The organism is Arthrobacter sp. P1_C12_2 (assembly GCF_056406415.1).
On record NZ_JBFUAF010000018.1, the window covers coordinates 1 to 55,706 of the forward strand.

The following is a 55,706-nucleotide window of genomic DNA, read 5'->3' on the forward strand; positions in this document are numbered from 1 at the left end:
GACGACCAGATCCGGTCTTGAAATTTAGGGGATTGGCCGCCTCCGGTTCCCAGCTTTGCGCTGGTCTCCCTCGCGGCGACTTAGAAAACAATACACCCACCCGGCCCCCGCCGCAACTCCACCCCCCACACCCGCCCCACCACCCAAAAACCCCGCCACCACAGCCCAAAACCACCCACCACACACCCCACCACCGGCCCCGCCCCGCAAACCAGCACTATGCCGTGCATCACCGCCAAGCAGCCAACCAGCGCCGCCGGCCCGGCGGCCGGCATGGCCGCCCAGGCATCGGCAACCAAGCGTTAAACGCGAGAAGGGCCGGCAACCATATGGTTGCCGGCCCTTCTTCAAGCCACTGGCTTCAGGGGTACTGAATTACCAGGAAGACTTCGTGATGCCCGGGAGCTCACCGCGGTGAGCCATGTCGCGGAAGCGAACACGGGAGATGCCGAACTTCTGGAAGGTACCGCGCGGACGGCCATCGATGATGTCGCGGTTACGCAGACGTACCGGTGAGGCGTTGCGGGGCAGCTTCTGCAGGCCGAGGCGAGCAGCTTCGCGTGCTTCGTCGGTTGAGTTGGGATCAACCAGAGCCTTCTTCAGTTCGAGGCGCTTTGCAGCGTAACGCTCGACGATGACTTTACGCTGTTCGTTCTTAGCGATCATTGACTTCTTAGCCATGTGTTTAGCGCTCCTCTCGGAATTCGACGTGCTGGCGGATTTTGGGGTCGTACTTCTTCAGGACCAGACGGTCCGGGTCGTTACGACGGTTCTTGCGCGTCACGTAGGTGTAACCCGTGCCCGCGGTCGACTTCAGCTTGATGATCGGACGTACGTCCTTATCCTTTGCCATTAGAGCTTCACTCCTCGTGCCAGGATGGCGGCGACGACTACGTCAATGCCGCGCACGTCGATGGTCTTGATGCCACGCGCAGAGACCTGCAGGGTGACATTACGGCGCAGGGACGGAACCCAGTAGCGCTTCTTCTGGATGTTCGGGTCGAACCGGCGCTTGTTGCGACGGTGCGAGTGCGAAATGCTGTGTCCAAAGCCCGGCTCGGCTCCGGTCACCTGGCAGTGTGCTGCCATGACGACTCTCCTAAAAATAAATGAAACGGCTAACGGAGTTCCCGCTGACCGTGCGTTAAGCGGCGTCCGCATCCGGCTCCCTCCCCCAACCATCGGTTCCGCAGGATTCAGGCAGACGGCGCAAACCGTCTGGTTCCTCAATTGCGGCGAAGATTGTGGGCCACGGGCACCTGACGCTGGCGGTCCGTTGGACAGCCATCGCGAAGTGCCGGGATGCTGGGCGAATACAGGAATGCGCGCAACTTGAGCCCCTAACTACCGGCCTCCAGGACCGTCGACTATCTTCACGGGTCCTGCCAACCGGAGCAATTGCGCACGCTCCGCGCCACCTAGCGCCTACCAAGTCTACGAGTTCGGCGATTTAAAGACCAATCCATCGCTGAATGGTGTATAGGACAGTGCCCCACAGCCAGTCCCAGAAGAAGACCGGGCCCCTCCGAGGTCATATGCCCGACGAAGCCTTTTCACAGCCAAATGATAGGCAGCAAGGCGATTCTGGGTCCATGAACACACAACTTCTGACGAGCCGTCCCGGGGTTCGCCGCAGCTCCCGTGGCGCTGTGAACCCCTTCAGCGGGCAGCACCGGCGGCGGTTGCTGAGAGCGGATCTGCTGACGGTCCTTTTTTGGGCGTCCCTGGCGGGCGCCGTCGCTTTGTGGCTGGCCGACGGCGGAATGGCCGGCTTCTCGACTCCGGCCGGCTCCTTCACCGCACTTGGGATTGTGGCCGGCCTCGCCGGCATGGACCTGGTGCTTCTCATGCTGCTACTCGCGGCCCGTATCCCGCTGATCGACCAAACTGTCGGCCACGACCGCGCCCTCGAGTTCCACCGCAAGCTGGGCAAGCCCGCTTTGTACCTCCTGCTCGCGCACGGGATCCTGATTGCGGTCGGCTACGGCATGGCCGAAGGACTGGATCCTGTCAGCGAGGCGGTTGCGCTGTGGGTCCTCGTGCCGGACATGTGGCTGGCCTACATTTCCATGGTCCTGTTCATCGCCGTCGTCGTCACCTCCCTGGTAGCCGTCCGACGTCGATTCCCGTACGAATGCTGGTACGCCGTCCACCTCCTGACGTACGCGGCCGTCCTGACCGCGCTCCCTCACCAGTTCAGTGTGGGCGGCCTCTTTGCCGAAGGCACCTGGCAGCGCTGGTACTGGCTGGCACTGTGCATTGCAACGGGCGCCGCGTTGCTCTACTACCGCGTGGCCCAGCCGCTGGTGGCAACGTTCAGGCACCAGCTGACCGTCAAGCGGGTGGTGCGGGTGGCCCCCGGGGTGGTGAGCATCGAAATGTCCGGCCTGTGCCTGGACCAGCTGGCGGGCAGCGGCGGCCGGTTCTTTATCTGGCGGTTCCTGGCTCCCGGGCTGTGGTGGCACCCGCATCCGTTCAGCCTGTCCGCCGATCCCGTCAGTTTCGACGCCGCCGGCCAGGGCACGCTGAGGATCACCGTCCGTAACCTGGGCGGGGGTTCGGCCCAGCTCGCGTCGCTGAAGCCCGGCACCAAGGTGGCGCTGGAGGGTCCGTACGGGCTGTTCAGCACGGCCGCGCGGAGCCGCAACCATGTGGTTATGGTCGGTGCCGGAATTGGCATTACGCCCATCCGCGCCCTGCTGGAGAGCACGCCGTTCCAACCCGGGAACGCCACCGTCATACTCCGCGGCCACAGTGAATCCGAGCTTTATCTGGGCGAGGAAATCCTCGGTCTCTGTCAGCAGCGCGGAGCCACACTCTTCCACCTGACCGGCTCCCGCCCTGCCGGCGTCCGGACCTGGCTGCCGGAGAGCTCCGCACGTGCCGGCCACCGGCTCGCCAGTTATGACGCGAAGGTCGCCGATGCTGACGTGTACGTCTGCGGCCCCGCCGCCTGGGCGCAAAGCGTGCTTGAGGACGCCCGCGCCGCCGGCGTCCGGGAAGACCAACTCCACTACGAAAGGTTCGACTGGTGAGAACCCGCGCAGCAGTTTCAGCAGCCCTGGCTTCCGCCGGCATCCTTATTGCCGGCTGGCAGTCCGGCGTCCACATAGCCGATACCAGCAACTCCGTCGCGAGCGTGGCGGCCGGCACCACCAACACCGGAACCGAAGCGTCGGGCGCCGGCACGTCGGGCACGGACGACGCAACAGCTTCTTCCGGCTCGTCGGCCGGGGGCACCACGGGAGCCTCGGCCAAGGCCGTGGGGACGTACGCCGGCTCGGTCGTCCAGACCCGGTTCGGCTCCGTCCAGGTGCAGATCACCGTGCAGGCCGGAAAGATCACTGACGTCACGGCGCTCCAGCTGACCGATGCTGAACGCAAGTCCGTGCAAATCAGCAACCGGGCGGCCCCGCTCCTGCGCGCCGAGGTGCTCCAATCCCAATCCGCGAACGTGCAGACCATCAGCGGCGCCACCGTGACTTCCGACGCGTACTTGAACTCCCTGCAGGCGGCCCTCGATGCAGCCAACCTCTGAGCTGGGTGGCTCCGCCCTGAAGGCCAGGACGTTTGGCTCCATGGGCACCGTCATCAGCCTGACCGTTCCTGCCAGAGCCTTGGGAACAGCGGCCGTCCCCGGCACAGCGGGCGGGGAGCGCGTGCTCGACGCCGCGGCTGCCGCCGTCGAACGTGTGTTTGCCCGCGCGGATGCAACCTTCAGCCTGTACCGCCCCGATTCGGAGGCCAGCCGGCTGGCGCGCGGGGAGCTGTCCCTTCGGGACTCATCCGCAGGGATGCGGGACCGCTACGCGGAGGCGCTCAGCTGGCGGCTCAGGACGGGGGGCGCGTTCTCCCCGGAGCGGCCCGACGGCGTACTGGACCTTTCCGGGCTCATCAAGGGCTACGCGGTCGGGCAGGCCGGCGAGGCGCTGCGGAGCCGCGGAATCACCGACTGGTGCCTGAATGCCGGCGGCGACGTGCTGGTGATGGGCTCGCCCGTGCCGGGCAGCGGAACCTCGTGGGCGGCCGGGGTCGTAGACCCGCTGGACCGCTCGGCACTGCTTTCCGCCTACGGGCTGGGCGGACCAGGCACCCGGCGCGCCCTTGCGACGTCGGGCTCGGCGGAGCGGGGTGACCACATCTGGGCCGCGGGCTCCGGGGGCTGGGCCGCGGGCTCCCCCGGCGCCGAGTTCGTCCAGGTCTCCGTGGCTGCGGCAGATATTGTCACGGCAGATGTGCTAGCGACGGCGATCGTGGCCGGCGGGACGGCGATGCTGCACCGGGCCACCGACGGTTGGGAGATCGATGTGCTCGCCGTCCGCCGCGGCGGGGAGCTGCTCGCGACGCCGGGGTTCCGCGCCTAGGGTGCCGTTCTAGAGGTGGGTCAGCTGGCCGTACTTCGGCTCCAGGCCGTCGCCGGACGACTTGCCGGTCACTCGCCGGACAACCCACGGGCCGGCGAATTCGCGGACCCATCGGGCATTCGCGCGGAGGGCGTCCACCCTGCTCAGCTCAGGCACCGGTGTCATGGGCGGGACGTCAATCGAGTGCTCGTGTGCCAGCACCGTGAGGACGCGCTTGGCCATGTTCGCGTGGCCGGCGGCGGACATGTGCATCCGGTCCGTGGCCCACATGCCCCAGTCGTAGTACTCGCTGAAACGCCAGTAGTCGACCAGCAGGGCACCGTGGTCCCCGGCGATGCCGCGGACCAGCTCGTTGTAGATTGCGGTTCGGCCGCGCATGGTGCCGAAAATCTTGGAGCCCCGCGCATCGAACCCGGTAAACATCACCACGGTGGCGCCGGTGGCCGCGAGCCTGCGGATTCCGGCGTCGTTTTCGGCCAGCAGGTCATCGATGTCGATCTTGGGCCGGAGGATGTCGTTGGCGCCGGCGTAGATGCTGACCAGGGTGGGTTTGAGTGCGACGGCGGCATCCACCTGTTCGGCCAGGATCTGTCGGAGTTTCCGGCCGCGGATGGCAAGATTCGCGTACCCGAAGCCGGGATCGGCGGCGCCAAGCCCCTCTGCCACCCGGTCCGCCCAGCCCCGGACTCCGTTGGGCCGGGTGGGGTCGTCGTCGCCGACGCCTTCCGTAAAGGAGTCTCCAAGGGCTACATAGCGGGACGTGAAATCCATGAATCCAGTCTGCCAGCAGTTGCCGTGAGCAACAAAGACGGGACGACCGACGTCGGACGGACTGCGGCGCATTTAGCTTTCGCGCCTAGTTGTCGCGCAGGATCCAGTGGTCGTCGTCGAGGCGGGCCACGATCTTTTCGCCGATCCGGGCCAGGTCCGCGACGTCCTTGGGGCTCAAGGCGTCGAGGAACAGTGACCGGACCGCCTCGACATGTCCCGGAGCGAGCTTCACAATCGTCTGCATCCCGGCATCGGTCAGGTGTGCCGTGGTGACGCGGGCGTCGCCGGGGTGCGGCCGGCGCTCAAGCCAGCCGCGATTCTGCAGCTTGGTAACCACATGGGAGAGCCGGGACAGGGAGGCGCTGGTGCGCGCGGCGAGCTCACTCATGGGCAGGAAGCGCCCCTCGGCCTCGGACAGCATCGCCAGCACGTTGTAGTCGAACAGGGAGAGCTTGCCCGCGGCATGGAGCTGGGTATCCAGGGCGGCCGGCAGCATGGTGTTGATGCTGAGCTGGGCCAGCCAGGCCCGGCGTTCGTCGGCGTTGAGCCAGCGGGGTTCGGTCATGGCTACATTCTAGGAGACTGGAAGCTTGACGATTCAACTTCAGCCTGGGTAATTCCAGAAAACTTCCGGCCTGTCCGCGGCCAGCTACCGGTAGGCTGGCCGCATGTACGTAGTCTCCCTGACATACAAGGTCCCTGAGGACATTGTGGAGTTCCATCTTCCGGCGCACGTGACGTGGTTGCAGGCAGCCTTCGACGACGGCGTCTTCATGGTCGCGGGGCGCAAAATCCCCCGCACCGGCGGCCTGTTGCTCTCCAACGCGGACCGGGCAAGCCTCGACGCTGCCCTGGCCAAGGACCCGTTCTACGTCAATGGTGTGGCCGAATTCGAAGTCATGGAGTTCCATGCCAACAGGGTGGCTCCGGGCTACGAAAACCTGCTGGACAGCTGAGTCCCGGCGGCTACCCGGGGCCCTGGCCGCTGGCACGCTGATTCTGCAGCAGCTTCTTCAGGCCGCCCTTGCGCGGGACCCGCACGGGTTCAGGCCAGCGCGGCCGGAGCTGGTCGCCGAGGGTGACGCCGCGGAGCTTGCGTCCGAACAGGGGCAGCACCCAGTCGTGGACCCAGCGGCGCTGCCGGCGTTCCCACTCCCGCAGGCCCGGTTTCACCGGCGGCTCCCATTCCTTGGGCTTGATCTTGTGGGGCACGCCGAGATGATCCAGGACCTGTGAGGCAAGGTATTTATGGCCTGCCTTGGACATATGCAGCCGGTCCGAATCCCACATCCGCGGGTCATGGAATGCCTCGAAGCGCCAGTAATCCACCAGCACGGCGCCGTAGCGGCCGGCGATCTCGCGGACGCGCCGGTTGTAGAAGGCGTTCCGTTTCTTCAGCGGCTCCAGCAGGGCGGAGACCTTGACGTCGAAGCCGGTGAACAGCACCAGCGTTGCCCCCGTGCCGGCGAGCGCAGCCACCAGGGCCTCATAATCCCGCATGACGGCTCCGATGTCGGTCCCGAAATCCAGGATGTCGTTGCCGCCCGCGTACAGCGTGACCAGCGTCGGCTCCATGGCCACGGCGGGACCAAGCTGTTCGGCGATGATGTGGCGCAGCCGTTTGCTCCGGATGGCCAGATTGGCGTACTCCCACCCCGGCTGCGCCTTGGCCAGCTTCTCCGCCACCCGGTCGGCCCAGCCCCGCACGCCGTTGGGGAACCGGGGATCGTAGTCCCCCACGCCCTCGGTGAAGGAATCCCCCAAGGCAACAAAGACCCGCCGCCCACCCCGATCCGGAAGCAAAGGAAATGAACGCACCCCACCAAACTAACCACCGCAAAAAGCGGCCAGGGAAAGGGGAGGTTAACCCAAGGTGAGAACTGCCCAGCGAGCCGCAGTCGCCGGCCTACATAGGAGCGCACCGAAGGCGAGAACAGCACCGCGAGCGGCGCTGCTTTGCAGGGAGCGCACCGAAGGTGACCCACCCCCAAGACCGCAATCGCCGCTTTGCGAAGGAGCGCATCGCCGACTAAGGCCGCCCGCGGCCGCAGGAGGTGTCTAAGCGACGGCAAAGCAGCGATTGCGGGCGAAGCCAGCACACCGGGAGCGACGGCAAGTCGGCGGCGGAGGCGGAGTCGGCAGAGCCAGACCGCACCGGAGGCTTACAGCTCGGCTTTCCCCTGCCGCCAGTACCCCATGAACGCGACCTGCTTCCGGTCGATCCCCACGTCCCGCACCAGGTACCGCCGCAACTCCTTGACGGTGCCCGCTTCGCCGGCGATCCAGGCGTAGAACGGCAATGCCCCGGCGGGTTTGTCCGGGTTTTTGCTGGCTCCGATCGCCGCGGCGTCCATCTGGGCGGGGGTCTCCCAGAGGATGTCCTGGTCCACGTTCACGTCATCGGGTTCCGGGCCGGCCCCGCCGGCGGCGGCCTTGATGCCCACCCAGCCGGGTTCGGGAACGGCGGCGCGGACGGCCTCCCGCAGGAGTTCGCCGTGCGGGCGTGAGCGGCCAATCGAGGCGCCACGTGCCAGCCACGTGATTTCGACGTCGGCGTCCGACAACAGGCCCTGGAAGTCGCCGGCCTCGGGGACTTCCAGGAACGCGTGCCCGCTCATGTACGACGGGAGGCTTTCCAGGATGGCGCTGATGGCCGGAACAGCGGTCTCGTCACCGGCAAGCAGTACCCGCTGGGCCAGGCCAGGCCGCCATTCGATGCCGGAGTAGGTCTCCGCCGTGACACAGTGCGCGGCCCGGTTGTTGGGTCCGATGATCGTAAGGGCGTCGCCGGGCTTGGCGTTCAGGGCCCAGTTCGCGGCGGGTCCGCCGTTGCCGGCGGCGTCGAAGTGCAACACGAAGTCGACGTCGATCTCCGGGTAGACGGAGTCAAGGCGTTCCTGCCGCACGGTGTAGGTGCGCATGGAACCGCGGATCGCGGGATCCATGGCCAGCCACTCCTGGTACCAGCCGGACTGCTCCATCTGGAACACCGGCAGCGGCAGCTGGGTGCCGTCCGTGGCGAGGGACGGGATCATCAGCTTCACGCGCAGGTCCAGGGTTTCGCCGTGGACGCCGAAGTCGCGCAGGGAGTATCCGCCGAAGGTGACGCGGCGGAAATTGGGGCTGAGCTGCTGCACCGCGGCCACCGTCACGTCGAACGCCTGGGTCATCGGTTGGGTGGCCGGTTGGTCGCTGACCGCCGAGGGCGTGCGGCGTCCCCGCGCCCGGCTGATGTCTGCTGCCTTGGTATCCGTTGCACGGCTGTCTGTTGCGCTGCTGTTAACTGCCCTCATGGGACCAACTCCAGGGTTGCTGTTTCGGCTTTTGGGAACTCGGTGTGGTGCCGGCCGAGCGGAATGATCAGTGGCGTGCCGGAAATGGGATCGGGCAGCACCCGCGAGTCCAAGCCGAAGACGTCGCGCACCAGGTCCTCGGTGACCACGTCGGCGGCGGTGCCCTCGGCCACGATCCTGCCGCCCTTCATGGCGATCACGTGGTCCGCGTACCGGGCCGCCAGGTTCAGATCGTGCAGGACGATTGCCACGGTGGTGCCGCGCTGCCGGTTCAGGTCCGTGATCAGGTCCAGGACCTCCACCTGGTGGGCCAGATCAAGGTAGGTGGTGGGCTCGTCGAGCAGGAGCACCTCGGTTTCCTGGGCGAGCGCCATCGCGATCCGGACGCGCTGGCGCTGCCCGCCCGAGAGTTCGTCGACGTTCCGCCCGGCGAGGTCCAGCGTTTCGGTGGCTTCGAGTGCGCGCTGCACGGCAAGATCGTCGGCCGCGCTCCAGCTGCGGAAGAAGCCCTGGTGCGGGTAGCGGCCGCGGCCCACGAGGTCCCGGACCAGAATACCGTCGGGTGCGGTGGGGTGCTGCGGGAGCAGGCCGAGGATGCGGGCGAGTTCCTTGGCCGGGCGGGAATGGATGTCCTTGCCGTCCAGGGTGACGGTACCGCCGGCCGGTTTCAGCAGCCTGGACAGGCCGCGGAGGAGCGTGGATTTGCCGCAGGCATTGGCGCCCACGATCATTGTCACCTTGCCCTCGGGGATCTCCGCCGTGAGGCCTTCCACCACCCGGCGCTGGTCGTACTGCAGCGTCAGGTCCTTGGCGTTGAGAACTGCCATGTCAGGCGTCCTTTCGGTTGGCTGTGACCAGAAGCCACAGCAGGAACGGGGCTCCCAGCGCCCCGGTGACCACCCCGACGGGAAGGACCGTGCCGTCCAGCAGCAGGGGGGCGATGTTGGCGGCGAAGTAGTCCGCGGCGAGGACAATCAGGGCGCCGACGAACGCGCCGGCGGGAAGGCTGGCCTTGCCGGTGAAGCGGCGCGCGATGGGGCCGGCCAGGAAGGCGACGAAGGCCACGGGCCCGGCGGCTGCGGTGGCGGCGGCGGCCAGGGCGACGGCAACGGCCACCACGCCCAGCCGGGTGATGCCCACCCGGATGCCGAGTCCGGCGGCGGCGTCGTCCCCCAGTTCCAGGATGCGGAGCGGCCCGGCGAGAACGCCGACGGCGGGCACCAGGACCAGCAGCGCCAGCGCCAGCACTCCGGCGCGGTCCCAGCTGGCTGAGTTCAGGGATCCGTTCAGCCAGATCAGGGCGTCGGCCGCAGTGCGGATGTCGGTCCGCGTCATGAGGAAGTTGACCACGGCGTTCAGTGCCGCGGCGATGCCGATGCCGGCCAGGATGAGCCGGCTTCCGGCCGCGTTGCCGCGGTTGCCGCCGCCTGATCCGAAGGAAGCGCTGCGGGAGATTGTGTAGATCAGGACGGCTACGGCCAGGGCACCGCACAGTGCCGCACCGGAAACCGCTGCTCCGGAGGCGCCGAAAACGACGATGGCGGTGACGGCGGCCGCGCTGGCTCCGTAGCTGATGCCGATCACGTCCGGGCTGGCCAGCGGGTTGCGCAGCATGGTCTGGAAGAGGGCGCCCGAGAGCCCGAAGGCAATCCCGATCATGGTGCCGATGACTGCCCGCGGCAGCTTGTTCTCCATCACGATGAAGCTGGCGCCGGGGATTTTCTCGCCACCGGTGAGGTGGGCCGTGAGGATCCTGACGAAGTCCGGGATGGTGACGGTGTAGCTGCCCAGCAGGATGCTGACCGCGAGGAGCACCACGACGGCAAAGGCCAGCAGAGCCGTCGGGCTCATCAACACGCTGCGCAGCGGCCTCCCGTTGGCGCAGACCGGGTGGGCGGAATCTGCCAGTTCGCGCTCCGCGGGGGCGTGGTCTCCCAGCTCGTGCCTGACGCTGGCGAGGTCTGCCTTGCTCATAGCCCTGCCCCTTTCCCGCGGCGGACCAGCCACACGAAGACAGGCGCTCCCACCAGGGCCGTCATGATGCCCGCGGGGACTTCGCCGGGGAGCAGGATGACACGGCCCACCACGTCCGAAAGCAGGAGCAGCGCGGGCGCCAGGACCAGCGAGAAGGGCAGGATCCAGCGGTAGTCCGGGCCGGTCAGGAAGCGGACAGCGTGAGGCACCACCAGGCCGACGAATCCGATCGGCCCGGCCAGTGCCGTGGCCGAGCCGCAGAGCAGCACAATGCCCAGCGCGGTGACGCCGCGGGCCAGGCCGACGCGCTGGCCCAGGCCGCGGGCGATCTCGTCCCCGAGGGCCAGGCTGTTCAGGATCCGTCCGGTAAACAGGACGATCAGTGCCCCGGCGGCCAGGAACGGCAGCCCGGGCAGCACTACCGACCAGTCCCGGCCGGCAATCCCGCCGACCTGCCAGAAACGGAACCGGTCCAGGGTGTCCTGGCTGGAGACCAGGACGACGTTCATCAGGGAATACAGCCCCGCGCTCAGGGCCGCGCCGGCCAGGGCCAGCTTGACCGGCGTCGCCCCGTCACGTCCCATGGACGCGATCAGATAGACCACGACGGCGGCCGTTGCGGAGCCGATGAACGCGAACCAGATGTAGCCGCTCAGGGACGAGACGCCAAAGACGTAGATCCCGGTGACGACGGCGAGGGCCGCACCAGCATTGACGCCGATGATGCCGGGGTCTGCGAGCGGGTTGCGGGCCACGCCCTGCATGGCCGCGCCCGCCAGCCCGAGGGCGCCGCCGACCAGCAAGCCCAGCACGGTGCGGGGGATGCGGGCGTGGATGACGGCGTGGTTTCCGTCGGCGGGGTCGAACTGCGTCAGCGCCTGCCAGACGGTGCCGAGGGGGACCCCGCGGGCACCGACAGTCAGGGACGCCGCACAGACCACGACAAGTACGACGGCGGCGGCCAGCAACCAGGCGGCCTGCTTTGCGGGGGCTTTCTTCCCAGCGGGGGCGCCAGATGCGCCGGGCACACGGGCGGCGGGCGCCGTCGTCGTACTGTTCGTCACGGGGAGCGTGTTACTTCGCCGCGGTGACTTTGTCCGCGGCGTCGGCCAGCTGCGGCAGGAACGTGTCCAGGGACCACGGCAGGCTCAGCGGCGAGGAAGCGGAGATGGACAGCGTCAGCGTGTTGTTCGAGTCGGCCACCAACGCGCCGGTCTTGATGGCCGGGATCTGGCCCAGCAGCGGGTCAGCCTTGATGGAGTCGGTGGTGGCTGCATCCGGCACCCAGGTCACGAAGATGTCGGAGTTCAGTTCGTTGGCCTTTTCGGCGGACCACGGGATGAAGAACTCCTTGGAGCCCTTGGAGTTGTCCTCCACAACGGCTGCGAGCTTCATGCCGATCTCGCTGAGGAAGCGGGGACGGTTGTCGTTGGCCGTGTAGACGTTGACGCCGTCGCTCTTGTCCGGTTCCAGGTTGCCGTAGATGAAGGACTTACCGGCGATCTGCGGGTATTTGGAGACTTTGTCCTTGATGGTGGCCTCGGTGTCGGACACCAGCTTGGCGGCTTCGGCTTCCTTGCCAAGGGCCTTGCCGATGATGGTGGTGGAGTCCTGCCACGGCGTGCCGTAGGCGACCTCCGGCTGCGCCACGACGGGGGCGATTTCGCTGAGCTTCTTGTAGTCCTCCTCGGTCAGGCCGGAGTAGGCACCCAGGATGACGTCCGGGTTCAGCTTGGCGATCTCGGTGAAGTTGATGCCGTCAGCCTCGGAGAACTGGACGGGGGCCTTCGCCGAGCCGAAGCCGGCGCCGAGCTTCTCCAGGGCGGCGTCCTTCCACGGCGTGGAGCCCTTGTCGTTGCCGCCCCATTCGTTCTTGGGGACGCCCACGGGAACCACGCCGAGGGCGATCGCGACGTCGTCGTTGACCCAGGACACGGTGACCACGCGCCTGGGCAGCTCCTTGATGGTGGTCTCGCCGAAGACGTGCTTGATGGTCACCGGGAAGGCGATGCTGACCGGCTGGGAGGGAGCGTCCGCCGCCGTCGAACTCGCAGGACCGGTCGAGCAGGCGGTCAGGGTCAGCGCGACGGCGGCCAGAAGGGCCGCGGCCCGCCCTGCGGTCTTGCGGAGGCGGCGGCCGGCGGGGCGGCCGGCGGAACGGGGGAAGACGGCGGAAGCCACGGAACTCCTTAGGTAAGTGATGCAAACCTAAGTAAGGCTAGCCTATCCTTTCAATAATTAAGAAAGGTTTGAGTAACGTAATTGCCTCAATTGCCCATTGTGCGGAGCGGCCAAGTTTGGACGGTTCATCTAATGATCGGCCGGTCGCACCTTGTTAGGCTTCGAATCCTTGATCAGGTATCCGGGGGCACGGAGATGTGCCACGGGCAATCCACGGAGGGACTCCCCCATGACTTCGACGCCCTGCCCTCAGCCCGGCTCGGCGGACCGGGGCGCCAGCCAAGAGCCCAGGGACACGCCCGCCGGACCGTTGTCGGGTCTGCTGGTGGCCGATTTCTCCCGCGTCTTGGCTGGCCCGCTGGCCACCATGACGCTGGCCGATCTGGGCGCCCGCGTGATCAAGGTGGAACGCCCCGGCACCGGCGATGACACCCGCAGCTGGGGACCGCCGTTCTCCCCCACCGGGGCCACCTACTTTGAAAGCGCGAACCGCAACAAGGAATCGGTCTGCCTGGACCTTACCGACCCCGGCGATCTGTCGCTGGCCAGGGAATTGGCCCTGCGTGCCGATGTGCTGGTGGAAAACTTCAAGCCCGGCGGCATGGCGAAACTGGGCCTGGGCTATGCGGAGCTCTCCGCCCGCAACCCCGGACTGATCTATGTCTCAATTACCGGGTTTGGCAGCGCCGGCGGAGCAAATCTGATGGGATATGACTTCATCGTCCAGGCCCTGGGCGGGCTAATGAGCATCACGGGCGAGAAAGACGGCAGCCCCACCAAGGCCGGCGTCGCCCTGGTCGACGTCCTGACAGCCAAGGACACCACCATTGGCGTCCTTGCCGCCCTGGCCGCCCGCGCCACGTCCGGATGCGGGGCCCATCTGGAGCTCAACCTGCTCTCCAGCCTGCAGGGCGCGCTGGCCAACCAGGGCCAGGCCTTCCTGGGCGCGGGCAAGGTTCCGCACCGCATGGGCAGCGCCCATCCCTCGATCGTGCCGTACCAGTTGCTCGAGTGTGCGGACGCGCCGCTGGCGGTGGCCTGCGGCAACGACGGACAGTTCGCCAAGCTGGCCCAGGTCCTGGGCGTTGCCGGGCTGGCCCGTGACCCGCGCTTTGCCACCAACAATGCGCGGGTGGAACACCGCACGGAATTGGTGCCCCTGTTGGAGGATGCCCTGTCCGCGTCCTCTGCCCGCAACTGGCAGGACAAGCTCATCGTCGCCGGCGTTCCGGCCGGCCATGTGGCCGGCATCGATGAGGGTCTCGATTACGCCGAGTCGCTGGGCCTTGAACCGACCATCGAGGTCCGCAACGCCGCGGGCCAGCCCGCCGGGCGGCAAATCCGCCATCCCATTACGTGGACGCCCGCGTTCCCGGCACCCGTGGCGGCCCCGCCCTCGCTGGGCGAACACAGCCACACAGTCCGGGCGTGGCTGGCGGCCGGCGGCGCAGCCGCCGGGAGTGCCGGGGTTAACCGATACGGCGCTACACCCAGCGCAGCGCCAACCACAGGTTAGCCGCCACATCGGGATCGTCCGGATCCGCCTGCAGCAGTTCGGCGGCAATTCCCATCCGGTGGCGCAGCGAGTTCCGGTGGATCCCCAACTCGCGCGCGGCCCCCTCCCACTGGCCCCGGTGCCGCAGATAGGAGCGCACGGTGCCGATCAGGTCGGCCCGCTGGTACCCGCGCAGCGCGGCCACCCAGCCCTGGGCCCGCGGATCCAGGGCACCGGCAGCGACTTCGACAATCTGCCCGGGATCCAGCGCACGCACCATGGCGGCCAGTTGTCCGGCCTCATCGTGGACCCGTTCCAGCGGCATCGGCCGGCTCAGCACCGCGGTGACCACGGCGTTGCCGGTGTCATACGGGCCCGACGGCGTGGTGTCGCCGCCGCGGCCGGGCGCGCCGGCGTCGTCGTGCTCCGCGTCCAACAGGTAGTAGCTCAGGCCGCCGGCCAGATGGCGCAGGCGGCAGGATCGCAGGGCGCTGGCGGCCTGCGGCCAGCCGTTCCAGCCAGAGTCGGCGCGCAGTCCCGATTCCAGTTCCACGGAAGCCGCCGCGGCCTCTGTTTCGCCGCGAGCCACCAGGACCCGCACGGACCCGGTGGGCGCGATGATGCCCAAGTCCGGGGCCAGGGCCCGGCCGGCGTCAACATGTCCGGTCAGAAAGAGCTTGGTCACGGCCGAGTCGAGCGCGGCGGCGGTGGCGTCGCTCTCCTGCTGTTGGGCGGCCTTGAGCGAAAGCAAGACGCACACCGTCATGATGATCTGCCGGTCAGCGCGGGTCAGTTTACGTCCGGCACCAATGGCCAGGAACCCGACCGTCCGCCGCCCCACCAGTACCGGGTACTCCACCACGTCGGTGCCATGGACCTGAAAGGTGGAGGCCGAATGCGTCACCGCCATGTCAAGCCGCGAGGTCTCCCTGCGCAACTGCCCCACAATCGCGTGGTTGTCCGCCGGCCACAGCGTTTCCGTCCCGTTGTCCGCCGGCAGGTACGCCACCCAGCCGCCCAGCGCCTGGGCCAGCGCCTTGACCACGGAAGGGAGTGCATCCGGCTGCGTCGCCGCACGGGCCAGGGCCGTCTGCGTGCCGAGGCTGGCGGTCAGGTCCGCCCGCCCCTCCCTGCCCACCAGGTCCCAATAGGCGCGGGACACATTCATGAACGGCGTACCGTCCGGCACCACCAGCAGCTCCAGTCCTTCCGCTGCACAGGCGGCAATCAACGCGGGCGGCACCTCATCCACGCCGGCGCCCAGGCCAAGCCCCAGAGCTGCGATGTTGCGCTCCACCAGGCGCCGGACGTAGGCCCGCACTCTGGCTTCTCCGCCCGAGACGGGAATGCCCGTGGTGAGGAGGAGCTCGCCGCCTTCCAAATAGGGAGTGGGATCGTCGAGCTCGGATATGTGCACGCCCGAGATCTGCCGGCGTGCCGCCGGACCACCCGCGGCCGGGCGGAGATCGCTACCGAGTTGGCTGTGGAGCTGGGCCAGACTGATCACGTGGTGGTCCTTTCCTGGGCAGACGCAAACCCTTTGGGCATTCTAACCAAATGAGGGTCAATCCTGGACAGACCATCCAATGCCCGTCGGGAGAGAGCCCCATTACCTTTGTGTAGGTGACCAGATCCACAGACAGCCTCCCGGAGAAGACCATGAATGAATCCGCTGACCTGCTGAACCTAGATTGCCTCTTCAGCCCGGAAGAACTGGCCATGCGGGACAAGGTGCGGTCCTTTGTGGACAGCACCATCCGGCCCAATATCGCCACCTGGTATGAACAGGCCATCTTTCCGGTAGAGATCATCAAGGAGATGGCCGGGCTGGGTCTGCTTGGCATGCATTTGAAGGGCTACGGCTGCCCGGGCCGTTCCGCTGTGGAATACGGCATCGCCGCCTTGGAACTTGAGGCGGGCGATTCAGGCCTGCGCACGTTCGTCAGTGTGCAGGGCTCGCTCGCGATGAGCGCCATCTACAAGCACGGGTCCGAGGATCAGAAGAACCAGTGGCTGCCCAGGATGGCCGCCGGCGACGTCGTCGGCTGTTTCGGGCTGACCGAGCCAACCGCCGGCTCCGATCCAGGCAGCATGAAGACCTTCGCCCGCCGCGACGGAGAGGACTGGGTCATCAATGGCTCCAAGCGTTGGATCGGACTGGCCTCGATCGCCCAGATCGCCATCATCTGGGCCATGACCGAGGACGGCGTGCGCGGCTTCATCGTGCCCACCGACACCCCCGGGTTTGAGGCCACCCCGATTGAACCCAAACTCTCCATGCGGGCCTCCATCCAGTGCGACATTGAACTGAGCGAGGTCCGGCTCCCGTCCACCGCGATGCTGCCCAACGCGAAAGGACTTCGCGGCCCGTTCGAGTGCCTCAACGAGGCCCGCTACGGCATCATCTGGGGAGTCATGGGGGCCGCGCGCGACAGCTACGAGACTGCGGTCAGCTACTCGCAGCAGCGCCTCCAGTTCGACAAGCCGCTGGCTGGCTACCAGCTGACCCAGGAAAAGCTGGTCAACATGGCCCTGGAAATCAACAAGGGCATGCTTCTGGCACTGCAGATCGGCCGTCTCAAGGAAGCAGGCCAGCTCAAGCCGCACCACATCTCCGTGGGGAAGCTCAACAACTGCCGCGAGGCCATCCAGATCTGCCGCGACGCCCGCGCCATGCTGGGCGGCAACGGCATTACCCTCGACTATTCGCCGCTGCGGCACGCCAACAACCTGGAATCGGTGCGCACCTATGAGGGCACGGACGAGGTCCACATCCTGATCCTCGGCAACCACATCACGGGCATCCCGGCCTTTCGCTAGGACGCGGCCAGGATCAGCGCAGGACGATGTCCACGGGGTTCGCCTCGGACCGCCAGGTGCCCTCCGTGCCGGGACGTGGCGCAATCACCGGAGCTGTCAGGACGCCGGAACGGTTGGTGCGCTTGTCCCGGAGGATCTCCGTCACCGAACCCAGGTGCCGGGAGAGGTCGATCACGTTCTCCGGCGCGGCCAGCAGGAGCTGGAAACCGAACTCGTGCAGCGCCTTGATGCCCGCGCCGGCGAATTCCTCGGAGGCGAGCACAAACGCCTCGTCCATCATCACGGTGCCGTACGTGGTGAAGCCCTGCTCGGCGATGCCCAGCTGGTAACTCAGCGCCGCGGCCATGATGAACGCGGTGAAGCGCTGCCGCTCGCCGCCGGACATCGAGCCGGTGTCCGCGTGCATGTAGACCTCGGTCTTCTTCGCACCCTTCACTGATACCTTCGGACCAGAGCCCTGGGAACCGGCGCCCTGCACTTCGCGGTGCTCCTTGCACTGAATGAACAGGTGGCCGCGGACGTCCAGCACTTCGGCCCGCCAGCGACGGTCCTCCGGTGTCTGCGAGCCGAGCCGCTTCACGAGCGTTTCGAGCGACTTGTAGCGGGTGGTGAGCTCGGCGTCGTCGTCCGTCTCCGCCCCGGATGCAGGAGTGACCGTCTTGCCGGGCCGGGTGTGCCGGACCTTGAGCGCGTTCTGGATGGCGTCCTTGAACTGCTTCGCCGTCGCGGGGAGCGTCTGTTTGATGTCGAGTTCCAGGAAGCTGCCCTCGTGGAAGTTGACCTCGGACAGGATCCCGTTCAGCGGCAGGATGCGGCTGGTGATCGCGCGGCGTTCCTCGTCCAGCAGGTGCAGCAGGGTGGAAAAGGACTCGTGCGTCCGCTGGTTGAAGAACTGCCGGAACTCGGCCTCCTGGGCGGGCAGCCCGTCGCTGACAATCGCGTGGTAGCGGGATTCGAATTCCCCCGCGGCGCCGATCGAGGTGCCGTGGTCCGCGGAAATCGCCGTGCCCCATTCCCGGACGAAGCCCTCGAAAATGCGGGTGAGGCGCTCCGAGGTGGCCTGCCCGCGGGACTCGGCCCCGTGCAGTTCCGCCAGGAGCCGGGTGCGGACCTGGTTGGCGAGGTTGTCGAGCTCGTGCATCTCCAGGACGTCGCCGAAGCCGGTGAAGTACGGTTCCAGCGCGGCGATGCCGGCGTCCGACGGCGGCGCCTGCGCCAGCCGGTTCCGTGCCGCGTCGAGCAGCGAATCAGCGGCGGTCATGCGCGCGTCGAGGGCTTTGTACTCGCTCTGCAGCACGGCCGCGGACTCGGTGCTGGACTGGTGCTTGTGCCGCGCGGCCTCGATGCTGGCGCGCAGCGGTTCGAGGTCGGCCTGCGCGGCGAGGGCGTCCATGAGGCGCTGCTCGATCCGGGCGAGCTCCTCCTCGGCCACGGCTGCCGAGACCTGCTCCCAGGGCCGGTGATCGTCGGCCACCCGGCGCAGGGCATCGAGCTGCCGGGTCATGCCCTGGTGTGACTCTTCCCGGGTTTGCGCCAGTTGGGCGGCCTTGGCCAGCTCCTGCTGCAGGTCCTCAACCTGGGCCGCGACCAGTTCAAGCTTGGCAGCGTTGTCGAACCCGAGGACGTAGTCCTGGCGGGACGTGAAGCGGTCATCCTTTTCCACCGTGTGGCGGTTGCGCTTGACCACGCCGCCCAGGCTCAGGCCCTTGTCCAGGCCGGCGAGCTCGTCCGGGTCTTCCACGCACGGGTAGGCGAAGTCGAGGGCAATCCGTTCGCGGAGCCAGGCGCTGGCCTGGGCAAGCGCCTCGGAGTGGGGGCCGGCGTCGGTGAGGAAACTGAGCTTGGTCAGCAGGTCGCGATCGGCCACGTCCTCGACGGCCAGCGCGCCGCCGGCCAGGGGCCGGGAGACGTCCACGGCGCGCAGCGCCCCGCGCACGGAATGGTCGTTGAGGTACCGGGTGACGGCCGCGAAGTGCTCGCCCGGGACCAGCAGCGTGGTGGCCAGGCTCCGTAGCGCGCGCTCGGCGGCCGGGCGCCACTGTTCCTGGCCCTCGGCGAGGTCGATCAGTTCGCCACCGAAGGGCATATGCTCCTCGGGGACGCCCGTGGCGGCGGCAATGGCGCTCCGGTTTTCAATGCTCGACGGCGGCAGCAGCGACTTGCGCGTCTTCAGCGAGACGAGTTCCTGCTGGGCCGCAGCGAGTTCGCGCTTCCTGGTGGCGTGGCCGTCAAAGGCCTCGAAGCGCAGTTCCTTGAGCGCCTCGGAATCGTCCTGGAGCTCGGCGGAGCGTGCCGCGGCGTGCTCGTGGGCCTGTTCCCAGCCGGCGGCCGACCACTGGAGTTCCAGCCCGGCGTCGGTCAGCGCCTTGCGGGTCGATTCCTCCACTTCCTGCCGGAGCTTGAGCCCCACCCGGGCGTTCTCCAGGGACTGCTCTATCGCGGAAATCGCGTTGCCGCCCTGGTTGTTGTACTCCCCCTCCAGCTGGCGGAGCTCCTTGGCGAAGCCGTCGCGGACCGCGCGTTCGGCGGCCAGGTCCGTGGCCTTCGCCTGGGCGAGCTCCTTCAACCGGGCCAGGGTCTTCTCATGGACCGTGACGGCGAGCTGCTGTTTGTAGGCCTCGAATTCCTCGCCGGAAAGGTCCCGCAGCCGGTTCGCGTCCAGCAGCGCCTGCGCGTATTCCTTGTTCAGCCCGGGGACGGGAGCCAGCTGGTCGCGCTGCTGCCTGACGTCCTCGAGGCGCTGCCGGATGGACATGAGGTTGCTGAATTCCTCGACGACGTCGTCCGCTGCAGCCAGTGTGGCGGGGGCATCGAGGACCTGGTCACGGAAGAAGGTGTTGACGCTGCCGCCGAGACCCTTGCCGGCCTGGATGACGCGCAGCAGCGGGAGGGCCTGATCCGAGTTGATGCCGAGAAGCCGGCGGAAGCGTTCGGCGAAGGCCTTGTGGACGTCGAAGATCTGGGCGTCCGGGAAGATCGCGTCCAGCGCTGACTTGGTGAACCGCTTCTCCGCGATGCCCTCGATCGCCGCGAGGTCCAGCGGCTTGTTGTCGATCACGTAGTACCGGCCGACGCTGGATTCCGTGCCGTTCTTGGGCAGGTCGAACAGCGCCGAAACGGTGACTTTGGTGCCGGCGGCGTTGTCGAACGTGAGCGCGACGGCGGACCAGGTCGCCCCGGGGCGCTGGAACGCACTCGCCGAGCCCTCGCCTACCGCCTTGTCGCCCACCTTGCCGCGCATGTACGTGAACGTGGTGCGCTTGTCCTCGACAGCGCCGCCGGCCCGCTGCGCCGCGGCTTCGTTGGAGCGGGGGCGGGCATCGAAGACCCGAAGCATGGCATCGAACAGCGTGGACTTTCCGACGCCCGAATTGCCGGTCAGCAGGGTGCCGTTGCGGTCCACGTGCATGGTGTGGGCGCCATGGAATGTGCCCCAGTTGACCACCTGGACCAGGGCAAGACGCATCTGGCCGGGGTTGGTGAGCTCGCCCATCGGCAGCATGGTTGCGATGCTCACTTGGCTTCTCCATTCTTGTCCGTGGTTGCGTCAGGCGACGACGGCGATGCCGCCCCCGCCCCTTCGCCGGACAGCATTCGTCCTGCGGACGATGCTGCCGGCTCCGACAGGCCCGATGCCACTCCCGGGGCGGCATCGCCGTCGTCGTCGTTGTCCAGGTCACCTTCCGGGGCGGCATCGGCGGCTGCGTCGTCGTCATCGTCACCGGTAGCGGCGGCGGCATCGCCGTCGTCGTCCGGGTCGTCCTCCGTGTTTGCCACGGTGTCTGCGTCGAGTTCGATCAGTGGCTCCGTTCCCGACTGGTCCGTGCTGGCCGCTACCAGGGCTTGGATTTGGGCCGGGATGTCGCCGATGTTTTCGAACGGCAGGGCCAAGGGGAGGGCGTTGGAGATCGTGTAGACCTCGTCCAGGCCCGTGGCGAGGAGGAGCTGGCGGGCCAGGAGCTTGGTGATGGCGCGATTGACGACGTCGGCATCGCGCAGGGCGTCCTGCTGGCCGGTGGGCTGGTAGTGGGCGACGAGTTCGGCGATTTCCTCGCGCGTGATCGTGGGGTCCGTCTGGGCGGTGACGTGGCGGTCCAGGAGCAGGCGCAGGCGGAGCAGGACGATGGTCTCGACCCGGCTCAGGGCACGCTGCTGGCGCAGGATGCTGGAACGGGTGCTGCCGCCGATCGCCTCGGGGTCGACGGGGCGCAGGACGGCGACCTTGCGCTCGTGGTCCAGCTGCAGCGTGAGGAAAAGCTCGGAGAGGCGGCTGCGCAGGATCAGCTGGTTGTCCAGGAGCGTGGTCCACAGCTTTTCGTCGCGGCCGCCGTCGATGTACGGGCCCTTGAGAAGCTTCACGAGCGCCTGCCGCACTTTCATGGGGAGGACGCCGGTGTCGCCCGGGAAGAGGGCGGCGCCGTCGACAAACGTGTCCCGGGGCGTGACGGTGAAGGGGTCGCTGCGGACGTGGGCGCCATCGCTGTCCTCAGGCGCTGGGGCGGGCACGGGCGCGGGCTGCAGGTCCGGCGTCGTAGTCTCTGGCGCGGTCTCAATCGCAGTCTCTTCAGTCATGGTCAATCCTTCGCGAGCGTGACGACGGGCAGGTAGGCGGTGCGGGTGGTGCCGTCGATTTGTTCGAATTCGATGGGGCCCCAGGCCCCGCGGTCGAAGCCGGCGCCGTCATGGAGGGTCTGCGACAACAGGGCCCGGATGGAGTTGATGTGGCGTTCCTCCGCCGGCAGTTGCGCCCAGGCCTCGGTGAGGGTCGAGGCCCCCGCGAGCGCGGCGCGGATGGCTTCCGGCTTGGCCTTGGCGGTACGGGGCGAGCGCGCCCGGTCCGAGTCGGAGAACGCGATGGGGTCGGCCAGTTTGGGCGGAGCCGCGAATTCGTCAGGGTCGAAGAGCTTGACCATGGCCAGGGACTCGAAGCCGGCACTGAACAGCACCGGACCGCGGACCAGGCCAGGCCGTTCGCGCTCGTACGGCAGGGAGCGGATCGCCTGCTCGGCCTCCCGCAGGACCTTGCGGAGCCGGACCGACTGCCGGAAGTCGTCACTTTGGACGTAGGTGTTGAGGCTCTCGCTGAGTTTGCCGTAGATCCGCTGGATCTGGCTGTGCTGGCTGCGGAGTTCGGCCACGAGGTTCTTGAGGGTCTCGCGTTCATCGTGGCTGAGTTCGTCCGCGAACTGCCGGCTCAGGACTTCGCCGATCGCCGACCGGAACCTCAGCTGCTGTTGTGGGTCCTCCAGGAACGCGGTGAAGGAGCGGAATGTCCGGCCTTCGGGGCTCTGCCGCAGCCGCTTGTCGGCCTCGAGCACCTGGGCCATGGTGGCGCCTTTGCTGAGGGATTCCTCGATGATCTGGTTGCGCAGCTCCCCCACGAGCTCTTCGATCCGGTCACGCATCTTCTTGTAGTCCGCGGGCAGGCTCGCCGCGAGATCGAGGATGTTGCCGGCGGCCTCCACGGCCTCGTCGTCGTCGAGCAGTCCGTCGAAGTCCCCGGAGCTGATGTCCTCCATCAGCTGGCGGCGCTCGTCAATCTCCTCTTCGAGGGATTCAATGCGTGCGCTCTGGTCCGGGTTGGTCTCGTTGGCGAGCTTCTCGACGTCGCCGAGGAGTGTGCCGAGCCGGGAGCCGTTCAGCGTGGACCGCTCGCTCGAGAGGCTGTCCAGGAAAGCCAGGACGCGGGCAGCAGGCTCGGTGACTTCGTAAACGATCTGGCCCGACTGGTTCCGGCGGGTCAGGAAGTTCTTGCGGGTCCATTCGTCCGCATATTTCTTTCCGGAAAGTGCGCCGTTGCCCGGGGCGCTGTGCTGCTCTCCCGTGCCCGGGTCCTGCCGGCGGAGCTGCTCGAGGAAGGCGTCGACGTCGGCGTGGAACTGTTCCAGCGGCAGCTGCGCGCGCGTGCGGGTGAAGGAGGCCTGGAGCACGGCGATCACCCACGGTGCCGAGCGCGTCAGCGCCCAGGCAGGTCCTTTGGTGAGGAGCTCGAGGTCCCGAAGCCGGGCGCTGATGGCGTCGGCTGATGACACGGCGGAGCGGGACACGCACTCTCCTTCGGCTGCCAGGGGATGGTTTGGGGTGGCGTTGCGGGGTAGCGGATTCGAAAAACTGCCAGCTACAAGGTTAACGCAGGGCTCCGTCCGCATTCATCGTTGTCTGCTCCCCTATGTCGGAGCACACTGGAATGACCAGCTGAAAGGAAACGATCATGCGGAAGAGAACGATCTGGATCACGGGGGCGGCCTCTGCAGCGGTGGTGCTGGGGGGAGCGTCGATTGCGGTCGGGGCCACCCAGCAGGTCCGGGATCTTGCCGGGAGTCCTGACGACCTGACGGCCAGCATCGGGAAACTTGCCCTTGGGGACGATTCCGACGGACCGGCGCTCACCGACGCCGACCGTGCCATGGCATCAAGCGCGGCACTGGCGAAGGTGGGCCAGGGCAGCGTCACCGAAGTGGAGCGCGATGACGACTCCGGCGCGGCCTACGAGGTCGAGGTGCGCCTCAACGACGGATCCCAGGTCGAAGTCGCCCTCGGCGCGGACTTCCAGGTCATGAGCCAGAGCGCCCCTGAACACGACGACGACTGACGCAGGGGCAGCATCCCCGGCGGTGGCAAGGCGTGCGACACCCGCGTTTGGTGAGGGTGCCGCAACTTCGCCGTGACCTACGCCCCGGTAGCATTTCGATCCCGTATCAAGAGGCCACGAACGTCCAAAGGACCCTAGTTCGGCACGCCTCCGGCACCCTACGCTCGGGCTACTGGTTCAACCGGAGCAATGGTGCAGGGGGAAGAATGCAGTTCGACCTAAGCGCAGTGGAAACCGGCACGATGGTGGTCATTGGAACCCTCGTGTTCGCCGTGATGATCGGCGCCTTCATGATGGTGTCCGCGTTCGCGGCCATGGTTCTGGTCGGGGTGGGCCGGCTCGCCTGGTACCTCATGGCCGGCGCGGTGGTTGGCCTGGTCCACGGCATCAACCACGGTTGGGACCGGCTGGTCCACCACGCCTCAACGGTGGAGTTGCCCGCCGATTTCCAGGTCGACTTCGGCACGGACTTCCGGCCCGACTACCCGGGCCAGGCATCCCCTAGCACAGGCACTTACCCGCGAGTAGTATTGCGGGACAGCTGAAGGGTCCTCCACCCGCGGCGGATCCAGGCTCAAGCCGGTTAACCGGTTAGAGGAGATGCCCAGTGAGCTCCGCCATTGAAGACCCCACCACCGCATCAGGTACTCAAACACCAGGCCCGTCAACACCAGGCACTCCGGCGCCGGAGACCGCAGGGGCGCCGGACCACGTCGGCCCCGACGCGACGGCCGCCGACGCCCGGGCCATTGCCGAGGCCGCCCGCGAGACCAGCTGGAACCAGCCCAGCTTCGCGAAGGGACTTTACCTTGGCAGCTTCGACTTGAGCCTGATCCATCCGTGGCCCGAGGCCCCCGCCGACGACGTCGAACGCGGCGAGGCGTTCATGGCCCGGCTGACCGACTACTGCCGCACGATGTCCGGTCGCGCCATCGAGCGCGACGACCGGATCCCGGACGACTATCTCAAGGGGCTCGCTGAGCTCGGCGTGTTCGGAATGAAGATTCCCCGCGAATACGGCGGGCTGGGCCTCACGCTCGTGTACTACGGCCGCGCACTGGCCCTGCTTGGCTCGGTGCACCCAAGCCTCGGCGCCCTGCTCTCCGCCCACCAGTCGATCGGCGTCCCGGAGCCCGTCAAGGTCTTTGGCACGCCGGCCCAGAAGCGTGAATACCTGCCCCGCTGCGCCGCCGGCGCCATCACCGCTTTCCTGCTCACCGAACCCGACGTCGGCAGCGACCCCGCCCGGATGGGCAGCACGGCCGTCCTCTCCGACGACGGCGAGTCATACGTCCTGGACGGCGTCAAGCTGTGGACCACCAACGGTGTTATCGCCGAACTCGTCGTGGCCATGGCCCTCGTGCCGCCGCACACCGATGCGGACGGGACCGCCCACAAGGGCGGCATCAGCGCGTTCGTGGTCGAAATGGACTCCCCCGGCATCACTGTGGAAAACCGCAACACCTTCATGGGGCTCCGCGGAATCGAAAACGGCGTCACCCGCTTCCATCAGGTCAGGGTCCCCGCAGCCAACCGGCTGGGCCGGGAGGGGCAGGGCCTGAAAATCGCCCTCACCACACTCAACACCGGCCGGCTCTCGATCCCCGCGCTGTGCGTCGCCACGGGCCGGTGGAGCCTGAAAATCGCTCGCGAATGGTCCAACGCCCGCACCCAGTGGGGCCGGCCGATCGGCCAGCATGAGGCCGTGGGCAAGAAAATCGCCTTCATCGCGGCCAGCGCCTTCGCCCTGGACGCCGTGTTCGAACTCTCCGCGGAAATGGCCGACGCCGGGCAGAAGGACATCCGGATCGAGGCGGCCCTGGCCAAGCTGTGGTCCACAGAGATCAGCTGCCTCATCGCGGACGAACTCGTGCAAATCCGCGGCGGACGGGGCTTTGAAACGGCGGACTCACTCGAAGCCCGCGGCGAGCGCGCCGTCGCCGCGGAACAGCAGCTCCGCGACATGAGGATCAACCGGATCTTCGAGGGGTCCTCGGAAATCATGAAGTTGCTGATCGCCCGCGAAGCCGTGGACGCGCACCTGGCGGCCGCGGGAGACCTCGCCTCGGAGGACGCCCGCCTCTCGGACAAGGCGAAGGCCGCCGTCGGTGCCTCCGGCTTCTATGCGAAGTGGCTGCCCAAACTCGTGGCCGGCGCCGGCATGGACCCGCGGTCCTACAGCGACTTCGGCCGGCTCGCCAAACAGCTGCGCTACGTGGAACGCTCCTCCCGGCGCCTGGCGCGGCAGACCTTCTACGGAATGGGCCGCTGGCAGGCCAAACTTGAGCACAAGCAGGCGTTCCTGGGCCGGATCGTGGACATCGGTGCGGAGCTGTTTGCCATGGCGGCCTGCTGTTCGCGCGCCGAGATGCTGCTGCGGACACAGCCGGAACGCGGCGCCTCCGCGTACGAACTCGCCGAGGCGTACTGCGAACAGGCGCGTGTTCGCGTCGACGAATATTTCGACCGGCTGTGGCGGAACACCGACGACGCCGACCACGCCCTGGCCCGCAAGACCCTGGCCGGCGACTACGCCTGGCTGGAAGCCGGGGTCCTCGACCAGTCCGAAGGGACCGGTCCGTGGATCGCGGACGCCGGCCGGCGGCCATCGGTCCGGGAGGACCTGCACCGCAAGTACCGCTGACGGGCCGCCGCCACGGATAGTAAGCATCCTTGCTAACCGGATTCCGCCGTGGTTAGGTTGACGCCAGACCGTCACCTCCACGGTGCCCGGCCATTCAGCGAAAGTGAGCAGCCCTCATGAGCAGCACCGCAGGCCCCGACGACAAGACGACACGCCACACCACGCAGGAAGACGCCACGACCCGCCCGGTGACGGCAGTCCGCCACGACGACTCCGTCCGCGACGCACCGGTCCGCGACGCTGTTGTCGACCCTGTTGCAGACACTGTCGTGAAAGAGATCCCCACGCGCGAGACGGTCGTGGCCCGCGAGAAGGAACAGTTCGGCGGCATCAAGGTCGGCTCGGCATTCTTCGGTTGGCTGGCGGCCACCGGTACGGCCGTGCTGCTCACCGCGCTGGTCGCGGCCGGCGGCACCGCCGTCGGACTGGCCACCAACACCGACGTGAACGACGCCGTGGACCAGGCGTCCAACAACCAGACGGTCGGGCTGGCCGGCATCATCGTGCTGCTCGTGATCCTCCTGGTCGCTTACTACTGCGGCGGGTATGTGGCCGGGCGGATGGCCCGCTTCAACGGCGCCAGGCAGGGCTTCATGGTCTGGATCTGGGCCCTGATCGCCGCGATCGTGGTCGCCGTGCTGGGCCTGGTAGCCGGGCAGCGCTTCAACATCCTGGCCAGCCTGAACAGCTTCCCGCGCATCCCGATCAACGAGGGCGAGTTGAACACCCTGAGCATCATCGCGGCGATTGTCGTGGCCGTGGTGGCCTTGGTGGGCGCAGTGCTGGGCGGCCTCGCGGGCATGCGCTTCCACCGCAAGGTGGACAGGGCCGGCTTCAGCCCGGCGGCAACGGTTGAGGACCACCCCTCCGGGGACAACTCAGCCAGGGACTCCTCAGCCGGGGACGTCTCACCCGGACGCCACTAGCCCCGGACGCCGCCAGCTTCGGAGGCGTCAGCTCCGGAGGCGTTAGCCGGCCACGACGCCGGACACGTAGTACCAGCGCCGGTCTACGCGCACAAAGCGGCTGGTTTCGCGGTGCAGGCCGCGTTCGCCCTCGTGCCGGTAGTGCGCCTCGAATTCCACCACACCTTCGCTGTCCAGCGGGCCGCCGCGGCTGGTGGAGAGGATGTCCAGGCGTCGCCACTGCATGCCGGAATCCAGCTCCAGTTCTCCGGGGCGGGTGTCCGGATGCCAGGTCCGGAGCAAGTAGTCCACGTCCCGGACCACGAAGGCACTGTACCGGGAGCGCATAAGCTGCTCCGCCGTCGGCGCCTCGGCGTCCCCGCGATGGAACCGGCCGCAGCAGTGCACATACTGCTCCCCCGACAGGCAGGGGCAGTTCCCCTCATATGGCGGGGCAAATTGCGCGGCCGGACTGCTCACGGACCGGTCCGTGCCAGACGCTTCGGCGGGCTCGGAATCGGCTGCTGCGGCGTGCGTCACAAGGTGTCCTTCCGGCGGGCCGGACGACGCCGGCGGGGGATGTCTTTGACTATAGACGCCCGGCCGGCAGAGCCTTGCCCCGCTCGCGGATAACGGCTTTGACACATCTTCGCCGCGACCGCGCGGGGCGGCACGGGGCCAGCGAAAAGTACGTATTGTTAAGGGGGCTCCTGCCCGCCACGTGCTTGCGGCAGGGACCACGCTGAAGCAGGCCGGCAAGGAGAGGTGACATGGAAGATCCAACGACCATTGCGCTGAACCTGACTTTTTTCGGGACCCTCGGCGTGGCGTTCTTCATGTTCCTCGGCCTCTTCCTGGTCTTCGCCGCCACCCTCGTGCTCGCAGGGGTTGGCCGGCTGGCGGCAGTCGTTGTCCTGGCCGTCGCCGGACTCCTCCGCGGAAGCCCCGTACTACGGGAAGATGCGCTACGGGAAGAGCCGACGCGGCACCAGCCGGCCAAGGCTTCGAAGCCCGCACGCCCCGCCGCGACGGCGAAGCCCCGCCGCCCGGTCCGGAATGCAGGCAAAAAGGAACCGACGCTGTCCCCGGAGTGGGCGGCCGCCGTGGCCCGGGCAGATGCCCGCGCCGCCGCGAGGGCCAGGGCCGAGGCCGGCCCGGCCGTCCGGGTCACCGTACGGGACCTGCCCAACCCGATGGCACCGGCACAGGACATCAAGGAAGTCTCTGCCCTCGTGCAGTCGGCCACGGACACCAATGGAACACTTGGCGCCGTCCCGCGGGCGTTCCAAAAGCCGCCCATGCCCGCAGCGAAGTCCCTGCTGGACACCGGTTCGCTCGTGTCGCTGCGCGGCAATCTTCCCGGCGGAAAGGCCAAGCAGCCGGTCCAGGAGCGCAAGGCCGGCTGAGCCCTTACCCCGGGCAGGCAAGTCGGCTACGTTGGAACCCATGGAATTCAGATACCTCGGGAACAGCGGCTTCAAGATTTCAGAAATCACGTTTGGCAACTGGCTGACACATGGCTCCCAGGTGGAGAACGACGTCGCCACGCAGTGCGTCCGGGCCGCGCTCGACGCCGGCATCAGCACCTTCGACACGGCCGACGTGTACGCCAACACCGTGGCGGAGACGGTCCTCGGCGCAGCTTTGAGGGACGAGCGCCGGGAGTCGCTGGAAATCTTCACCAAGGTATTCGGCCCGACCGGGCCCAAAGGCCACAACGATCTTGGCCTGTCCCGGAAGCACATCATGGAATCCATCAACGGCTCCCTCCGGCGGTTGCAGACGGACTACGTGGACCTCTACCAGGCCCACCGCTACGACTACGAGACGCCGCTGGAAGAGACCATGCAGGCCTTCGCGGACATCGTGCGGCAGGGCAAAGCCCTGTACATCGGGGTCAGCGAGTGGACGGCCAACCAGATCCGCGACGGCCATGCCCTCGCCAAGGACCTGGGCTTCCAGCTGATCTCCAACCAGCCGCAGTACTCCATGCTGTGGAGGGTGATCGAGGCCGAGGTGATTCCGGCGTCGGAAGAGCTGGGCCTGTCCCAGATCGTCTGGTCCCCGATTGCGCAGGGCGTGCTGAGCGGCAAGTACCACCCCGGCAAGCCGGCCCCGGAGGGCAGCCGCGCCACGGATTCCAAGGGCGGCTCGCGGATGATCGAACGCTGGATGTCCAACGAGGTCCTCACCGGCGTCCAGCAGCTCAAGCCGATCGCGGATGAGGCCGGGCTGACCATGGCGCAGCTCAGCATCGCCTGGGTGCTGCAGAACAACAACGTTGCCTCGGCGATCATGGGCGCGTCCCGGCCGGAGCAGATCGAGAAAAACGTCGCAGCAGCGGGCGTGAAGCTGGACGCGGTGATCATGGACAAGATCGACGCCGTCATCGGCCCGCTGGCCGAACGCGACCCCGCGCAGACCAAGTCGCCCGCCTCCCGCGAGGCGTAGGCCCATGCCCAACTTGCCCGAGCTTGCCGTCACGGGGTCCACCGGCAACCTCGGCGGCATGGTGGCCAGGCTGCTGGTCCAGGCCGGCAGCCGACAACGGCTCCTGGTGCGGGACGCCGCCCGGGCACCGGAGCTCGAAGGCGCCGTCCCCTTCGTGACCACCTACGCCGAGCCGGAGCGGGCCAAGGCGGCGCTGGCCGGGGCGAAAACGTTATTCATGGTCTCCGCAGCCGAGGCCGAGGACCGGCTGCAGCAGCACTACGCCTTCGTCGATGCGGCCGCCGCAGCGGGCGTCCAGCACATCGTGTACACCTCCTTCTTCGGCGCGGCTCCGGACTCCACGTTCACGCTGGGCCGGGACCACTTCGCGACGGAGGAGCGCATCAAGGCCTCCGGCATGGACTACACCTTCCTGCGGGACAACTTCTACTTGGACTTCCTGCCGCTGCTGGCCGGCGAGGACGGCGTGATCCGCGGCCCCGCCGGGGACGGCGTGATGGCGGCCGTGACGCGGGCGGACATTGCCCGCTCGGCCGTCACCGTGCTGCGGGACCCGTCCCTGCACGTGGGCCGGACCTATGACCTGACCGGCCCGGAGGACATCTCGCTGGCCCGCGGCGCGGAACTCCTGACCGCCGGAACCGGCCGGGCCATCACCTTCCACAACGAGACCCTGGCGGAGGCCTACGCGTCCCGCGCCTCCTACGGTGCCCCGCCGTGGCAGGTGGACGCCTGGGTGAGCACGTACACGGCCATCGCCGCCGGCGAACTGGCCGGTCCGACGTCGGCGGTGCATGAGCTGACGGGCCGTGAACCACTGAGCCTCGCGCAGTTCCTGGCCGAGGCGCACACGCTGTAGCGCCCTGGGCCGCCCAGGCCCAGGTGTTGACGGTTTCCGGGCTGCGGCGTAGACCTGAAATCAGGTGACACCGGCCAAAACCGGGCTGGTCCGGAAAGAAACGCGGCGTGCCATGCCAAAGCAAATGTCCAGACACTCTTCTGTCCTGAAGAGTCCGCGCCGGCAGGCCGGACAAGCCCGGGCGCATCCCGGCGAACCGAGCTACGGCCCGCTGACAGCGGAGGAGCTCCAGCTCGCCGTGCGGAATCACTCCATGCCGCTCGAGGCTCTGCGGAGCGACACCACACCGCCCGGGCTGCACTATGTGCTCACCCACTTCGACATCCCGTTCATCGACGCCGAGCACTGGCATCTGTGGATCGGCGGCGCCGTGCAGCGGTCCGTCGAACTGAGCCTGCGGGCCCTGCTGCGGGCACCGAGCATTACCCTCCCGGTCACGCTGGAGTGCGCCGGCAACGGCCGGTCCCTCCTGCGGCCCCGCCCGCTGAGCCAGCCGTGGGTCCTCGAGGGTGTGGGTACCGCCGTATGGACCGGCGTCCCGCTCGCCTACCTGCTGACGCGGGCCGGGGTGGAGGACGACGCCGTGGAGGTGCTCTTCACCGGGGCCGACGCCGGCAGCCAGGGCGGCGTGGCCCAGCAGTACGCGCGCAGCCTGCCGATCGAGGAGGCCCTGCGGCCCGACGTCGTGCTCGCCTACCGGATGAACGGCGCGGACCTGCCGCCGCAGCACGGCTATCCGCTCCGGCTTGTAGTGCCCGGCTGGTACGGCATGGCGAGCGTGAAGTGGCTGTCCTCGATCAAGGTTCTGACCAAGCCCTATGACGGTTTCCAGCAGGCCGTGTCGTACCGCTACCAGCAGGATGCCGGGGATCCCGGCACCCCCGTCACGTGGATCAAGGTCCGCTCGCTCATGGTTCCCCCGGGCATCCCGGATTTCTTCACCCGCACCAGGATCCTGCCCCCGGGACCGGTGATGCTGACCGGCCGGGCGTGGTCCGGGCAGGGCGCCGTGCAGCGCGTCGACGTCGGGATCGACGGACAATGGGCCGCGGCCCATCTTGAGCACCCGGCCTCGCCGTTCGCGTGGTGCGCGTGGTCGATGCCGTGGGTGGCCGATCCCGGCGAACACGAGCTCTCCTGCCGCGCCACGGATGCCAGCGGCGCGGTACAGCCGCTGGAACCGGACTGGAACTACCAGGGCATGGGCAACAACGTGGTGCAGCGGATCAAAGTCAGCGTGGAGTAGCGCCCCCGGTGTACCCGGCCGGCGTCAGTAGTCCACGATCGCGCCGGCGGAGATGTTGACGGTCGCGTCGGTGATGGCCGCCGCCTTGTCCGAGACGATGAAGGAAGCGACGTTTCCGACGTCCGCCAGCGTGGCCGTGCGGTTCAGGTGCGCGGCCCTGGCAATCTCCACCACGATCTCGTCACGGCCCTCGGCCTGCCACGGGATGGTTTCGATAATGCCGCCGGTGACCATGGTGACCACCCTGATGCCGTGTTTTCCCAGCTCGAGGGCCCACTGCCGGCGCAGCCCCTCCATCGCGTCGAGCGCCACCTTGAAACCGCCCAGGCCAGGGATCGTCTGCGGGCCCGAGCCGCCGAACATGAGCACGACGCCGGAGCGTTGCTTGACCATGTAGGCTGCGGCCGCGCGGGTGGTCAAAAAGTGCGTCCGCGCGGCCAGGGTGATGGGCTGGGTAAAGTCGTCCACATCAATCTCCATGAGTGGCTGCTGGACGTCGCCGAACGAGATCACGTTAAAGGAGATGTCGATCCTCTTGCTCTTCTTCGCCACCCGGCCAACGAAGGCATCCACCTGCTCCTCGTCCAGGGCGTCGACGACGGCGGTTTCGGCTGTGCCGCCCGCCTCGCGAATGTCATTGGCTACTTTTTCCAGCCGCGATTCCGTCCTCCCGGCAATGTGCACCGTGGCGCCGTCGGCCGCGAAAGCCCTTGCCACCGCCCCGCCGACCGCCCCGCCGCCGCCGTAGATCAGGGCGGTCTTGCCGTGAAGCAAGCCGCTTTCCGGAATCCCGATGTTCACCATGGTCGCCTGCCTAGTGCCGCGGAGTACGTGAATTCCCTCAACTATGTTCTTGCGGAGGTCCGGTGGCAAGAGGACGGGCAGCGGCGAAGAAAGTCGCCGTGCGAGGCGTGGCAGGGACGTTTGCCACGCCGGGACCCGGCCAGGCGTCCCCCCAATGCCCACTCCTGACCGAGCCACGACGTGCCGGGCGGGCCATTGCCGACCCTGCACACGGAGAATTGGACACGTCCAATTCTCGCCCCGAGCGTACCCGGAACAGATTAGACATGTCCAATCTGTTAGACTCGCAGGCGACCTGACGTTTTGTGACAACCCTCGCCTGATGACATTCATCCGATGAAAGAAGCCACTGTGAGCGACGACCAGCCGACCTCCGCGCCGGGTCTAGCCCTGGCCCGGAAGCTGAACATCCTCTTGGACACCGCCGAAGCCGAGGGCCGGAAAATCACGTTCAATGACGTCCGCGACGCCATGTCCACTGCCGGGACGCCGCTCTCGCGCGCCAGATGGCACTACATGCGATCGGGCTCTGGTCCGGCCGTCAAGAAAGTCGAACTTCTGCAGAACCTGGCCAGGTTTTTCGGCGTAAGCGAGAACTACCTCCTGGACGGCGAGGACGAACTTCCGCCCCTAGTGGAGGCCCAGCTTGAATTGCTCGCCTCCATGCGGGCCAACAAGGTGCGCAACTTCGCCGCCCGCCAGCTGGATGGGCTCTCCCCGGAAACCTTGCTCCAGATCCGGGATCTGATCGACGAGCAGCTCGCCCGAGGGGATTCCGACCAGCCCTGACGCCGGTGATCCCCTAAGCCACTGAGCCCCTAACCAAGCTTTGACCTGCACTGATATGATTCTGGCGAGGTTTGGCCGTCAGGAAGTGGCGTGTCCACGCTGACGTTTTATCAACAGCCAAGGACTCGGTATATGGACTACGACGCCGCCCGGTCGCGGGCACGGGAAGCAGAGGCCAGCCTCCGTCTCAGCGAGCCGGTCTCGCTGGCTTCAATCCAGAAGCACCTTGAACTCCAGAGGGGCCGCAAGATCGTCATCAAGCCGATCGAAGGGGCAACCGACAAGGTCTGTGGGCTGTGGTTCGGCCTTGACCACATGGACCTCATCATGCACGCCCGGGCCGCCTCCGAAGTCCACCGGCAGCAGATTGTCCTCCACGAGTTCGCCCACATGGTCCTGCGCCACGAGCAGGACATCGTGTCCGCCGAACATGCCGGCACGTTCTTCCCCGACCTCGATCCGGAGCGCGTAGTCAAGGCGCTCAAGCGGACGGATTTCCTCGATGAGCTTGAGGTCACCGCCGAACTCCTGGCTGACCGTCTCGCCGCGCGTATCCGCAACTCCCAGGACCGCTCCGGGGGCCAGCCGGGGAACTTCGGCTCGGTCTTCGGATGATCCAGCTCCTGATGGCGGCGGTCCTCTTCGTTCTCGCCGCGGTCCGCATCCCGGCCGTGGTCCGGAACGGCCGGGACACCGTCTTCCTTGCGGCGGTGTTCGCCGGGATCGCTTCGGTGCTGATGTCGCCGGCCGTGTACGCCACGGTCGATGCCGGCATCGGCGGCACCAACGTCGTCAAGCTGCTCCTGCACTCCTCAATGATCGTCGGACTCTGGTATCTCAGGTGCGCAGTCCTCGAGGCAATCATGCCCGCGGACAGGCGGCGGACCCTGATCCTCATGCTGCCGCTGACCGCCACACTGATCCTGCAGCTGCTGTTCTTCGTCCTGACCGGCCCCACAACCACGACGGACACCTGGGCCACCTACCAGGAGCGGCTGCCGGCCTCCTTGTTCTCGGCTATGCTCATCGTGTTTGTCGGGTGGGTCTGCGCCGGGGTCGCGGCCGCCTGCTTCCGCTACATCCCGCGGATGCGCCGGTCCTTCAAGGTCGGCTTCTCCATGGTCGGCATCGGCTGTGTTGTCGGCATGCTCGTGGTGGTCAGATTCACGATCGGGCTGCTCTCCGTCCCAATCCCGGCCCTCCTGGCCGTCCCCGTGCCCTCCGACGACGCCATCCGATTCTTGGAAATGGTCACCATCATCCTGGTCGGGGCGGGCCTGACGGTACCAGCCCTGGCAGGCCGGACCGGACGCAAACGGCGAGCCCGCTGGGAGGCGGACACCCTCGCCGGCGTCGAACCCATCAGGGAACGGATCCTGCAGAACGTCGACTCCGAACGCCTTCTCGAAAGCGATCCCGCCGCGCCGGACCGGGAACGGCTTCACCGGATTATCGTGGAGATCTGGGACGCCGAGCTTGCGTCCGGCGGGACCTTGACTGCGCAAGAGCGCACTTTCCTCCTTGCAGCCGAAAAGCAGCTCGACTTGAACCGGCTCCCGTGACGGGGCGTCGCGACGCCATCCGGACCCGCCTCACCCACCCGACCCGGCGTCCTCGTCCGACGGGCGCCGATCTGCACACGATCTACCGGGAAATGGTGCTGTTCGACTTCCAGGCAGAGATCCATGCCGGGTTCTTTGTTTCCTACTACCGCAACTTCGCGGTCCCCCCGATTGCACGGACCCTGGCGGGGTCCGGCGAGATGGCGGCCCGCCCGCTGAAGCGCTCCTACGACACCGGGATCGTGATCCACGAGATCATCGCCAACGGCTTTGACCACGAACGGAGCCGCGCCATGATCGCACTGCTCCGTCGGGTCCATGCGGGCGTGCCAGGCACCGCCGAGGACTTCGTCTACGTGCTCATGACACTGCTCGTCCTGCCATTGAGGTGGGTGGAGGCCCACGGCTGGCGGCGGCTGACCGCCTTGGAAAAGGAAGCCGCAACCGCCTTCTACTCCGAGCTGGGCAGCCGGATGGGCCTGGGCCCTGTCCCGGCGTCCTTCGAGGCCGCATGCCGCTTCCTGGACGACTACGAGGACCGGAATCTGGGTCCCAGCCCGGAGGGGGCAGCTCTCCTGGCCGCCACGGTCCCGGCACTGAAGAACCGGCTGCCCGCCTGGTTGCGCCGCTTTACCCCGCTCGTTCTTGCCCTGATGATGGACAAGCCCGAGGTGGCCGATGCCCTGGGGCTGAAGCGGGCACCGACTGCACTGAGGCTCGCGTTCAATGCTGTCCTGCGCGCACGCGCCGCCAAAGTCCGGTCCCGGCCATTGCCGAGCAGTCCTTCGTTTGTCCCAGGCACTGCAAACATTGCCGTCTACCCGGGCGGATACACCCTGGACCAGATCGGACCCGGGGCCGGCATCACCGCGGCGCGGCCCTAGCTTTTGGGCGGCCCTCCAGGGCCTTCACCGCCTGGGCCTTCCGGCGATTTCGGACCGCCCGGTCCTGCTGCCGGTCCGACGGCCGGTCCGGCTCCGGCTCCGGGGCCGACGACGGGCCCGGGTCCGGCGGGCCCTGCGTACGTAGGCACCGGCATCTCGCCCGGATCGACTGGGCCCATGTCGAGGTGGAACGGCGGATACTCGTCCCGCATGAGGGCAACGTATGCGATGACGCGGTAGATCCAGCGGTTCAGGCCGAGCAGGAGGTCGAAGATTCCCCGCCAGTATTGCCCCGTAAACAACAGGATGACGCCGGCAATGAGGACCAGCAGCCCCAGGAGGGAGATACCCACTCCATGCTGTTCCCACTGGCCGTCACGGTACTCCCACGTCCTCGCGGTCCCCGTCAGGATGCCGATGATCAGCAGATGCGGAATGGCCAGCAGCCACGATTTCACCAGCACCAGGCCGCGGGATAGCCGTTCGGGATAGTCGACGTCGAAGTCCGCCGGGTAATCAGTGCGGGCCAGCGTGAAGGGGGGATAGACGTCCGTGCCGATCGCGCTGAAGGCGTAGAAGGCCACGCGCCAGTTCCAGCGGATCACGCCGGCATTGAAATTGAACAGCGAGCGCGGGTAACGCCCCGTGAACAGGATCGCGAACCACGCCACGATCGTGACCACAACGAAGGCGAACCAGAGGATGAACAGGACGATGTAGTGCGGGATGGCCAGGAACCACTTCACGAGCCACATCCACCGCGACAGGTTCGGGTCGAGGTAGCCGTGGAGGCGGGCGGGGTACACGTAGGGTGTCGTCGCTCCCGGCGCCGCCGGATACGGAGTTCCCGGCGGGGCGGCGTAGGCGGCTACGGCTCCCGGCGGTGCAGCACTGCTCTGCTGGCCAGGGCCGGCCCGGGGCGGGTAGGGCCCCGCCGGATACTGCTGGCCCGGCTGGGCTGGATGGCCGGGCTGGGCCGGCAGATGGCCGGGAGGGACACCGCTGCCCGTCCCGCCTTGGCCCGGCCCGCCACGGCCGAGTCCTGCGGCGCCCAGCACTATCAGCGGCACCCCGATCAGCAGCATCACAAGGCCGCCGATCAGCAGGCCGATGAACACCGGCAGGAGCAGATCGGTGCGTGCCCCTGCCTGCAGATTCACGCTCACCGGAGAGGTCACGTCGGCGTTCATGACCACCGCTGCCCAGTCTCCGGAGCGGAGGTCCCAGGTCAGTTCCTGTTCCCCCGGTCCCGTGGCAGTCGCGGCCCAGAAGTTCTGCTGCGCCGGATCGGACGGGATTTGGGTACCGGCCACTTCGCGGTACAACGCGCGGAAGGGGTGAAACCTGACGTCGACGATCTCGGTGCGCCGGACACCGGCCAAGTACGTCGCGACCTCGGCCCGCGGGGCAATTCCGATGAAGATTTCCTTGGTGGGATCGGTGGAGGAACCGCGGAGCAGCACGCTGCCCGCAAGGTCCACTGACACGCCGTCGTTCACGCCGCCTCCGGTCATGAGGTCCAGCCGGGGGGTCGTCAGCGCGTAGGAATCACCTGAGAACGGCTCCGACGGCGTGATGAAGTACCTGCCGTCGCGCTGCTGGTAGTTGACCCACCCCGCAAAGCCGGCGCCCGCCAACAGTCCCAAACCGACCAGCGCGCACAGCGAGCCGATCACCAGCATGACAACCCGGCCTGCTTTCATGGCCGCCGTCCTTTCAGATGGTCCGTTTGCCACGCCCGGCCGGGCGGGACTTCCGGAAACTGGCGGCCCGGGCCGCTACCGCCCGAGCGAGATCAGGAACGGCTTAGCTTCGGCGATGATGTCGGCACCGCCGGAGCGGAAGACCAAGAACGCATTCACGCCGTGATCACCACTTTGAGGGCCTTCGTCTCCGCGGCGCGGGCGAAAGTGTCGTACGCCTCCATGAACTCGTCAAAGGTGAAGTGGTGGGTGGCGAAACTGTCGGCGGGGATTCTTTGCTGTGCCACGAGCTTGAGCAGCATGGGGGTGGTGTTGGTGTTCACCAGGCCCATGCTGATGTTGATGTTCCGGATCCAGAGGTCTTCGACGTGCAGTTCCACGGCTTTGCCGTGCACGCCCACGTTGGCCACGGAGCCGCCGGGCCGCACGATCTCTGTACACATCGTGAACGTCGCCGGAACGCCGACGGCCTCGATCGCGACGTCCACGCCCTGCCCGTCGGTCAGGACCATCACCTGTTCTTTCCAGTCGGCATCGGACGAGAGGACCACGTCAGTGGCGCCGAATTCGCGGGATTTTTCGAGCCGGTTCGCGTCGAGGTCGACGGCGATGATCGTCGCGGCGCCGTAAAGTCCGGCGGTACAGATCGCGGCGAGTCCGACCGGGCCGGCACCGATCACGGCGACCGTGTCGCCGGGCTTGACCCTGCCGTACTGCACGCCGATCTCAAAACCGGTGGGAAGGATGTCGGAGAGCATGACGGCCTGCTGGTCGCTGACCCCCTCGGGCACGAGGTGAAGGGAGTTCTCGGCGTACGGGACGCGGACGAACTCGGCCTGGGTGCCGTCGATCAGATGCCCGAAAACCCAGCCGATGCCGGAAGTGCCTTCCTCCCCCAGGCAGTGGGAGTACAGACCTGTCTTGCAGTTGGCGCAGTGACCGCAGGACTTAATGCAGGAAATGATGACGCGGTCCCCGACCTTGAGGCTGGTCACGGACGCGCCGATCTCAGTGATGGTGCCGACCCCCTCGTGGCCCAGGATGCGGCCCTTCGCCACCGTGGGGACGTCGCCTTTGAGGATGTGCAGATCGGTGCCGCAGATGGTGGTGGTGTCCACTTTGACGATCACATCGCTGGGGCTCTGGATTGTAGGATCGGGGACCTCGGTCCAGGACTTCTCCCCGGGACCGCCATAGACGAGGGCTTTCATACGTGCTCCTTGGCCTTGAGGATGACTAGCGGGTCCACGAGGCGCAGACGGCACGGCGTCTCCGTGTTATCTATCCCCGAATACAGCAACGAGGCGCGGGCGCGCTCACGGAGTTCCTCGATTGCGGCGGCCGACACGCGGGCATGGGCGAGGTCGAGCACGAGTTCATAACCGGGAAGCTTGCTCGTGACGCGGCGGCAAACAACGTACAGTGCCCGCACGTTGGCTACAGTCACCACGCCGTGCACGTCGATACGAGCTGTTTCGGCGTCGGGGTTCAGGCGTATGAGAACTTTGAGTTTGGGGTCTCCGGAGTGGTGGTGCATGGTCATGTGGCCGTGGTCTCCTGCCTTTTCCTGCTGAAGCCGGAAAGTGCAAACGCCATTTCCTTCCCCAATTCGCGGTGAGACCTGTGCCGTATTACATGAAGCGATTCCTCCCTCAACTACGGCCCCCCCAACTGGCCGTGCAGGAACCTCCCCGCATTTAGCTTGGTGGGCCCTCGTGGCACGGGGTAAGGGGCAAAAGTCCCTTGTAGGCGTTTTAGGTCCTGCGGCGTCGCACGCCTAGCCTGTTTCTATGTCTGATCCGCTCGATCCCTGCCTTGCGCCGGATCTCGTGCTGGCCTCCGCGCGGCGCCCCGGGGACGAAATATGCTTCGACGTTCATATTCGCGCCGGGGCCGTGTCTGCGATCATCCCGTCGCGCCAGGACTCCGCTGCCCTCCCCGCTGCAACCCGGGTGGTGGACCTGGACGGCCGCTATGTCATTCCGGGGCTGTGGGATGAGCATGTCCACATGACGCAGTGGGCACTGGCCTCCAACCGGCTTGACCTCTCCGGCGCCGGCTCGGCACGCGAGGCGGCCGCCGTCGTCGGGTCTCATATCGCCGGTTCCCATGTCGACGGGGCGGGCGGCGGCGCCGGGGCGGGTGGCGGGGCCGGGGCGGCGGGTGCCGTCCAGACGCTGGTGGGCGTTGGTTTCCGCGATGCCGTTTGGCCCGACCTTCCCAGCCTGGATCTCCTGGACGGCGTGACGCACGGCCGGCCGACCGCGCTGATCAGCCACGACCTCCACTGTGTCTGGCTCAACTCCGCAGCCGCTCACCGGTACGGCATGCCGGTGGACGCAGGCGGGCTGCTTCGGGAAGAACCGGCGTTCGCCCTGACCCGGGAGCTCGGCCGGCTGCCGGATGCGGTGGTGGATCCGTGGGTGCGGCAGGCTGGGCTGGCTGCTGCCGCGCGGGGCGTGGTCGGGATCGTGGACTTCGAGATGACGTGGAACCGCGACGCCTGGCTGCGGAGGATCTCCGGCGGCTTCGCTGCCCTGCGGGTTGAGGCGGGCGTCTATCCGCAGGATCTGGACCGGGCGGTGGCCGAGGGGCTGCGGACGGGTTTGGCGGTGGCCGGCAGCGACGGACTCCTGAGGGTGGGCCCCTTGAAAGTGCTGATCGACGGTTCGCTCAATACCCGCACAGCGTACTGTGTTGAGCCGTATCCGGACGGCGGCCACGGGCTGCTGACGGTGAGCGGGCCGGAGCTGCTCGCCCTGCTGGTCCGGGCGCGGCAGGCGGGTTTTGTGCCCGCGGTCCACGCGATTGGCGACGCGGCCAACCAAGTCGCGTTGGATGCATTTGAGGCGGCGGGCATTGCCGGACGGGTGGAGCATGCCCAATTTGTCCGGAACGAGGATTTCGCCCGCTTCGCCCGGCTGGGCGTGACCGCGAGCGTCCAGCCTGCGCATGCCCTCGATGACCGGGACGCGGCCGAGGCGAACTGGCCCGGGCGCACGGACAGGTCCTTCCCACTCCGTTCATTGGTGGCCGCCGGGGCGACTCTCGCCCTTGGCTCGGACGCTCCGGTGGCCCCACTGGACCCATGGACCGCCATGTCCGCCGCCACGGCGCGTGCCCGGCAGGATGGCCGCGGGCCATGGCATGCCGAGCAGGCCCTCACACGGCAAGAGGCCCTCACGGCCTCAACCCGGGGCCGGGGCCGTCTCCGGGTCGGGGACCCCGCCGACATTGCAGTGCTCGACGGCGACCCGCTGACTGTGTCCGACGCCGAGTTTGCCGCGATGCCGGTGGCCGCCACACTGCTGGCGGGACGGTTCACGTACGGCGGCTAAACACCTTTGACGCGGGCCTGGACCAAGTTGGCGTACGGCAGACGGCCGTACTCTTCCACGAATGCGGCGTGATACCCGGCTTCGGCCGCGTTGAGTTGTTCAACGGGAAGCTCTTTCCACGCGATGATCAGGGACGCGGGCGCGGCGAGCTGCCAGATGAGCCGTCCGTCCCAGTGGCCCGGCGGCTTGCCTTCGCCGAAGTCGACGAATTCCTGGATTTGCCGGCGCAGTCCGCGGTTGCCCTTGCTTCCGGGCCCGGCTTTGCCCACGAAGAGGACATCGGCGCCGTCCACCCATTCGGCGTCGAGAGCTGCGGTCTTCAGGGTGGGGTTCTTTTTCTTGAAGATGCCGGCGGTGCTCCTGGACAGGTACTGCGGCCGGTAGCCCTCGGGCCGCAGGACCGCGAAGATCCCGGGCTTTTGCGGGATCCGGTTGATGTCAAGGTCCCCGAGCGGCCGGAAACCGGTGAATCCGTCCTGTTTCAGGGACTGTATGTTGATGGGCATGGGTTCCTTGGCTCGGGGGTGTTCGCCCTTGAAGCTTACGGAAGAAGCTCGCGGTAGTCCGGGCTCAGCCGCGGGTGAAGGTGCCCAGTCCGGTCTGATCGTAGAAATCGAGCCTGACGCTCGACGCCGTGCCGGGAGCAGCGCCCGCGCCGGGGGCGAAGATTGCCCCGGCAAGGCCATTGGCGTTCTCGCCGATGGATTCAAAGCTGAAGGTGTCGCCGTCGAAGTGTGTGAGCGGGAACTTGGTGGTCTTGCCGGTCGGCCCCTGCTCAAGGGTCAGCACGCCGCTCTCCACCGCGACGTTGAGCGGGCCGTAGTAGGAGTTTGCGTAATTTCCGGTGTAGAAATCGTTGCCCCGCGCCGGTTTGGCCTGGGCTGGCGCCTGGGAATAATCGACTTTTGGCTTCTCCGCCTCATCGATCTTCTGGAAGACGCCCGCGGTGAATCCGAACCAGTCCACTGTCGGGGCGCCGTTCTGGGCGGTGTCCAGGAACGCGGCGCAGATCGCTTCGGGGATGCCCTGCGGGCGGCCGTTCGTCAGGGCCACAATGCCCAACTGCTCGCCGGGGAGCAGCGAGACGGCGGTCGCGGCACCAAGGTTGAAGGCTCCCGAGTGCCCGAGCGAGAGCCGGGCGTGGTCGTCGTAGGAGACATTCCAGCCCAGGCCGTAGAAGCGGGTGCGGGCGGCCGCTGTGGGGGGAGGGCCCGATACTGCGTGCGGGACATGCGTGACACCCAGCGCGTCCGGGGCGATAATCTCCTTGCCCTCAAGGCTGCCGTTGGCGAGCTGCAGGCGGATCCAGCGGGCCAGGTCATGCACGGAGGAGCTGGCCCCGCCGGCGGGTGCTTCGGCGTCGGCGTCCCGGCTGTATTTGGCCACCCAGGTCTTGTTACCGGCGGGGACGTGGATCAGGGCCCTGTTCGATGCCTTCTGGTAGTCCGAGTGGCGATAGCTCGTGGATGCCATGCCCAGGGGCTTGAACAATACTTCTTCGGCGAGGTCTGCCCAGGGCATCTTCATGGCATCGGCCACAGCCAGCGCGCCAGCGGTGTAGCCGAAGTTGCTGTAGTTGTAGCTTGAGCGGAAAGAGTCCAGCGGCTGCTGGTTGAGGTGGCTGAGAATGTAGGACTGGTCGAATCCGAGGTCCTCCAGCAGATCGCCCGCCCCCGTGCTTAGGCCGCCTTGATGGGACAACAGATCGGCTGCCGTGGCGTTTCGCGTGACGTAGGGGTCTTTCAGGGCGAAGCCGGGGCTGTGGTTGATCACCGGTTCCGTCCAGGAGATGGCCTTGCGCCCCACGGCCACGGCCGCCACGGTGGAGGCCAAGGGTTTGGACACCGAGGCCAATTGAAAGACGGTATCCGCGTCCACCGTTTCGGGCTTGCCCGACTCCCGCACGCCGAAGCCCTTGGCGTACACCATCTGGTCCTTGTAGACCACAGCCACGGCGACTCCGGGAACACCCGTACTCTCCATCGCGCCCTGCACCATTCCGTCCAGCTTGGCCAGGGCGTCGTTGACCTTCTGTTGGTCCAGGAGCGGTTTGACCTGCGGTTCCGGTGCCGGAAGCAGCGACGCCGACGGCGTACCGGAGGTGCCAGCGCCACTGCTTCCGGCATCGACGGGGGCACTTTGGCCCGTGCAGGCGGCCAGCAGCGGCATCCCCGCTATGCCCGCGGCCCCTACGCCGACCGCTTTGAGTAGCGAGCGGCGGTCCGAGGGCAGCGAGCTGATCCTCGTCGCGATAGATTCCCTGTGGTTCATGGTCAACCCTCCGCCCGATACCGCCTGGGCCGCCGAGCCGACGCCCTCTCCCATGATGGACCCGCGCTCGTGTTTGAGACAGGTGTAGTCGACGGATCCACGGGTCTGTCGGACGCCGGAATCTCGGGGCCACACCTCCAAACCCGCCAACGAATCCCACCAACCTAGCTAGCCTCGCGGCCTGCTCTGGCAGTCCCCTATAAATGTCGGACCCCCGATGGAGACTGGATTCATGGACGGCATTCAGGGGCCCAAAGTGGTTCCGGCAGACTCGGCACCGGCAACTGCCGTGACCGTCGCTGAACTTGCCCGGATCCTGGCCTTCCTCCCGGCCCCGGACAGCGCCGCCGCACTGATCGACGAGATCCGGGACCTGGAGGACCTGAAGTCCGCCCTGGCAGCCCGGCAGGCCCGGCACGCCGTCGCACTGGACCTGTCCCAGCGCCGCGACCAGGCCGCCGCCGGAGTCCCGGCCGACCGGCTCGGCGCCGGGATCGGCGCGCAGATCGCCCTCGCCCGGCGCGAGTCCCCCGCCAGGGGCGGCCGGCTCCTGGGCCTGGCCAAGGCGCTGGTGACCGAGATGCCGCACACCCTTACCGCCCTGGAAACCGGGCAGCTCAACGAATGGCGCGCCACCCTGCTGGTCCGCGAAACCGCCTGCCTGGCCGCCGCCGACCGGGCCGCCGTCGACGCGGAACTCGCCGCCGACACCGGAACTCTGTCCGGGATGGGCGACCGGCGGCTGGTCGCCGCGGCCCGGACCGCCGCGTACCGGCGTGACCCCCGCACCGTCACCGACCGTGCCGCGCACGCCGCCACCGAGCGGCACGTCAGCCTCCGCCCGGCCCCCGACACCATGTGCCACCTGACCGCCCTGCTCCCCGTGGCCGCCGGCGTCGCCGTGTACACCGCCCTGACCCGGCACGCCGACACCCTCAGGAACAGCGGGGACCCCCGCTCCCGCGGGCAGCTGATGGCCGACACGCTCGTGGAACGCACCACCGGCACCCCSGGCGGGATCAGCGGGGTCGAGATCCAGCTCGTCATCACCGACCGCACCCTCTTCCAGGCCGACGCCGAACCGGCCCGGCTTCCGGGCTACGGCACCGTCCCCGCCGGCTGGGCCCGCAGCATCATCAACGGCACGACCCCGGACCGCGGCGGCAGCGCCGATGACACCGCGTTCCGGCTCTGGCTCCGCCGGCTCTACACCCACCCCGGCACCGGCGAGCTCATCGGCATGGACTCCCGCGCCCGGCTCTTCCCGCCCGGGCWCCGCCGGTWTATCCAGGCCCGGGACGACACCTGCCGCACCCCCTACTGCGACGCGCCGATCCGCCACCTGGACCACATCATCCCCCACCACACCGGCGGCCCGACCACCACGGACAACGGCGCCGGACTCTGCGAAGCCTGCAACCACACCAAAGAAACCCCCGGCTGGACCGCCATCCCACGCCCAGGACCACGGCACACCATCGAGCTCACCACCCCCACCGGCCACACCTACCACTCCACCGCACCACCCCTGCCGGGGACGCCGCTGCGCCCAACGGACCAGCCGGGATCCCGCCACCGGCGCCAGCTCCGGCGCCACGCCAAGTCGCTCAAACGCAGCAAATTAAAAGAGATGCCCGCAGCCTAGGGACCAGTCAGCTGGCGCCGTACAGGCCTGGACTAGTGCCGGCCCGGCCCCAGGTTGGGCGGGCGACGACCCGTGGACCGATTCCAGGGTGGCACCGCCAGCGGTCTGCGGTTCGGGGACCCAATCGCAGACTTGGCGCCACTGGTAGTAGTCGGCGACCTTCCTCCTTGCTGGGACGGCGAGGCTGCCCACGGCGGGGCTCCACGGCCGGTGGGAAAGCCACCGGTCCCAAGCCTCTGCCGCGGGCAACCTGCCCGGCGACGGCAACAAAGAGACGGCGGTAAAGAAAAGCGCCTGCCCACTTAAGCGGCGGCAGACGTCAGGCCTGCAGGTACCTTCGCGATCTCGCTAAGAGACGGCTCGGACACTTCCATGTCCCGAACAACCCGGAGTCATCAGATGGTTACCTGCAGGCGCTTTAAGCCTACGCCCGCCTCACCGCCGTCACCAGAGGGCCCGTTGACTCACGGAAAACTTCCCGGCAGCCCCGGACGCAAGGGCCCCCGCCGAAACACCCCCCGGCGCGAAAGCGTAGAGTGGAGGAAGCCGCCTGATTCTGGACGCCAAGTGCTGAGGGAGAAATCGTGACGATTGACTGGGACGAAAAAAAGACCCTGCTGCAGGAGCCGAACATCGCCGCCGTGACGCAGCTGTGCGACGAACTCATGGAAAAGAAGCCTGGATCCGTGGTCCCGTACATCGACCCCATCCATGACGAGGACGAATGCAGGATCGTCAGTCTGCATGTCACCCCCGGCAAGGGCACCGAATCGGGTTTCGTCTCGCACTTCAACGACGATGAAGCCGCCCGCCGCGCCACTTCCATCTACGAGGCCGCAGAGCTGGATCCCCGCTATGTGATGCCCTGGAACGCCTACCCGTGGATCCGCGATCCGGAGGCTTCCTCGGCCCTGAACGTCCAGGAGAAGACAGACGGCCTGCGGCCCTTCCGCCAGTTCCTCAAGATCAACAAGCGCGTCTCGGCCGTTATTGCGCACGGCGCGGACGCCCACTCTTTCCTGACGCTGTTCGAGAAGACCTACCATTCCTCGCTGAAGAACCATGGCGTCAAGATCTACAAGGCCACCGCACTCGGCGGCCGCGCCTTCGCAGTCTCTCCGGCCAAGCAGGAAGAGCTCCTCGCCAAAAACGTTGAAGTCTACAAAGACGCCATGCAGCGGGCGGGCATCCAGCACCTCTGAGGCCCCCGCAGCAGGCTTCACGCAGCAGTAGCCGACGCAAGCAGGGCCGGCGCCGGTGGCGTCACCCTGCCAGCAGCCTGCGCCGGTGCTTGAGTTCCTTGACCCAGTCGCGGGTGACCATCGCCGAAAACGGCGAGGCGCCGTCGTCGGTCATGGAGCGGAACGCCGTACCCGCCTGGAGGTCCGCCAGCAGCGGTTCCGAGGCCCTCAGCGCCAGTTCCAGCATCTGGACGGCGGCACGCTCAGTCAGCCCCATCCCCGCGGCCCAGCCCAGGAAGTGCTTCCGCGAAACCCCTGTCCGCTTGCCGTCCAAGGTCAGGGCGAGTGTCTTGTCCCCGTAGACGACAGTGGACGGGATGTCGTATACCGGCGCGATGGACCACTCCCCGGCCGGCTGCTGCACCATGGAAACGTTCTTCGCGTGCAGATCGCCGTTGCCCGTCAGCCACGCAAATGCCGCCTGGAGCGCCAAATTCCGCACCGCAGGCAGCGGCGCCGCGCAATACGCCGCAAGCGCATGGCACACCTGTCCGTATCCCACGTTGTACTTGTCCGCAGGGTATAGGCCCAGCACCTGCGCACCGTCCTCGACGGCGAGCCGCTGCACCGCCCGCGGCACACCCGAAACAGGCACCCGGTCGAAGCGCTCCACAAGTAAGCCGGGCCGGCCGGCGACATCGCGGATCAGCTGGACCCTGCTCAGGGGGATCCGCAGCCGCGCCGCGTACCGGAACATCACGTACTCGTTTTCGACGACGTGCGGGAACTCGGGCGCGTTGAGTTTGAGGATGTACCGCCGGCCGGCGCTGGCCACCGGCATGGAGATCATTCCCGCGGACAGCTTGTCCTGCACGCCCGCCAGGGCCACCGGGTCAATCAGCCCGGAGTCGCCCAGCAGGGCCTCGAAATCCACGGGCGTTCCGGGGTCAAGCTCGACGGCGTGCTCGTCCGGGTCCAGCTTCTCGCCATGGCCGATGATTTGCACGTCACCCACCGGGTTGGCGCCCGCCGCGATGAGGAGGGACAGCTCATCGTCCACGCTGGTTTTGATGGAACGACGCAATGCATTCAACCGCCGGCCCTCCGGCAGAAGCCCGGTGAAATACGGCGGGGCCGCCCCCGCCGCGGACAGCACGGGGTGCGGAGTCAGCGGCAGGGAGCTCGCGACGGCGGGGCCCCCGGACGCCAGATAGGCCGGCAGGTAGCTGAACCTGGTGCCGCCGTCGTACCGTTCCAGCCGCGCCGCCAGCACGCCAGCCTTGTAGATGTCCGCGATGCGGTGCCTCATGGCCGGGCTTCCGGGCCATCCCGCAGTTCAGTGTTGACCGCGGGACCGGCGAGGGCTCGGGCGGCGGCGCTGGTCCGGGTCTGGACCCGGAGCTCCAGTCCCAGCGTGTCCAGGAGCGCCAGCAGGGACTCCAGCTGCACCGTGCGTTTGCCCTGTTCGACGAACCGGACGAAGCGCTCTGAGACTCCGGCCAGTTCGGCCAGCTCACGCTGGCTCAGCCTAAGCGACCCGCGCCGGGCCCGGGCCTCGGCCGCGAGTTCGTCAGGAAACGAGATCCCCATGGCCACCTCCCGTAGATCAAATTCGTCCGAGTCACATGCGCTGTAGGTACGAACGCTGTAGGTACGAACGTGCCGTTTTGCGGCCATTCCCAGTATAGAACTGCCCAACGCGTCTGCACAGGGCCAATCCGGCACGTTCGTACCGGCAACATGTGGGCGGAGCGCGACTGGCGGGCGCAGCTGGCTGGGGATCGAAGGCGCCCGCCGTCACAGCCCTGCCGTCACACAATGGGCGGATCTGTCGGGCGGGCGCGTGGCGCTGCACAATGGCCCGTAGGATTTAAAGGACTTAGGAAATCCAGCCCGCCCAGGGAATCCGGAAAGGACTGCACAGCATGACGCGCGCTTCCTTCCGGCTGTTCCGCACCGGGCTGATCGGATCCATCATTGTGGCACTGGCGGCCGGCGGCCACCTGGCCGGCGGCGGACGGCTGCCCGAACCTGCGATCGTGACGGCGTTGTGTGCCGTGGCGATGATCCCGGTGGCCATCCTGACCCGCTTCCGCCTGTCCTTTCCCGCCCTGGCCGGGCTGCTGGGCATGGGGCAATTGTGGCTTCACTGGTCGTTCGGCGCACTGTCCGCAGGGGCGCCCGCGGCCGTTCGGGCGCGGATGGTCGAGGGCCATCCGGGCCATGCGACGGCTGCAGTTCCTCCGGAGATGCTTGACCCGTCCATGGCGGGTTCCGCGGCCGGCATGGGTGGGGCCATGTTCGCCGCCCACGCGGTGGCGACCCTTTGCACGGCACTGCTGCTGGCCCGCGGCGAGCGGGCCTTGTTCGCACTGGCTTCCTGGCTGCGCCCCCTGGTGCAGCTGCCCCGGCCCCGCGCCGTCCTGCCGATGCGTGCCCCCGGCCCCTGCACGGTCAACCTGGTCCTCCCCAAGGTCCGCGTTGGCCTCCACCTGCCGACCCGGCGCGGGCCTCCGGAGCTGTCGCCCGCCGCCTGACACCAATCCCTTTCACACATGGACGGGGACAGCAGGCGGCCACCCGCTGCTACTCCCGGACGGACACCGAACCGGCCGGCTCCCCACCGAATTTCCGCCAGTGAAAGGCACCTTTGCCATGAAATCCTCCCTCCGCCGCACCCTCAAGTCCGCCGCGGCCGCCACGATGACCGCCGGCCTGCTCGCCGCCGGCGCGGCAGCTGCCTCCGCCCACGTCCACGTCGACTCCGATGACCCGGCCGCGGGCGGCTACAGCCACCTGACATTCAATGTTCCCAACGAGTCCGAGTCGGCCAAGACCAGCAAACTTGAAGTCACGCTGCCCACTGACACCCCGTTCACCTCGGTGTCGGTAAAGCCCGTCGAGGGCTGGAAGGCCGTCATCACCACGAGCGAGCTGCCGAAGCCGATCACGATCGCCGGCGCCACGGTCACCAAGGCCCCGAGTTCCGTTGTCTGGACCGCTGACGAGGCCCACCAGATCGGGCAGAACGAATACCAGGCGTTCTCGCTGTCCGTCGGCGTGCTGCCGGACGCGGGAACCACGGTGACGCTGCCGACGGCCCAGACCTACACCGACGGGACCGTCGTGAAGTGGGACGAGAAGACGGTCGATGGACAGGCCGAACCCGAGCACCCTGCCCCCTCGTTCATAACCACAGCCAAGGACGCCGACGCCCACGCCGCAGCCGCCCCTGCCGTAGCCACGGCAACAACGGCCCCCTCGCCCACCGCTGCCCCGGCAGCGGCAGCGAGCACTTCCGGTGACAGCGGATCCGCCGCGGGCTGGATCGGGCTGGTCGCAGGCCTGGCCGGACTCGCCGCGGGCCTGACGGCCCTGGCCCGCACCCGCCCGTCCCGGGTCAAGTAACACGGACAAGTAACCCCATCAAGTAACCCGATCAGTTGACCTGGCGCCGGAGATCCGGCGCCAGGTACGACGGCGGCCCGGACACCCGAGGCCGCCGTCACAATTGACACCCCGTTGTGATCCCTGCCATATTTTAAGTGTGAACCTGTCAGACAGCCGGACAGCAGGACAGCCCTTGGCCCGCCTCAGCGCCGCCGAAGCCGTCTTCAACGTCCTCCGCTCCGAAATCGAATCCGGCAAGCTCGGCATTGGCGCCAAGCTGAGCTCCGAGGCCAGCCTCGCGCAGCAGTACGGCGTGAGCCGCTCCGTGGTCCGCGAGGCCTTGCGCTCCTGCACCGCACTGGGCCTGACGGTCACCAAAACCGGTCGGGGCACGTTCGTCGTCGCCAACCACGTGGCCAAGGACCTGGTCCTGGGCCAATACTCCGCACGCGACCTCACCGAGGCTCGTCCCCATATCGAGGTACCTGCCGCCGGGCTGGCTGCGGAACGCCGTTCGCCCGAGGAACTGGACACCATGCGGGACGTTGTTGCCGCGATGAGCGGCGAGGACGACCCCGAAGTGTGGGTGGGCCTGGACTCCAGCTTCCACGCGCTGATCGCGCGGGCCAGCCGGAACAAGGTGTTCGAAAACGTCGTCGCGGACATCCGCGATGCCCTCGCCCACCAGTCCGAGACCCTGAACATGGTGGCCGACCGCCAGCACGCTTCCGACGAGGAACACCGGCGCATCCTGGCCGCGATCGAAGCCGGCGACGCGGCCACGGCGCGCATCGCCATGAGCCAACACCTCCATGCCGTTGGCATTGCCCTCGACTCGATTCTCCAAAGGACGCAATGATTTCTCCTGCTCTCGCGAACACCCCGACCCTGCTGTATCCGGAGCGGCTGCCGCAGCACGCCCCGCTTGCGGTCCAGACCCGCGACGGCCTGGTCGAGAGTGTCCACTACGGCTCGGTCATCGCCACCGCAGCGGACGGCCAGATCCTGCTGACCGCCGGCGAGCCCCTCGCTCCGTTCTACCCGCGCTCCGCCCTGAAGCCCCTGCAGGCCGTCGCCATGGTCCGCGCGGGACTGGACCTCCCGGACGAACTCCTCGCCCTCGCCGCCGCCAGCCATTCCGGGGCAGTCAGCCACCGCGACGGCGCCCGGCGCATCCTGGACCTGCACGGCCTGACGCCCGCGGACCTCGAGAACAGCACCGACCTCCCCTACGGCGCCCGGGAGCGCGAGGCCTGGCTCGGCGGTGGCGGCCAGGCCACCCAACTGACCCAGAACTGCTCCGGAAAGCATGCCGCCATGGCTGCCACCTGCGTCATCAACGGCTGGCCGGTCCAGGGCTACCTGGACCCGACGCACCCGCTGCAGCAGCTCGTGGCTCAGACCGTGGCGGACTTGACCGGCGAGGACCCGCAGCGCACAACCACTGACGGTTGCGGCACCCCGCTCTTCGCACTCACACTGCGCGGCATGGCACGCGCCTTCGGCCGACTGGCCGCGGCCGGATCCGGCGGAGCGGAAGCCGCCGTCGGCCGCGCCATGCGCCGCCACCCCGAGATGGTTGCGGGCGAGGACCGTGACGTCACCGAGCTGATGCGTCTAGTCCCCGGCCTGCTGGCCAAGGACGGCTTCGAGGGTGTCCAGCTGGTGGGCCTCCCGGACGGCCGCGCCCTCGCCGTGAAGGTCGCCGACGGCGGCGACCGCGCCCGGATGCCCGTCACCGTACGGGTCCTGGCCGCGCTCAACGTCGACATCTCACCCTTGGCGCGCCTCGCCGCCACTCCTGTGCTGGGCGGCGGCCGGCCCGTCGGGGTGCTGCAGGCCACCGATTTCCTCGCTGCCCCCAAGACCTCCAACGCCCCCGAAGACCTGTAAGGACTGCCATGACATCGCTCGACGAACGCGCAGAATTCCGCTCCGAACACGACCTCTTGGGCGACCGGGATGTTCCCGCCGACGCCTACTGGGGCGTCCACACCCTCCGCGCGGTGGAGAACTTCCCCATCACCGGCCAGCCGCTGTCCTCCAACATGTACCTGGTCCGCGGGCTGGCCGCCGTGAAACTGGCCGCCGCACGCACCAACCACGAGCTCGGGCTGCTCGACGCCGAGCGTGCCGCGGCCATCGAGGAAGCCTGCGCCGACGTTCTGGACGGCAAGCTCAGCGAGCAGTTCGTGGTGGACGTCATCCAGGGCGGCGCCGGAACGTCCTCGAACATGAATGCCAACGAGGTGATCGCCAACCGGGCCCTGGAAATCCTCGGCCACCCGAAGGGCGACTACGCCCGGCTGCACCCCAACGACCACGTCAACCTCAGCCAGTCCACCAACGACGTCTACCCCACCGCGGTCAAGCTCGGCACGATCTTCGCGGCCCGGGAACTGCTGGAAGCCCTGGCGGAGCTGGAGGACGCGTTCGCCGCSAAAGCCCTCGAGTTCCGCACGGTGGTCAAGATGGGCCGCACCCAGCTCCAGGACGCCGTCCCCATGACGCTCGGCCAGGAGTTCGGCACCTACGCCGTCACGATCGGCGAGGACCGGCTCCGSTTGGCCGAAGCCGACCTGCTGATCCACGAAATCAACCTCGGCGCCACCGCGATCGGCACCGGCCTCAACGCACCGRCCGGGTACGCCGAGGCCGCCTGCCGGCACCTCGCCGAGATCACCGGCCTGCCGCTGGTCACGGCCGTGGACCTGATCGAGGCCACCCAGGACGTCGGCGCCTTTGTCCACCTCTCCGGGGTGCTCAAGCGGGTCGCCGTGAAACTGTCCAAGATCTGCAACGACCTCCGGCTGCTCTCCTCGGGCCCGCGCGCCGGCTTCGGCGAGATCAACCTCCCCGCGGTGCAGTCCGGCTCCTCGATCATGCCCGGCAAGATCAACCCGGTCATCCCGGAAGTGGTCAGCCAGGTGGCCTACGAGGTGATCGGCAACGACGTCACCATCACCATGGCCGCCGAGGCCGGCCAGCTCCAGCTCAATGCCTTCGAACCCATCATTGTCCACAGCCTCCACAAGAGCATCTCCCACCTGGAAGCCGCCTGCCGCACCCTCACGGCCCGCTGCGTCCGGGGCATCACCGCCAACACCGAACATCTCCGCCTCACGGTGGAACAGTCAATCGGCCTCGTCACCGCCCTCAACCCGCAGCTGGGCTACGCCACGGCCACGGCCATCGCCCAGGAAGCCCTCGCCACCGGCAAGGGGGTCGCGGAACTCGTGCTCGAACACGGGCTGCTCACTGCTGAGCAGCTCACCGAGCTCCTCAGCCCGCAACGCCTGGCAAACCTGAGCAAATAATCCCCAACCGCTCCCTAACCTCGCAAGCTCGGTTAGGGAACCCTGCGGTAGTGGGCCCACCCGCAGACCCGCTACCCCGCCCGACCAGGGAGCAAGGGGCACGCCGTCGTGCCCGAAATCCCGACCGACTACAGAGAAAACGGAACTCGATGACGAGGGCCGTTCCAGCACCGGGCCACCTATCCCGGCCTCTACCCAAGGACTGGCTATGAAAAACAAATCAACAATATGGATCCTGGCAGCGCTCCTGTTCGGAATCCTCAGCGGGCTGGTCTTCCACTGGCTGCTGTCGTTGGGCACACGAGAATCCGTCGTGGCGGTCCTCGACACCGTGACGCACATGTTCCTGAACCTCATCAAGATGATCATTGCCCCGCTGATCTTCGCCACCCTCGTCTCCGGCATCGCAGGAGCGGCCAAATCCGCCGGCGTGGGCAAGCTCTTTGGCCGCTCGATGATCTGGTTCCTGTCCGCCTCCGTCCTGGTGGGCGCGTTCGGATTCATCACGGCGCACGTACTCAACGTCGGTGACGGGCTCAATCTGATGCCGGGAGGCGACGCGGGGATGGAAACGAAGCCCCTCGATTACCAGGAGTTCATTACCCACATCATCCCCACGAGCGTCTTCGCCGCCCTGACGGCCAACAACCCCCTTCAGATCCTCGTATTCGGCGCTCTCTTCGGCATCGCCCTGCTGAATCTTCGGAAGAAGGGTCGCTCCTCCATAGCCGATGCCATCGATGAACTGATGGGCGTCATGCTGAAGGTCACCGGATATGTGATGCTGGCGGCACCAGTGGGCGTTTTCGCCGGCATCGCAGCGGCCTTCACCTCCCAGGGCCTCGACGCGTTTGCCACCTACGCGGCGTTCATCGGCGGGTTCTACCTCTCGCTCTCGGCCCTGTGGGTCATCATGGTCGGCGTCGCCGTCGCCTTCCTCGGACGGGCGGCCTTCCGGCTGGTCCGGATAGTGCGCGAACCCATGGTCATCGCGTTCGCCACCTCCAGCAGTGAAGCCGCCCTGCCCAAGCTCATTGAAGGCCTGACCAAGTTCGGCATCGAGAAGCGCACCACCGGTTTCGTGCTGCCCCTGGGGTACTCGTTCAACGTGGACGGCTCCATGATGTACATGACCTTCGCGTCGGTCTTCCTGATCAACGCCTATGGCATCGACATGGACCTTGGCCAGCAGATCGCGATGACCGCAATGCTCCTGCTCAGCAGCAAGGGCATGGCCGGCGTGCCGCGCGGGTCACTCGTCGTCGTAGCCGCCGTGGTCCCTGCCTTCGGCATCCCCGCCGCCGGAATTGGTGTCCTGCTGGTGATCGACCAGCTCCTGGACATGGGGCGAACCGCCACCAACATCCTGGGAAATGCCATCGCTACCGCGGTGATCGGCCGGAACCACGACAAGTCCACGTCCCTCCTCGAGGCGTCGCGCGCCGGCACCTCCGACGACGGCCAAGACACTGAGGACAGCCGGCAACCCGAGCTCGTTTCGAGGCACTGACCGGCACCGGTCGGCCAACTAAATTTTCAACCTGCAAACCGACCCTCACACCGGATGAAAGGCCATCGCCAATGACCGCTGTCCAGAGCCCGGACGTGCACCGCCTTGAGCGGACGAAAAGAGCGCGAAGCGCACCCATCAGATCACAAATCATCGACTACCTGGTACGCCATGGGGCAAGTAAAGTAGCCGACATCAGCGACGGCATCGCATCCTCGCGGGGCTCAGTCAGATACCACCTGGCAGCGCTGGAGAGCGCTTCGATAGTCCGTTCCAACATTTCCCCCGGAACCAGAGGCCGGTTCACGCCCTTCTACGGACTCGCCCCTGGAAAAACGGAGTCGGACACCTAGCTCCACGGCGCTGACTGCAACTCTTGCGGACGACGGCGGGACCTCCCGCCGTCGTCCGCTGTGCTTTTACGGCCGGAATCTCATGCCCTCAGTGAGTGAGGTCAGCGGCCATCAGGCTCGGACGCCTGTCACTACCGCAGTCTGTGAGTCCGGCCCCTGCGGCCGATAGCGGCTACTACGTCACGTTTGAGATTCCGCCATGGGAGGACCACGGCCCGGCAAAGTCCCGCAGGCCAGCCAACTAAGGAGTGCAGCAAAAGGGTGACTTTAGCGACGTCCGGACTCGGCCAGATAGAGTTCATTGCCGTCCGGGTCGGTGAAGAAGGCCAGCCTCAGGCCTCCTCCCTCGGCCACCGGTCCGTGGAAGACCACGCCGCGCTCCTCCAGCGTCAAGATCACCTGTTCGATCGGCTCATCAACACCGAGGCCGACCGTGACCGCTCCGCTGGTGCCTGGCACGGGGCTGCGCGGGCCCGCGGGGTGAAGACCCAGGATCAACCCGTCGCCCGCGTCAATGCTGGCCCAATGGTTTCCGGCCCGGAAATCCAGCCTAAGGCCAAGGACCTCGGTGTAAAAAGACACGGATCGATCCAGGTCACTCACGTAAATCGTCGCGTTCCCGCCCCTGATCATAAGTGCACTGTAGCGCTGAAACACGGCAAAAGGGGGCCACCGGCCGTAGGCCGGCCGATAGGCATGATTCTCATTTCTGACGTTCTTATCCGACGGAACTGCAATCTACACAAATGGCGGTTCGCCTTGGGATGGCACCGGCATTGGACGCCTCTGGCCGCTGCTGACAGGCGAACGGGGTGAATATGCAGCACCGCCCCGCCGCCGTCTCGAGCCAGAAATCCTGTCTTGAGACTGTCTCCAAATCCCCTTGACGCGTGCCCACACTTCCCCGGTAAATTGTCCAGCCTCCGGCCCGCGCGTACCTTCCGGCCGGAGTTGCTGCCCGCCATAGCACCGTCACCGCGGCCACGACTGGCTGCAACTGCGAGTTCCAGGCAAGTCATGTGAGAAACGCTGCCACTTGGCATTAATAGATGTCATCGGAACCGGACGGGCAGCGGAAAGGACTAAAGGAGATGGCCAGTTGGGCAGCCGATCAAACCTTCGCGAGGCGAGGGACGCCGATCTTCCTGCAGGTCATGTCCCAAGGGACGTCTAGACGCATGAACTGGTATCAGCAGAGTCCGCACGAAGGGAGCCGAATTGCAAGGCGAACAGCCGCCCGTGGAAAAATGTGGACACGGTACACACCTCCTTTGACCGGACAAAAGGAGGCACGCCCCTCCCCCGGTCCCGCACGAAAGAGCGAATCGAGGCGAAAAACTGGAAGAAACTCCCTCAGATCATGT

The 55,706-nt window shown here is 67.4% G+C and carries 52 protein-coding genes and 1 pseudogene; 28 read left to right on the forward strand and 25 right to left on the reverse strand.

Going from position 1 to position 55,706, the window contains the following annotated elements; genetic code table 11:
- Nucleotides 1-375 precede the first annotated feature (375 nt).
- The 3 genes from rpsN to rpmB are packed head-to-tail and all read right to left on the reverse strand — an operon-like array spanning nt 376 to nt 1,089.
- Nucleotides 376-681, reverse strand: a complete 306-nt coding sequence (gene rpsN / locus AC1DZQ_RS17190; protein ID WP_043485315.1) for a 30S ribosomal protein S14 — start codon at nt 679-681, stop codon at nt 376-378.
- A gap of 4 nt (nt 682-685) precedes the next feature.
- A complete protein-coding gene (gene rpmG, locus AC1DZQ_RS17195) occupies nt 686-853 on the reverse strand; it encodes a 50S ribosomal protein L33 (RefSeq protein ID WP_003798558.1) in 168 nt (55 codons plus the stop codon).
- A complete protein-coding gene (gene rpmB, locus AC1DZQ_RS17200) occupies nt 853-1,089 on the reverse strand; it encodes a 50S ribosomal protein L28 (RefSeq protein ID WP_011693744.1) in 237 nt (78 codons plus the stop codon). Before rpmB ends, rpmG begins: the two co-directional genes overlap by 1 nt.
- A 503-nt stretch (nt 1,090-1,592) precedes the next feature.
- Between rpmB and AC1DZQ_RS17205 the strand changes: the two genes are divergently transcribed.
- From AC1DZQ_RS17205 to AC1DZQ_RS17215, 3 genes are read left to right on the forward strand one after another with little or no spacing between them, the layout of a single operon-like run.
- Nucleotides 1,593-3,035, forward strand: coding sequence for a ferredoxin reductase family protein (locus AC1DZQ_RS17205; RefSeq protein ID WP_476964630.1), 1,443 nt, complete (start codon nt 1,593-1,595; stop codon nt 3,033-3,035).
- Entirely contained in the window at nt 3,032-3,538 is a 507-nt protein-coding gene (locus AC1DZQ_RS17210) for an FMN-binding protein (RefSeq protein WP_476964631.1), read from the forward strand. The genes AC1DZQ_RS17205 and AC1DZQ_RS17210 overlap by 4 nt, the downstream gene beginning before the upstream one ends.
- A gap of 40 nt (nt 3,539-3,578) precedes the next feature.
- Nucleotides 3,579-4,364 carry an FAD:protein FMN transferase gene (locus tag AC1DZQ_RS17215; protein ID WP_476964705.1) on the forward strand — a complete coding sequence of 262 codons (786 nt, stop codon included), beginning with the start codon at nt 3,579-3,581 and terminating at the stop codon, nt 4,362-4,364.
- A gap of 9 nt (nt 4,365-4,373) precedes the next feature.
- Here the strand turns inward: AC1DZQ_RS17215 and AC1DZQ_RS17220 are convergent, their stop codons facing one another.
- Nucleotides 4,374-5,135, reverse strand: a complete 762-nt coding sequence (locus AC1DZQ_RS17220) for an SGNH/GDSL hydrolase family protein (RefSeq protein WP_476964632.1) — start codon at nt 5,133-5,135, stop codon at nt 4,374-4,376.
- Between the two features lie 85 nt (nt 5,136-5,220).
- Nucleotides 5,221-5,700 carry a MarR family winged helix-turn-helix transcriptional regulator gene (locus AC1DZQ_RS17225; protein ID WP_476964633.1) on the reverse strand — a complete coding sequence of 160 codons (480 nt, stop codon included), beginning with the start codon at nt 5,698-5,700 and terminating at the stop codon, nt 5,221-5,223.
- Between the two features lie 103 nt (nt 5,701-5,803).
- On the opposite strand from AC1DZQ_RS17225, the gene AC1DZQ_RS17230 reads away from it, so the two are divergent.
- Complete coding sequence (locus AC1DZQ_RS17230) at nt 5,804-6,091, forward strand: YciI family protein (protein ID WP_018776102.1); 288 nt, start codon at nt 5,804-5,806, stop codon at nt 6,089-6,091.
- Nucleotides 6,092-6,101: 10 nt separating this feature from the next.
- On the opposite strand, the gene AC1DZQ_RS17235 is transcribed toward AC1DZQ_RS17230, so the two are convergent.
- The 6 genes from AC1DZQ_RS17235 to AC1DZQ_RS17260 all read right to left on the reverse strand — a co-directional run bounded on the left by AC1DZQ_RS17235 (nt 6,102) and on the right by AC1DZQ_RS17260 (nt 12,583).
- Entirely contained in the window at nt 6,102-6,953 is an 852-nt protein-coding gene (locus tag AC1DZQ_RS17235; protein WP_476964634.1) for an SGNH/GDSL hydrolase family protein, read from the reverse strand.
- A gap of 344 nt (nt 6,954-7,297) precedes the next feature.
- Nucleotides 7,298-8,305 (reverse strand): siderophore-interacting protein, encoded by a 1,008-nt coding sequence (locus AC1DZQ_RS17240; protein WP_476964706.1) that lies wholly within the window; start codon nt 8,303-8,305, stop codon nt 7,298-7,300.
- 119 nt (nt 8,306-8,424) lie between these two features.
- Nucleotides 8,425-9,255 carry an ABC transporter ATP-binding protein gene (locus AC1DZQ_RS17245; protein WP_476964635.1) on the reverse strand — a complete coding sequence of 277 codons (831 nt, stop codon included), beginning with the start codon at nt 9,253-9,255 and terminating at the stop codon, nt 8,425-8,427.
- 1 nt (nt 9,256) lies between these two features.
- Entirely contained in the window at nt 9,257-10,279 is a 1,023-nt protein-coding gene (locus tag AC1DZQ_RS17250) for a FecCD family ABC transporter permease (RefSeq protein ID WP_476964707.1), read from the reverse strand.
- A gap of 119 nt (nt 10,280-10,398) precedes the next feature.
- Entirely contained in the window at nt 10,399-11,466 is a 1,068-nt protein-coding gene (locus tag AC1DZQ_RS17255) for a FecCD family ABC transporter permease (protein WP_476964636.1), read from the reverse strand.
- Between the two features lie 10 nt (nt 11,467-11,476).
- Complete coding sequence (locus tag AC1DZQ_RS17260; protein ID WP_476964637.1) at nt 11,477-12,583, reverse strand: iron-siderophore ABC transporter substrate-binding protein; 1,107 nt, start codon at nt 12,581-12,583, stop codon at nt 11,477-11,479.
- 229 nt (nt 12,584-12,812) lie between these two features.
- On the opposite strand from AC1DZQ_RS17260, the gene AC1DZQ_RS17265 reads away from it, so the two are divergent.
- Nucleotides 12,813-14,099, forward strand: a complete 1,287-nt coding sequence (locus AC1DZQ_RS17265) for a CaiB/BaiF CoA transferase family protein (RefSeq protein ID WP_476964638.1) — start codon at nt 12,813-12,815, stop codon at nt 14,097-14,099.
- On the opposite strand, the gene AC1DZQ_RS17270 is transcribed toward AC1DZQ_RS17265, so the two are convergent.
- Complete coding sequence (locus tag AC1DZQ_RS17270; RefSeq protein ID WP_476964639.1) at nt 14,068-15,585, reverse strand: PucR family transcriptional regulator ligand-binding domain-containing protein; 1,518 nt, start codon at nt 15,583-15,585, stop codon at nt 14,068-14,070. The two genes, AC1DZQ_RS17265 and AC1DZQ_RS17270, sit on opposite strands and share 32 nt — an antisense overlap.
- Nucleotides 15,586-15,737: 152 nt before the next feature.
- On the opposite strand from AC1DZQ_RS17270, the gene AC1DZQ_RS17275 reads away from it, so the two are divergent.
- Complete coding sequence (locus AC1DZQ_RS17275; protein ID WP_476964708.1) at nt 15,738-16,898, forward strand: acyl-CoA dehydrogenase family protein; 1,161 nt, start codon at nt 15,738-15,740, stop codon at nt 16,896-16,898.
- A gap of 13 nt (nt 16,899-16,911) precedes the next feature.
- Here the strand turns inward: AC1DZQ_RS17275 and AC1DZQ_RS17280 are convergent, their stop codons facing one another.
- The 3 genes and pseudogenes from AC1DZQ_RS17280 to AC1DZQ_RS17290 form a co-directional block, all read right to left on the reverse strand.
- A complete protein-coding gene (locus AC1DZQ_RS17280; protein ID WP_476964640.1) occupies nt 16,912-20,415 on the reverse strand; it encodes an ATP-binding protein in 3,504 nt (1,167 codons plus the stop codon).
- Nucleotides 20,416-20,612: 197 nt separating this feature from the next.
- Nucleotides 20,613-21,470, reverse strand: a pseudogene (locus AC1DZQ_RS17285) (DUF4194 domain-containing protein); the annotation flags it as partial.
- Nucleotides 21,471-21,472: 2 nt separating this feature from the next.
- A complete protein-coding gene (locus AC1DZQ_RS17290) occupies nt 21,473-22,945 on the reverse strand; it encodes a DUF3375 family protein (RefSeq protein ID WP_476964641.1) in 1,473 nt (490 codons plus the stop codon).
- 164 nt (nt 22,946-23,109) lie between these two features.
- Between AC1DZQ_RS17290 and AC1DZQ_RS17295 the strand changes: the two genes are divergently transcribed.
- From AC1DZQ_RS17295 to AC1DZQ_RS17310, 4 genes are all read left to right on the forward strand, one after another.
- The gene (locus AC1DZQ_RS17295; RefSeq protein WP_476964642.1) at nt 23,110-23,490 is read left to right on the forward strand and encodes a PepSY domain-containing protein; all 381 of its coding nucleotides are present in this window, start codon (nt 23,110-23,112) and stop codon (nt 23,488-23,490) included.
- Between the two features lie 206 nt (nt 23,491-23,696).
- A complete protein-coding gene (locus tag AC1DZQ_RS17300; protein ID WP_476964643.1) occupies nt 23,697-24,035 on the forward strand; it encodes a hypothetical protein in 339 nt (112 codons plus the stop codon).
- Nucleotides 24,036-24,097: 62 nt separating this feature from the next.
- Complete coding sequence (locus AC1DZQ_RS17305) at nt 24,098-26,134, forward strand: acyl-CoA dehydrogenase family protein (RefSeq protein WP_476964644.1); 2,037 nt, start codon at nt 24,098-24,100, stop codon at nt 26,132-26,134.
- 116 nt (nt 26,135-26,250) lie between these two features.
- A complete protein-coding gene (locus AC1DZQ_RS17310; RefSeq protein WP_476964645.1) occupies nt 26,251-27,060 on the forward strand; it encodes a hypothetical protein in 810 nt (269 codons plus the stop codon).
- A gap of 42 nt (nt 27,061-27,102) precedes the next feature.
- Here the strand turns inward: AC1DZQ_RS17310 and AC1DZQ_RS17315 are convergent, their stop codons facing one another.
- Nucleotides 27,103-27,519: a YchJ family protein gene (locus AC1DZQ_RS17315; protein WP_476964709.1), complete on the reverse strand. Its 417-nt coding sequence runs from the start codon at nt 27,517-27,519 to the stop codon at nt 27,103-27,105.
- 290 nt (nt 27,520-27,809) lie between these two features.
- Between AC1DZQ_RS17315 and AC1DZQ_RS17320 the strand changes: the two genes are divergently transcribed.
- From AC1DZQ_RS17320 to AC1DZQ_RS17335, 4 genes are all read left to right on the forward strand, one after another.
- Complete coding sequence (locus AC1DZQ_RS17320) at nt 27,810-28,445, forward strand: hypothetical protein (protein ID WP_476964646.1); 636 nt, start codon at nt 27,810-27,812, stop codon at nt 28,443-28,445.
- A gap of 40 nt (nt 28,446-28,485) precedes the next feature.
- Complete coding sequence (locus tag AC1DZQ_RS17325; protein WP_476964647.1) at nt 28,486-29,490, forward strand: aldo/keto reductase family protein; 1,005 nt, start codon at nt 28,486-28,488, stop codon at nt 29,488-29,490.
- A 4-nt stretch (nt 29,491-29,494) separates the two neighbouring features.
- Nucleotides 29,495-30,349: an SDR family oxidoreductase gene (locus tag AC1DZQ_RS17330; RefSeq protein ID WP_476964648.1), complete on the forward strand. Its 855-nt coding sequence runs from the start codon at nt 29,495-29,497 to the stop codon at nt 30,347-30,349.
- A 112-nt stretch (nt 30,350-30,461) separates the two neighbouring features.
- On the forward strand, nt 30,462-31,595 hold the full coding sequence (locus AC1DZQ_RS17335; protein WP_476964649.1) for a sulfite oxidase: 1,134 nt from the start codon (nt 30,462-30,464) through the stop codon (nt 31,593-31,595).
- A 24-nt stretch (nt 31,596-31,619) separates the two neighbouring features.
- Here AC1DZQ_RS17335 and AC1DZQ_RS17340 read toward each other — a convergent pair whose 3' ends face one another.
- Nucleotides 31,620-32,399, reverse strand: coding sequence for an SDR family NAD(P)-dependent oxidoreductase (locus AC1DZQ_RS17340; RefSeq protein ID WP_476964650.1), 780 nt, complete (start codon nt 32,397-32,399; stop codon nt 31,620-31,622).
- A 336-nt stretch (nt 32,400-32,735) separates the two neighbouring features.
- On the opposite strand from AC1DZQ_RS17340, the gene AC1DZQ_RS17345 reads away from it, so the two are divergent.
- From AC1DZQ_RS17345 to AC1DZQ_RS17360, 4 genes are all read left to right on the forward strand, one after another.
- Nucleotides 32,736-33,188, forward strand: coding sequence for a hypothetical protein (locus AC1DZQ_RS17345; protein WP_476964651.1), 453 nt, complete (start codon nt 32,736-32,738; stop codon nt 33,186-33,188).
- A gap of 132 nt (nt 33,189-33,320) precedes the next feature.
- A complete protein-coding gene (locus AC1DZQ_RS17350) occupies nt 33,321-33,803 on the forward strand; it encodes a hypothetical protein (RefSeq protein ID WP_476964652.1) in 483 nt (160 codons plus the stop codon).
- A complete protein-coding gene (locus AC1DZQ_RS17355; protein ID WP_476964653.1) occupies nt 33,800-34,750 on the forward strand; it encodes a hypothetical protein in 951 nt (316 codons plus the stop codon). Before AC1DZQ_RS17350 ends, AC1DZQ_RS17355 begins: the two co-directional genes overlap by 4 nt.
- Nucleotides 34,747-35,634 carry an oxygenase MpaB family protein gene (locus AC1DZQ_RS17360; RefSeq protein ID WP_476964654.1) on the forward strand — a complete coding sequence of 296 codons (888 nt, stop codon included), beginning with the start codon at nt 34,747-34,749 and terminating at the stop codon, nt 35,632-35,634. The genes AC1DZQ_RS17355 and AC1DZQ_RS17360 overlap by 4 nt, the downstream gene beginning before the upstream one ends.
- Here AC1DZQ_RS17360 and AC1DZQ_RS17365 read toward each other — a convergent pair.
- The 3 genes from AC1DZQ_RS17365 to AC1DZQ_RS17375 form a co-directional block, all read right to left on the reverse strand.
- On the reverse strand, nt 35,631-37,337 hold the full coding sequence (locus AC1DZQ_RS17365) for a DUF4389 domain-containing protein (protein WP_476964655.1): 1,707 nt from the start codon (nt 37,335-37,337) through the stop codon (nt 35,631-35,633). The two genes, AC1DZQ_RS17360 and AC1DZQ_RS17365, sit on opposite strands and share 4 nt — an antisense overlap.
- 155 nt (nt 37,338-37,492) lie before the next feature.
- Nucleotides 37,493-38,548, reverse strand: coding sequence for a zinc-dependent alcohol dehydrogenase family protein (locus AC1DZQ_RS17370; RefSeq protein WP_476964656.1), 1,056 nt, complete (start codon nt 38,546-38,548; stop codon nt 37,493-37,495).
- Nucleotides 38,545-38,880: a hypothetical protein gene (locus tag AC1DZQ_RS17375; RefSeq protein ID WP_476964657.1), complete on the reverse strand. Its 336-nt coding sequence runs from the start codon at nt 38,878-38,880 to the stop codon at nt 38,545-38,547. Before AC1DZQ_RS17375 ends, AC1DZQ_RS17370 begins: the two co-directional genes overlap by 4 nt.
- A gap of 247 nt (nt 38,881-39,127) precedes the next feature.
- On the opposite strand from AC1DZQ_RS17375, the gene AC1DZQ_RS17380 reads away from it, so the two are divergent.
- The gene (locus AC1DZQ_RS17380; RefSeq protein WP_476964658.1) at nt 39,128-40,675 is read left to right on the forward strand and encodes an amidohydrolase; all 1,548 of its coding nucleotides are present in this window, start codon (nt 39,128-39,130) and stop codon (nt 40,673-40,675) included.
- Here AC1DZQ_RS17380 and AC1DZQ_RS17385 read toward each other — a convergent pair.
- Both AC1DZQ_RS17385 and AC1DZQ_RS17390 read right to left on the reverse strand, forming a co-directional pair.
- A complete protein-coding gene (locus AC1DZQ_RS17385; protein ID WP_476964659.1) occupies nt 40,672-41,181 on the reverse strand; it encodes a hypothetical protein in 510 nt (169 codons plus the stop codon). The genes AC1DZQ_RS17380 and AC1DZQ_RS17385 overlap by 4 nt on opposite strands.
- A 64-nt stretch (nt 41,182-41,245) precedes the next feature.
- Nucleotides 41,246-42,946 carry a serine hydrolase gene (locus AC1DZQ_RS17390; protein ID WP_476964660.1) on the reverse strand — a complete coding sequence of 567 codons (1,701 nt, stop codon included), beginning with the start codon at nt 42,944-42,946 and terminating at the stop codon, nt 41,246-41,248.
- Nucleotides 42,947-43,178: 232 nt separating this feature from the next.
- On the opposite strand from AC1DZQ_RS17390, the gene AC1DZQ_RS17395 reads away from it, so the two are divergent.
- Both AC1DZQ_RS17395 and AC1DZQ_RS17400 read left to right on the forward strand, forming a co-directional pair.
- Nucleotides 43,179-44,591, forward strand: a complete 1,413-nt coding sequence (locus AC1DZQ_RS17395) for an HNH endonuclease (protein WP_476964661.1) — start codon at nt 43,179-43,181, stop codon at nt 44,589-44,591.
- Nucleotides 44,592-45,175: 584 nt separating this feature from the next.
- A complete protein-coding gene (locus AC1DZQ_RS17400; protein ID WP_476964662.1) occupies nt 45,176-45,793 on the forward strand; it encodes a uracil-DNA glycosylase family protein in 618 nt (205 codons plus the stop codon).
- A gap of 61 nt (nt 45,794-45,854) precedes the next feature.
- Here AC1DZQ_RS17400 and AC1DZQ_RS17405 read toward each other — a convergent pair whose 3' ends face one another.
- Together AC1DZQ_RS17405 and AC1DZQ_RS17410 are read right to left on the reverse strand one after the other, a co-directional pair.
- A complete protein-coding gene (locus AC1DZQ_RS17405) occupies nt 45,855-47,081 on the reverse strand; it encodes a type II toxin-antitoxin system HipA family toxin (protein ID WP_476964663.1) in 1,227 nt (408 codons plus the stop codon).
- Nucleotides 47,078-47,362 (reverse strand): type II toxin-antitoxin system Y4mF family antitoxin, encoded by a 285-nt coding sequence (locus tag AC1DZQ_RS17410; protein WP_476964664.1) that lies wholly within the window; start codon nt 47,360-47,362, stop codon nt 47,078-47,080. The genes AC1DZQ_RS17405 and AC1DZQ_RS17410 overlap by 4 nt, the downstream gene beginning before the upstream one ends.
- 335 nt (nt 47,363-47,697) lie before the next feature.
- Between AC1DZQ_RS17410 and AC1DZQ_RS17415 the strand changes: the two genes are divergently transcribed.
- The 7 genes from AC1DZQ_RS17415 to AC1DZQ_RS17445 all read left to right on the forward strand — a co-directional run bounded on the left by AC1DZQ_RS17415 (nt 47,698) and on the right by AC1DZQ_RS17445 (nt 54,342).
- On the forward strand, nt 47,698-48,309 hold the full coding sequence (locus AC1DZQ_RS17415; protein ID WP_476964665.1) for a hypothetical protein: 612 nt from the start codon (nt 47,698-47,700) through the stop codon (nt 48,307-48,309).
- A 118-nt stretch (nt 48,310-48,427) separates the two neighbouring features.
- A complete protein-coding gene (locus tag AC1DZQ_RS17420) occupies nt 48,428-49,180 on the forward strand; it encodes a YcnI family copper-binding membrane protein (protein ID WP_476964666.1) in 753 nt (250 codons plus the stop codon).
- Nucleotides 49,181-49,319: 139 nt separating this feature from the next.
- Nucleotides 49,320-50,021: a FadR/GntR family transcriptional regulator gene (locus AC1DZQ_RS17425; RefSeq protein WP_476964667.1), complete on the forward strand. Its 702-nt coding sequence runs from the start codon at nt 49,320-49,322 to the stop codon at nt 50,019-50,021.
- Nucleotides 50,018-51,055 (forward strand): asparaginase, encoded by a 1,038-nt coding sequence (locus tag AC1DZQ_RS17430; protein ID WP_476964668.1) that lies wholly within the window; start codon nt 50,018-50,020, stop codon nt 51,053-51,055. Before AC1DZQ_RS17425 ends, AC1DZQ_RS17430 begins: the two co-directional genes overlap by 4 nt.
- Nucleotides 51,056-51,063: 8 nt before the next feature.
- Nucleotides 51,064-52,479 (forward strand): aspartate ammonia-lyase, encoded by a 1,416-nt coding sequence (locus AC1DZQ_RS17435; protein WP_476964669.1) that lies wholly within the window; start codon nt 51,064-51,066, stop codon nt 52,477-52,479.
- A 208-nt stretch (nt 52,480-52,687) separates the two neighbouring features.
- A complete protein-coding gene (locus AC1DZQ_RS17440) occupies nt 52,688-53,989 on the forward strand; it encodes a dicarboxylate/amino acid:cation symporter (RefSeq protein ID WP_476964670.1) in 1,302 nt (433 codons plus the stop codon).
- Nucleotides 53,990-54,060: 71 nt separating this feature from the next.
- On the forward strand, nt 54,061-54,342 hold the full coding sequence (locus AC1DZQ_RS17445) for a winged helix-turn-helix domain-containing protein (protein ID WP_476964671.1): 282 nt from the start codon (nt 54,061-54,063) through the stop codon (nt 54,340-54,342).
- A gap of 267 nt (nt 54,343-54,609) precedes the next feature.
- Here the strand turns inward: AC1DZQ_RS17445 and AC1DZQ_RS17450 are convergent, their stop codons facing one another.
- Nucleotides 54,610-54,975 (reverse strand): VOC family protein, encoded by a 366-nt coding sequence (locus AC1DZQ_RS17450; RefSeq protein ID WP_476964672.1) that lies wholly within the window; start codon nt 54,973-54,975, stop codon nt 54,610-54,612.
- Nucleotides 54,976-55,706 lie beyond the last annotated feature (731 nt).

What these genes read in the sequence shown, in the direction of transcription:
- rpsN (WP_043485315.1), bottom strand. Translation starts at nt 681, where the DNA reads ATGGCTAAGAAGTCAATGATCGCTAAGAACGAACAGCGTAAAGTCATC.
- rpmG (WP_003798558.1), bottom strand. Translation starts at nt 853, where the DNA reads ATGGCAAAGGATAAGGACGTACGTCCGATCATCAAGCTGAAGTCGACC.
- rpmB (WP_011693744.1), bottom strand. Translation starts at nt 1,089, where the DNA reads ATGGCAGCACACTGCCAGGTGACCGGAGCCGAGCCGGGCTTTGGACAC.
- AC1DZQ_RS17205 (WP_476964630.1), top strand. Translation starts at nt 1,593, where the DNA reads ATGAACACACAACTTCTGACGAGCCGTCCCGGGGTTCGCCGCAGCTCC.
- AC1DZQ_RS17215 (WP_476964705.1), top strand. Translation starts at nt 3,579, where the DNA reads ATGGGCACCGTCATCAGCCTGACCGTTCCTGCCAGAGCCTTGGGAACA.
- AC1DZQ_RS17220 (WP_476964632.1), bottom strand. Translation starts at nt 5,135, where the DNA reads ATGGATTTCACGTCCCGCTATGTAGCCCTTGGAGACTCCTTTACGGAA.
- AC1DZQ_RS17225 (WP_476964633.1), bottom strand. Translation starts at nt 5,700, where the DNA reads ATGACCGAACCCCGCTGGCTCAACGCCGACGAACGCCGGGCCTGGCTG.
- AC1DZQ_RS17230 (WP_018776102.1), top strand. Translation starts at nt 5,804, where the DNA reads ATGTACGTAGTCTCCCTGACATACAAGGTCCCTGAGGACATTGTGGAG.
- AC1DZQ_RS17240 (WP_476964706.1), bottom strand. Translation starts at nt 8,305, where the DNA reads ATGACCCAGGCGTTCGACGTGACGGTGGCCGCGGTGCAGCAGCTCAGC.
- AC1DZQ_RS17245 (WP_476964635.1), bottom strand. Translation starts at nt 9,255, where the DNA reads ATGGCAGTTCTCAACGCCAAGGACCTGACGCTGCAGTACGACCAGCGC.
- AC1DZQ_RS17250 (WP_476964707.1), bottom strand. Translation starts at nt 10,279, where the DNA reads ATGAGCCCGACGGCTCTGCTGGCCTTTGCCGTCGTGGTGCTCCTCGCG.
- AC1DZQ_RS17265 (WP_476964638.1), top strand. Translation starts at nt 12,813, where the DNA reads ATGACTTCGACGCCCTGCCCTCAGCCCGGCTCGGCGGACCGGGGCGCC.
- AC1DZQ_RS17275 (WP_476964708.1), top strand. Translation starts at nt 15,738, where the DNA reads ATGAATGAATCCGCTGACCTGCTGAACCTAGATTGCCTCTTCAGCCCG.
- AC1DZQ_RS17295 (WP_476964642.1), top strand. Translation starts at nt 23,110, where the DNA reads ATGCGGAAGAGAACGATCTGGATCACGGGGGCGGCCTCTGCAGCGGTG.
- AC1DZQ_RS17300 (WP_476964643.1), top strand. Translation starts at nt 23,697, where the DNA reads ATGCAGTTCGACCTAAGCGCAGTGGAAACCGGCACGATGGTGGTCATT.
- AC1DZQ_RS17310 (WP_476964645.1), top strand. Translation starts at nt 26,251, where the DNA reads ATGAGCAGCACCGCAGGCCCCGACGACAAGACGACACGCCACACCACG.
- AC1DZQ_RS17320 (WP_476964646.1), top strand. Translation starts at nt 27,810, where the DNA reads ATGGAAGATCCAACGACCATTGCGCTGAACCTGACTTTTTTCGGGACC.
- AC1DZQ_RS17325 (WP_476964647.1), top strand. Translation starts at nt 28,486, where the DNA reads ATGGAATTCAGATACCTCGGGAACAGCGGCTTCAAGATTTCAGAAATC.
- AC1DZQ_RS17330 (WP_476964648.1), top strand. Translation starts at nt 29,495, where the DNA reads ATGCCCAACTTGCCCGAGCTTGCCGTCACGGGGTCCACCGGCAACCTC.
- AC1DZQ_RS17335 (WP_476964649.1), top strand. Translation starts at nt 30,462, where the DNA reads ATGCCAAAGCAAATGTCCAGACACTCTTCTGTCCTGAAGAGTCCGCGC.
- AC1DZQ_RS17340 (WP_476964650.1), bottom strand. Translation starts at nt 32,399, where the DNA reads ATGGTGAACATCGGGATTCCGGAAAGCGGCTTGCTTCACGGCAAGACC.
- AC1DZQ_RS17345 (WP_476964651.1), top strand. Translation starts at nt 32,736, where the DNA reads ATGAAAGAAGCCACTGTGAGCGACGACCAGCCGACCTCCGCGCCGGGT.
- AC1DZQ_RS17350 (WP_476964652.1), top strand. Translation starts at nt 33,321, where the DNA reads ATGGACTACGACGCCGCCCGGTCGCGGGCACGGGAAGCAGAGGCCAGC.
- AC1DZQ_RS17355 (WP_476964653.1), top strand. Translation starts at nt 33,800, where the DNA reads ATGATCCAGCTCCTGATGGCGGCGGTCCTCTTCGTTCTCGCCGCGGTC.
- AC1DZQ_RS17365 (WP_476964655.1), bottom strand. Translation starts at nt 37,337, where the DNA reads ATGAAAGCAGGCCGGGTTGTCATGCTGGTGATCGGCTCGCTGTGCGCG.
- AC1DZQ_RS17370 (WP_476964656.1), bottom strand. Translation starts at nt 38,548, where the DNA reads ATGAAAGCCCTCGTCTATGGCGGTCCCGGGGAGAAGTCCTGGACCGAG.
- AC1DZQ_RS17375 (WP_476964657.1), bottom strand. Translation starts at nt 38,880, where the DNA reads ATGACCATGCACCACCACTCCGGAGACCCCAAACTCAAAGTTCTCATA.
- AC1DZQ_RS17380 (WP_476964658.1), top strand. Translation starts at nt 39,128, where the DNA reads ATGTCTGATCCGCTCGATCCCTGCCTTGCGCCGGATCTCGTGCTGGCC.
- AC1DZQ_RS17385 (WP_476964659.1), bottom strand. Translation starts at nt 41,181, where the DNA reads ATGCCCATCAACATACAGTCCCTGAAACAGGACGGATTCACCGGTTTC.
- AC1DZQ_RS17390 (WP_476964660.1), bottom strand. Translation starts at nt 42,946, where the DNA reads ATGAACCACAGGGAATCTATCGCGACGAGGATCAGCTCGCTGCCCTCG.
- AC1DZQ_RS17405 (WP_476964663.1), bottom strand. Translation starts at nt 47,081, where the DNA reads ATGAGGCACCGCATCGCGGACATCTACAAGGCTGGCGTGCTGGCGGCG.
- AC1DZQ_RS17410 (WP_476964664.1), bottom strand. Translation starts at nt 47,362, where the DNA reads ATGGGGATCTCGTTTCCTGACGAACTCGCGGCCGAGGCCCGGGCCCGG.
- AC1DZQ_RS17415 (WP_476964665.1), top strand. Translation starts at nt 47,698, where the DNA reads ATGACGCGCGCTTCCTTCCGGCTGTTCCGCACCGGGCTGATCGGATCC.
- AC1DZQ_RS17420 (WP_476964666.1), top strand. Translation starts at nt 48,428, where the DNA reads ATGAAATCCTCCCTCCGCCGCACCCTCAAGTCCGCCGCGGCCGCCACG.
- AC1DZQ_RS17430 (WP_476964668.1), top strand. Translation starts at nt 50,018, where the DNA reads ATGATTTCTCCTGCTCTCGCGAACACCCCGACCCTGCTGTATCCGGAG.
- AC1DZQ_RS17440 (WP_476964670.1), top strand. Translation starts at nt 52,688, where the DNA reads ATGAAAAACAAATCAACAATATGGATCCTGGCAGCGCTCCTGTTCGGA.
- AC1DZQ_RS17445 (WP_476964671.1), top strand. Translation starts at nt 54,061, where the DNA reads ATGACCGCTGTCCAGAGCCCGGACGTGCACCGCCTTGAGCGGACGAAA.
- AC1DZQ_RS17450 (WP_476964672.1), bottom strand. Translation starts at nt 54,975, where the DNA reads ATGATCAGGGGCGGGAACGCGACGATTTACGTGAGTGACCTGGATCGA.